The sequence below is a fragment of the Pseudomonas sp. BE134 genome, assembly GCF_031456105.1.
Taxonomy (GTDB): domain Bacteria; phylum Pseudomonadota; class Gammaproteobacteria; order Pseudomonadales; family Pseudomonadaceae; genus Aquipseudomonas.
Map to the genome: position 1 here is coordinate 57,672 of NZ_JAVDUA010000014.1, position 57,091 is coordinate 114,762.

At 59.7% G+C, this 57,091-nt stretch carries 53 protein-coding genes and 1 pseudogene (2 of these 54 only partly in view); 20 read left to right on the forward strand and 34 right to left on the reverse strand.

Annotated elements, in window-relative coordinates; genetic code table 11:
* From J2Y56_RS13580 to J2Y56_RS13600, 5 genes are all read right to left on the reverse strand, one after another.
* On the reverse strand, window positions 1-422 hold the 5' end (the start) of the coding sequence (locus J2Y56_RS13580; protein WP_310350660.1) for a lactonase family protein. 748 nt of this gene lie to the left of the window's left edge; the window shows 422 of its 1,170 coding nt (coding positions 1-422); it begins with the start codon at window positions 420-422; its stop codon lies off the left edge, out of view.
* Window positions 415-711: a DUF5629 family protein gene (locus J2Y56_RS13585; protein WP_310350663.1), complete on the reverse strand. Its 297-nt coding sequence runs from the start codon at window positions 709-711 to the stop codon at window positions 415-417. The genes J2Y56_RS13580 and J2Y56_RS13585 overlap by 8 nt, the downstream gene beginning before the upstream one ends.
* A gap of 150 nt (window positions 712-861) precedes the next feature.
* Window positions 862-2,442, reverse strand: coding sequence for an aldehyde dehydrogenase (NADP(+)) (locus J2Y56_RS13590; RefSeq protein ID WP_310350665.1), 1,581 nt, complete (start codon window positions 2,440-2,442; stop codon window positions 862-864).
* A 10-nt stretch (window positions 2,443-2,452) separates the two neighbouring features.
* Window positions 2,453-3,445 (reverse strand): AraD1 family protein, encoded by a 993-nt coding sequence (gene araD1 / locus J2Y56_RS13595; RefSeq protein ID WP_310350666.1) that lies wholly within the window; start codon window positions 3,443-3,445, stop codon window positions 2,453-2,455.
* A 143-nt stretch (window positions 3,446-3,588) separates the two neighbouring features.
* Complete coding sequence (locus J2Y56_RS13600) at window positions 3,589-4,911, reverse strand: MFS transporter (protein WP_310350669.1); 1,323 nt, start codon at window positions 4,909-4,911, stop codon at window positions 3,589-3,591.
* Between the two features lie 194 nt (window positions 4,912-5,105).
* Here J2Y56_RS13600 and J2Y56_RS13605 point away from each other — a divergent pair, with 194 nt between their 5' ends.
* Together J2Y56_RS13605 and J2Y56_RS13610 are read left to right on the forward strand one after the other, a co-directional pair.
* Window positions 5,106-6,842: an IlvD/Edd family dehydratase gene (locus tag J2Y56_RS13605; RefSeq protein ID WP_310350670.1), complete on the forward strand. Its 1,737-nt coding sequence runs from the start codon at window positions 5,106-5,108 to the stop codon at window positions 6,840-6,842.
* Window positions 6,843-7,025: 183 nt separating this feature from the next.
* On the forward strand, window positions 7,026-7,745 hold the full coding sequence (locus tag J2Y56_RS13610; RefSeq protein ID WP_033049039.1) for a FadR/GntR family transcriptional regulator: 720 nt from the start codon (window positions 7,026-7,028) through the stop codon (window positions 7,743-7,745).
* Window positions 7,746-7,940: 195 nt separating this feature from the next.
* Here J2Y56_RS13610 and J2Y56_RS13615 read toward each other — a convergent pair whose 3' ends face one another.
* The 9 genes and pseudogenes from J2Y56_RS13615 to J2Y56_RS13655 form a co-directional block, all read right to left on the reverse strand.
* Window positions 7,941-10,316 (reverse strand): RND family transporter, encoded by a 2,376-nt coding sequence (locus J2Y56_RS13615; protein WP_033049038.1) that lies wholly within the window; start codon window positions 10,314-10,316, stop codon window positions 7,941-7,943.
* A 25-nt stretch (window positions 10,317-10,341) separates the two neighbouring features.
* The gene (locus tag J2Y56_RS13620; RefSeq protein ID WP_007944605.1) at window positions 10,342-11,394 is read right to left on the reverse strand and encodes a YCF48-related protein; all 1,053 of its coding nucleotides are present in this window, start codon (window positions 11,392-11,394) and stop codon (window positions 10,342-10,344) included.
* 783 nt (window positions 11,395-12,177) lie between these two features.
* Window positions 12,178-12,321: pseudogene (locus J2Y56_RS13625) on the reverse strand (IS110 family transposase); the annotation flags it as partial.
* 35 nt (window positions 12,322-12,356) lie between these two features.
* Complete coding sequence (pepN, locus tag J2Y56_RS13630; RefSeq protein WP_310350674.1) at window positions 12,357-15,014, reverse strand: aminopeptidase N; 2,658 nt, start codon at window positions 15,012-15,014, stop codon at window positions 12,357-12,359.
* A 10-nt stretch (window positions 15,015-15,024) separates the two neighbouring features.
* Window positions 15,025-15,855, reverse strand: a complete 831-nt coding sequence (locus tag J2Y56_RS13635) for a DUF2797 domain-containing protein (protein ID WP_310350755.1) — start codon at window positions 15,853-15,855, stop codon at window positions 15,025-15,027.
* Window positions 15,852-16,112 carry a YeaC family protein gene (locus tag J2Y56_RS13640; RefSeq protein WP_007944602.1) on the reverse strand — a complete coding sequence of 87 codons (261 nt, stop codon included), beginning with the start codon at window positions 16,110-16,112 and terminating at the stop codon, window positions 15,852-15,854. The genes J2Y56_RS13635 and J2Y56_RS13640 overlap by 4 nt, the downstream gene beginning before the upstream one ends.
* A 34-nt stretch (window positions 16,113-16,146) precedes the next feature.
* Window positions 16,147-17,016, reverse strand: a complete 870-nt coding sequence (locus J2Y56_RS13645) for a rhomboid family intramembrane serine protease (protein ID WP_007944597.1) — start codon at window positions 17,014-17,016, stop codon at window positions 16,147-16,149.
* Window positions 17,013-17,987, reverse strand: a complete 975-nt coding sequence (locus J2Y56_RS13650; RefSeq protein WP_405046857.1) for a metallophosphoesterase — start codon at window positions 17,985-17,987, stop codon at window positions 17,013-17,015. The genes J2Y56_RS13645 and J2Y56_RS13650 overlap by 4 nt, the downstream gene beginning before the upstream one ends.
* Window positions 17,984-18,874, reverse strand: coding sequence for an NAD(+) kinase (locus tag J2Y56_RS13655; protein WP_007944594.1), 891 nt, complete (start codon window positions 18,872-18,874; stop codon window positions 17,984-17,986). Before J2Y56_RS13655 ends, J2Y56_RS13650 begins: the two co-directional genes overlap by 4 nt.
* A 108-nt stretch (window positions 18,875-18,982) precedes the next feature.
* Between J2Y56_RS13655 and J2Y56_RS13660 the strand changes: the two genes are divergently transcribed.
* Complete coding sequence (locus J2Y56_RS13660; protein ID WP_310350679.1) at window positions 18,983-19,933, forward strand: DUF1853 family protein; 951 nt, start codon at window positions 18,983-18,985, stop codon at window positions 19,931-19,933.
* Between the two features lie 43 nt (window positions 19,934-19,976).
* Here the strand turns inward: J2Y56_RS13660 and J2Y56_RS13665 are convergent, their stop codons facing one another.
* Window positions 19,977-21,260: an arsenic transporter gene (locus J2Y56_RS13665; RefSeq protein ID WP_310350681.1), complete on the reverse strand. Its 1,284-nt coding sequence runs from the start codon at window positions 21,258-21,260 to the stop codon at window positions 19,977-19,979.
* Window positions 21,261-21,539: 279 nt separating this feature from the next.
* Complete coding sequence (locus J2Y56_RS13670; protein WP_310338123.1) at window positions 21,540-22,100, reverse strand: NAD(P)H-dependent oxidoreductase; 561 nt, start codon at window positions 22,098-22,100, stop codon at window positions 21,540-21,542.
* A gap of 176 nt (window positions 22,101-22,276) precedes the next feature.
* Here J2Y56_RS13670 and J2Y56_RS13675 point away from each other — a divergent pair, with 176 nt between their 5' ends.
* On the forward strand, window positions 22,277-22,537 hold the full coding sequence (locus tag J2Y56_RS13675) for a hypothetical protein (RefSeq protein ID WP_007944590.1): 261 nt from the start codon (window positions 22,277-22,279) through the stop codon (window positions 22,535-22,537).
* An 88-nt stretch (window positions 22,538-22,625) separates the two neighbouring features.
* Window positions 22,626-23,519, forward strand: coding sequence for a LysR family transcriptional regulator (locus tag J2Y56_RS13680; RefSeq protein WP_150780207.1), 894 nt, complete (start codon window positions 22,626-22,628; stop codon window positions 23,517-23,519).
* Here the strand turns inward: J2Y56_RS13680 and J2Y56_RS13685 are convergent.
* The 5 genes from J2Y56_RS13685 to J2Y56_RS13705 all read right to left on the reverse strand — a co-directional run bounded on the left by J2Y56_RS13685 (window position 23,485) and on the right by J2Y56_RS13705 (window position 28,964).
* A complete protein-coding gene (locus tag J2Y56_RS13685; RefSeq protein ID WP_007944587.1) occupies window positions 23,485-24,099 on the reverse strand; it encodes a GNAT family N-acetyltransferase in 615 nt (204 codons plus the stop codon). The two genes, J2Y56_RS13680 and J2Y56_RS13685, sit on opposite strands and share 35 nt — an antisense overlap.
* Window positions 24,100-24,113: 14 nt before the next feature.
* Window positions 24,114-26,369, reverse strand: a complete 2,256-nt coding sequence (locus J2Y56_RS13690; protein ID WP_310338119.1) for an Orn/Lys/Arg decarboxylase N-terminal domain-containing protein — start codon at window positions 26,367-26,369, stop codon at window positions 24,114-24,116.
* A gap of 296 nt (window positions 26,370-26,665) precedes the next feature.
* A complete protein-coding gene (gene dnaQ / locus J2Y56_RS13695; RefSeq protein ID WP_007944584.1) occupies window positions 26,666-27,424 on the reverse strand; it encodes a DNA polymerase III subunit epsilon in 759 nt (252 codons plus the stop codon).
* A 237-nt stretch (window positions 27,425-27,661) separates the two neighbouring features.
* Window positions 27,662-28,114: a ribonuclease HI gene (gene rnhA, locus J2Y56_RS13700; RefSeq protein ID WP_008028618.1), complete on the reverse strand. Its 453-nt coding sequence runs from the start codon at window positions 28,112-28,114 to the stop codon at window positions 27,662-27,664.
* A gap of 91 nt (window positions 28,115-28,205) precedes the next feature.
* Window positions 28,206-28,964 (reverse strand): methyltransferase domain-containing protein, encoded by a 759-nt coding sequence (locus tag J2Y56_RS13705; RefSeq protein WP_150780211.1) that lies wholly within the window; start codon window positions 28,962-28,964, stop codon window positions 28,206-28,208.
* A gap of 65 nt (window positions 28,965-29,029) precedes the next feature.
* Here J2Y56_RS13705 and gloB point away from each other — a divergent pair, with 65 nt between their 5' ends.
* The 9 genes from gloB to J2Y56_RS13750 all read left to right on the forward strand — a co-directional run bounded on the left by gloB (window position 29,030) and on the right by J2Y56_RS13750 (window position 40,341).
* On the forward strand, window positions 29,030-29,797 hold the full coding sequence (gloB, locus tag J2Y56_RS13710) for a hydroxyacylglutathione hydrolase (protein WP_310350684.1): 768 nt from the start codon (window positions 29,030-29,032) through the stop codon (window positions 29,795-29,797).
* Window positions 29,798-29,896: 99 nt separating this feature from the next.
* Window positions 29,897-31,348, forward strand: coding sequence for a transglycosylase SLT domain-containing protein (locus tag J2Y56_RS13715; protein ID WP_007944578.1), 1,452 nt, complete (start codon window positions 29,897-29,899; stop codon window positions 31,346-31,348).
* Window positions 31,349-31,540: 192 nt separating this feature from the next.
* Window positions 31,541-33,373 (forward strand): extracellular solute-binding protein, encoded by a 1,833-nt coding sequence (locus J2Y56_RS13720; protein WP_310350686.1) that lies wholly within the window; start codon window positions 31,541-31,543, stop codon window positions 33,371-33,373.
* Window positions 33,370-35,211 carry an extracellular solute-binding protein gene (locus J2Y56_RS13725; RefSeq protein ID WP_310350687.1) on the forward strand — a complete coding sequence of 614 codons (1,842 nt, stop codon included), beginning with the start codon at window positions 33,370-33,372 and terminating at the stop codon, window positions 35,209-35,211. The genes J2Y56_RS13720 and J2Y56_RS13725 overlap by 4 nt, the downstream gene beginning before the upstream one ends.
* Before the next feature lie 4 nt (window positions 35,212-35,215).
* Window positions 35,216-36,289, forward strand: coding sequence for a microcin C ABC transporter permease YejB (locus tag J2Y56_RS13730; protein ID WP_007944575.1), 1,074 nt, complete (start codon window positions 35,216-35,218; stop codon window positions 36,287-36,289).
* 1 nt (window position 36,290) lies between these two features.
* Complete coding sequence (locus J2Y56_RS13735; RefSeq protein WP_310350689.1) at window positions 36,291-37,310, forward strand: ABC transporter permease; 1,020 nt, start codon at window positions 36,291-36,293, stop codon at window positions 37,308-37,310.
* Window position 37,311: 1 nt separating this feature from the next.
* Window positions 37,312-38,919: an ABC transporter ATP-binding protein gene (locus J2Y56_RS13740; protein ID WP_007944573.1), complete on the forward strand. Its 1,608-nt coding sequence runs from the start codon at window positions 37,312-37,314 to the stop codon at window positions 38,917-38,919.
* 24 nt (window positions 38,920-38,943) lie between these two features.
* Window positions 38,944-39,738 (forward strand): enoyl-ACP reductase FabI, encoded by a 795-nt coding sequence (fabI, locus tag J2Y56_RS13745; RefSeq protein ID WP_007944572.1) that lies wholly within the window; start codon window positions 38,944-38,946, stop codon window positions 39,736-39,738.
* A 177-nt stretch (window positions 39,739-39,915) separates the two neighbouring features.
* A complete protein-coding gene (locus J2Y56_RS13750) occupies window positions 39,916-40,341 on the forward strand; it encodes a VOC family protein (protein WP_007944571.1) in 426 nt (141 codons plus the stop codon).
* Here J2Y56_RS13750 and J2Y56_RS13755 read toward each other — a convergent pair.
* The 6 genes from J2Y56_RS13755 to J2Y56_RS13780 form a co-directional block, all read right to left on the reverse strand.
* A complete protein-coding gene (locus tag J2Y56_RS13755) occupies window positions 40,319-40,909 on the reverse strand; it encodes a GGDEF domain-containing protein (protein WP_310338108.1) in 591 nt (196 codons plus the stop codon). The genes J2Y56_RS13750 and J2Y56_RS13755 overlap by 23 nt on opposite strands.
* A 73-nt stretch (window positions 40,910-40,982) precedes the next feature.
* A complete protein-coding gene (locus J2Y56_RS13760; RefSeq protein ID WP_310350691.1) occupies window positions 40,983-41,561 on the reverse strand; it encodes a hypothetical protein in 579 nt (192 codons plus the stop codon).
* Between the two features lies 1 nt (window position 41,562).
* Window positions 41,563-43,731, reverse strand: coding sequence for a xanthine dehydrogenase family protein molybdopterin-binding subunit (locus J2Y56_RS13765; RefSeq protein ID WP_310350693.1), 2,169 nt, complete (start codon window positions 43,729-43,731; stop codon window positions 41,563-41,565).
* 20 nt (window positions 43,732-43,751) lie between these two features.
* Window positions 43,752-44,207, reverse strand: a complete 456-nt coding sequence (locus J2Y56_RS13770) for a 2Fe-2S iron-sulfur cluster-binding protein (protein WP_310350694.1) — start codon at window positions 44,205-44,207, stop codon at window positions 43,752-43,754.
* A gap of 320 nt (window positions 44,208-44,527) precedes the next feature.
* Window positions 44,528-45,682, reverse strand: a complete 1,155-nt coding sequence (locus tag J2Y56_RS13775; protein ID WP_310338170.1) for an NnrS family protein — start codon at window positions 45,680-45,682, stop codon at window positions 44,528-44,530.
* 1 nt (window position 45,683) lies between these two features.
* The gene (locus tag J2Y56_RS13780) at window positions 45,684-45,932 is read right to left on the reverse strand and encodes a hypothetical protein (protein WP_007944559.1); all 249 of its coding nucleotides are present in this window, start codon (window positions 45,930-45,932) and stop codon (window positions 45,684-45,686) included.
* A 254-nt stretch (window positions 45,933-46,186) separates the two neighbouring features.
* Between J2Y56_RS13780 and J2Y56_RS13785 the strand changes: the two genes are divergently transcribed.
* Both J2Y56_RS13785 and J2Y56_RS13790 read left to right on the forward strand, forming a co-directional pair.
* Complete coding sequence (locus tag J2Y56_RS13785; RefSeq protein ID WP_310338104.1) at window positions 46,187-46,690, forward strand: VOC family protein; 504 nt, start codon at window positions 46,187-46,189, stop codon at window positions 46,688-46,690.
* A 35-nt stretch (window positions 46,691-46,725) separates the two neighbouring features.
* On the forward strand, window positions 46,726-47,559 hold the full coding sequence (locus J2Y56_RS13790) for an AraC family transcriptional regulator (protein WP_007944557.1): 834 nt from the start codon (window positions 46,726-46,728) through the stop codon (window positions 47,557-47,559).
* Here J2Y56_RS13790 and J2Y56_RS13795 read toward each other — a convergent pair whose 3' ends face one another.
* The 6 genes from J2Y56_RS13795 to J2Y56_RS13820 form a co-directional block, all read right to left on the reverse strand.
* Window positions 47,560-48,147, reverse strand: a complete 588-nt coding sequence (locus tag J2Y56_RS13795) for a LysE family translocator (protein WP_007944556.1) — start codon at window positions 48,145-48,147, stop codon at window positions 47,560-47,562. It lies immediately after the preceding gene.
* Between the two features lie 77 nt (window positions 48,148-48,224).
* Entirely contained in the window at window positions 48,225-49,733 is a 1,509-nt protein-coding gene (locus J2Y56_RS13800) for a tripartite tricarboxylate transporter permease (protein WP_007944555.1), read from the reverse strand.
* 24 nt (window positions 49,734-49,757) lie between these two features.
* A complete protein-coding gene (locus tag J2Y56_RS13805) occupies window positions 49,758-50,252 on the reverse strand; it encodes a tripartite tricarboxylate transporter TctB family protein (protein WP_310350699.1) in 495 nt (164 codons plus the stop codon).
* 1 nt (window position 50,253) lies between these two features.
* The gene (locus tag J2Y56_RS13810; protein ID WP_310350701.1) at window positions 50,254-51,219 is read right to left on the reverse strand and encodes a tripartite tricarboxylate transporter substrate-binding protein; all 966 of its coding nucleotides are present in this window, start codon (window positions 51,217-51,219) and stop codon (window positions 50,254-50,256) included.
* A 122-nt stretch (window positions 51,220-51,341) separates the two neighbouring features.
* Complete coding sequence (locus tag J2Y56_RS13815) at window positions 51,342-52,394, reverse strand: sterol desaturase family protein (RefSeq protein WP_310350703.1); 1,053 nt, start codon at window positions 52,392-52,394, stop codon at window positions 51,342-51,344.
* 64 nt (window positions 52,395-52,458) lie between these two features.
* Window positions 52,459-53,790, reverse strand: a complete 1,332-nt coding sequence (locus J2Y56_RS13820; RefSeq protein ID WP_310350706.1) for a PLP-dependent aminotransferase family protein — start codon at window positions 53,788-53,790, stop codon at window positions 52,459-52,461.
* 86 nt (window positions 53,791-53,876) lie between these two features.
* On the opposite strand from J2Y56_RS13820, the gene J2Y56_RS13825 reads away from it, so the two are divergent.
* The 4 genes from J2Y56_RS13825 (at window position 53,877) to J2Y56_RS13840 (ending at window position 56,269) form a co-directional block, all read left to right on the forward strand.
* A complete protein-coding gene (locus tag J2Y56_RS13825; protein WP_310350708.1) occupies window positions 53,877-54,773 on the forward strand; it encodes a DMT family transporter in 897 nt (298 codons plus the stop codon).
* Between the two features lie 90 nt (window positions 54,774-54,863).
* Window positions 54,864-55,484: a LysE family translocator gene (locus J2Y56_RS13830; protein ID WP_007944547.1), complete on the forward strand. Its 621-nt coding sequence runs from the start codon at window positions 54,864-54,866 to the stop codon at window positions 55,482-55,484.
* A gap of 43 nt (window positions 55,485-55,527) precedes the next feature.
* Window positions 55,528-56,082: a YdeI/OmpD-associated family protein gene (locus J2Y56_RS13835; RefSeq protein ID WP_310338093.1), complete on the forward strand. Its 555-nt coding sequence runs from the start codon at window positions 55,528-55,530 to the stop codon at window positions 56,080-56,082.
* Window positions 56,083-56,095: 13 nt separating this feature from the next.
* Complete coding sequence (locus J2Y56_RS13840; RefSeq protein ID WP_310350711.1) at window positions 56,096-56,269, forward strand: hypothetical protein; 174 nt, start codon at window positions 56,096-56,098, stop codon at window positions 56,267-56,269.
* A 195-nt stretch (window positions 56,270-56,464) separates the two neighbouring features.
* On the opposite strand, the gene J2Y56_RS13845 is transcribed toward J2Y56_RS13840, so the two are convergent.
* A protein-coding gene (locus J2Y56_RS13845) for a hypothetical protein (protein ID WP_007944545.1) crosses the window boundary here: on the reverse strand, window positions 56,465-57,091 show its 3' portion. 78 nt of this gene lie beyond the right edge of the window; the window shows 627 of its 705 coding nt (coding positions 79-705); its start codon lies beyond the right edge, outside the window — the gene reads right to left on this strand; the stop codon is at window positions 56,465-56,467.

Sequence of the window (57,091 nt, forward strand, 5' to 3'; positions counted from 1 at the left end):
TCAGCCACCGAATAGTTGCTGACGAACAGATGACTGCCATCGCCGCTGAGGCTGGAATGCGTTGGCTCGTTGCCCAGGCTCTGGACCTGATTGATCAGGTTCAGCTCATGGGTCCTGGAATCAATCGCATAACTGCTGACACGCCCGACCGGATCTTTCTGACCCGGGCCGTTTTCATTGACCACGAACAGGTAACGCTGATCCTTGGACAGGGTCAGCCAGGACGGGTTTTCGCTTGGGACCACTTGCAGTGGTTTGGCGTCGATCTGCCCGGTGGAACTGTCGAAGTTCAGGCGATAAATCCCCTGACTCTGACCCGCCGTGTAGGAACCCACCAGCAATTGGTACTCATCGGCCGAGACAGCCTGAACGCCCATCGCGCCGACGCTGACGGCGATCAACAGCGGCCAGAAGTTACGCATTCTCAGGCGCATCGTCCTCGTCGTCATGACCACCGATAGCGGTCAGGCACACCAACCGGTGCTCGCCGGAATCGCCGATGATCAACCAGCTTTGCAGGGTCGGGTCGAAGGTGGCGGCCTGAACCTGCGCCGGGGTGAACTCCCAGTGCTTGGCCGCTCGCCCATCCATGCACTCGATGTGCAGGTTATCGACGTCATCGAGGGAGAATTCGAATGCGTGCAACCCGTCGATTTCCACCATGTCGCAGTGTTCGAGGGTGTTGAGCAGGGTATCGGCTTCGGTAGTCATGGCAGTCAATCTTTGAATGGGAAAGATGCAATGATAACTCATGATCGTTCCCACGCTCCGCGTGGGAATGCAGTACGGGACGCTCCGCATCCCAAGCAGACGCAGAGCGTCCATTAAGGCATTCCCACGCGAAGCGTGGGGAACGATCAGTTACAGGGCTTCACGCGACGGCTGTCCATCCACCAAGCGTTGTATGCGCAGCGGATTACTATTCTTCAACGCGTCCGGCAGCAGATTGTCCGGGTAGTTCTGGAAGCACACCGGGCGCAGGAAACGGTCAATCGCCAAGGTGCCCACGGACGTACCGCGCGCATCAGAGGTCGCCGGGTACGGCCCACCATGGACCATCGAATCGCAGACTTCCACGCCGGTCGGATAACCATTGAGCAGAATCCGCCCGACCTTTTGCTCCAGCAAAGCCGTCAATTCGCCAAACTGTTCAAAGTCCGCCGGATCGCCAATGATCGTCGCCGTCAGCTGCCCATGCAGCCCGTTCAGCGCGGCAGTGAGTTGCGCCTGATCGGCCACTTCCACCACCACCGTGGTCGGGCCGAACACCTCTTCCTGCAAGACCTCATCACCGTTGAGCAACAGGCTGACATCAGCCTTGAACAACTGCGGTTGGGCCTGATTGCCCTGTTGCGCGTTACCGGCCAGGTGCGTGATGCCGGCATGAGCCAGGAGTTTGTCCAGGCCTTTGCCATAGCTGTTCAAGGTCCCCGCATTGAGCATGGTTTGCGCCGGCTGATCGTTGATCAACCCGGCAACCTGCTGCACAAACGCGCTGAACTGCGCTGAACGAATCCCGATCACCAGCCCGGGATTGGTGCAGAACTGACCACAGCCCTGGACCACCGAGGCGGTCAGGTCGCGGGCGACCGTTTCAGCTCGGCTCTGCAACGCCTGTGGCAACACGATCACCGGGTTGATGCTCGACATTTCGGCGAACACCGGGATCGGCTGTGCACGTGCTGCAGCCATGTCGCACAAGGCACGACCGCCCTTCAGCGAACCGGTAAAACCAACAGCCAGAATCGCCGGGTGCTTGACCAGCGCCTCGCCGACTCCGCCACCGTAAATCATGTTGAACACACCGGCCGGCATGCCGGTTTTTTCCGCCGCTCGCAGGATCGCGTCAGCCACCCATTCGGCCGTGGCCATGTGACCGCCGTGTGCCTTGAACACCACCGGGCAACCGGCCGCCAGGGCCGAGGCGGTATCGCCACCGGCCGTTGAGAACGCCAAGGGAAAGTTGCTGGCGCCAAACACCGCCACCGGGCCGAGGCCGATGCGGTACTGGCGCAAGTCCGGACGCGGCAGCGGCGTGCGTTCCGGTAGCGCCCGGTCAATACGGGCACCATAGAAGTCACCGCGACGCAGCACTTTGGCGAACAGGCGCATCTGCCCGCTGGTGCGACCGCGTTCGCCTTGAATGCGCCCAGCGGGCAGCGCGGTTTCGCGGCAGACCACTGCGACAAACTCGTCACCCAACGCGTCCAGCTCATCGGCTATCGCATCGAGAAATTGTGCACGGCGTTCCGCACTCAAGCTGCGATAGGCCGGGTAAGCCGAAGCGGCGGCCTTGGCGGCGGCGTCGACTTCTTCCGGGGTAGCCTGGAAGAAATCGTGCGGCAACGCTTCGCCGGTGCTGGCGTCGACACTTTGCAATTTGAGCGTGCCGCTCGCACTGCGCTGGCCGCCAATGTAGTTATGTCCAAGAACCTGAGTCATGCCTGTCTCCTTAAAGGGTGCCAACTGTGCCGGGCAGGAACGCCGCTTCAGCGGGTGCAATGCCGTTGATCAACGGTGCGCCGAACTCGGCCTGGCTGATCTCGAAAACGTCACCCGCCCGGGTGCGGATGCCATCAGCGAACGACAAAGTCGCGGTGCCAAAGAAATGAATGTGCACATCCCCCGGGCGCAAGAACTGACTGTACTTGAAATGGTGGTACTCAAGGTTTTCCAGGCTGTGGCACATGTTGGCCTCGCCGCTGAGAAACTCGTTCTGCCACAGCACTTCACCGTCGCGCAGGATACGGCTGGTACCAGCCAGGTGCTGCGGCAATTCGCCCACCCGAAGTTCCGGGCCATAGCTGCAACTGCGCAGTTTGGAATGCGCCAGGTACAGGTAGTTTTTACGCTCCATGACGTGATCGGAAAACTCGTTGCCGACCGCATAACCGAGGCGATAAGGCTTGCCATCGTGACCTATGACGTAGAGGCCGCTGAGCTCAGGCTCTTCGCCGGCGTCTTCAGCGAATGGCGGTAGCGGGAACGGTTTGCCCGGGCGAACGACGATGCTGCCGTCGCCCTTGTAGAACCACTCCGGTTGTACGCCGGCCTGCCCTGCTTGCGGTTTGCCGCCCTCCACTCCCCATTTGAATATGCGCATGGTGTCGGTCATGGCCGCTTCGTCACCGGCGTGTTGATGCATCTTGTCCCGGGCCGAGGCGCTGCCCAAATGGGTCAGGCCCGTGCCGCTGACTAGCATGTGCGCCGGGTCCGGGTGATCCAGCGGCGGCAGGATGCGCAACGCGGCCAGCAGGTCGGCATAGTCATGGCTGGTGCCCAGGCCCAAGGCATTCACCTGCTGTTGCAGATTCGTGCCTGCTTCGATTGCCGCCAGTGCCAGGTCACGAACGGTATGCGCATCCCGCACTTCATGCACCAGACCATCCTCGACAACGCCGACGCGGCGCTCGCCGTTACTCAATTCGAATTGAACCAAACGCATGATTTTCTCCTGTTTATTCAAAACACTCCCGGCCCCTGTGGGAGCGAGCCTGCTCGCGATTGCGGTGTATCAGTCGCCATCACTTTTGAATGTGACGGCCTCATCGCGAGCAGGCTCGCTCCCACAGTTGATTGGGGTTGGCCTTAGGTACGGGTCGCACCACGCGCACTGGCCGCAAACTGATCCGCCGGCAGCACATGCTTGCGCTCCAGCAACCGATAAACCACGCCCGTCAGCACCAGCCCGAACACCATCACGCCCGACAGGAAATACAGCCCCGACGCGAGGTTGCCGGTGTACTCCTTCAGAGCACCGATCACGAACGGACCGATGTAACCGCCGAGGTTGCCCACCGAGTTGATCAAGGCGATGCCGGCCGCCGCACTGGCCCCGGCGAAGAATCGACCCGGCAAGGTCCAGAACACTGCGGTGCAGGAAAACAGTGCAAACGCCACCAGGCAGAGAGCTGCCAGTTGCAACACCGGCACCGTCAGCCAGGCACTGAGGAACAGGCCAATGGCACCCAGCACATACAGCACGGCGAGGTGGCCGTAGCGGTCATTCAAGCGGTCGGAACTGCGTGGAATGATCAGCAAGCCGATGATCCCGAAAATGTACGGCACCGCTGAAACGAACCCGGTGACCAGATCGGTGCCGCCAAACTGTTTGATCAGCGTCGGTAACCACAGACCCAAGCCATAGATGCTCAACGTCACCGGCAGGTAAAACAGCGCCAGCAGCAACACACGCTTGTCTTTGAGCGCGTGCAACGGATTGCCGTGACGGGTCTGGCCGTATTCCTGAAGGTCCTTTTTCAGCTCGCCGGACAGCCAGTCCTTTTCGGCCTGGTCCATCCACTTCACTTGTTGCGGGCCGTCAGGCAGGTAACGCAGCACCGGCCAGGTCAGCAGGATCGCTGGCATACCGATGACGATGAACAGCCACTGCCAACCGTGCAGACCGAGGGTGCCGTCCATGCCGAGCAAGCCGCCGGACACCGGGCCGGTGATCATCATCGCGATGGGTTGGGAAAGAATGAACAGACCGAGGATCTTGCCGCGATGGCGAATCGGAAACCACTGAGTGATGTAGTACAGAACGCCCGGGAAGAAACCGGCTTCCGCCGCACCGAGCAGAAAGCGCATCACGTAGAAGCTTTGCGGCCCCTGAACGAAGGCCATGCCAATGGTGATGGCGCCCCAGGTGACCATGATCCGCGCAAACCAGCGTCGCGCGCCGAAACGGTCGAGCATCAGGTTGCTGGGGATTTCAAAGAGGAAATAACCAATGAAGAACAGTCCGGCACCGAGTCCGTAAGCGGCATCACCGAGGCCGATGTCGGCGCCCATGTGCAGCTTGGCGAAGCCAACGGCGGAGCGATCCACATAGGCGATCAGGTACAGCAGGATCAGGAAGGGAATCAGTTTGAGTGTGATGCGACGAATAAGCCGCAGGTCCTGGCTCATGAGTTCGGTCTCCGATTGTTGTTGTTATAGAACCTCGGGGGACGCCTCTCGCAGAAAATCTGCCAGGGCCATCCCTCCGTTGAAAACGACTATATAGTAATACTATTTATCCAACAACACTTCCAAAGCGGCGAATTTGCGCCTATGTTAGGCCGTAGATTTAACAGAATAGTCATACAATAAGAGAATCGATCATGTCTGATAAGAAACCCACCCTGCGCTCCGCCCAATGGTTTGGCACCGCCGACAAGAACGGCTTCATGTACCGCAGCTGGATGAAGAATCAGGGCATCGCCGACCACCAATTCCAGGGCAAGCCAATCATCGGCATCTGCAACACCTGGTCGGAACTGACCCCGTGCAACGCACACTTCCGCCAGATCGCGGAGCACGTCAAGCGTGGGGTGATCGAGGCCGGTGGGTTTCCTGTGGAATTCCCGGTGTTCTCCAACGGCGAATCCAACCTGCGCCCGACCGCCATGTTCACCCGCAACCTGACGAGCATGGACGTCGAAGAAGCCATTCGCGGCAACCCGATTGATGGTGTCGTGTTGCTGACCGGTTGCGACAAAACCACCCCGGCACTGCTGATGGGCGCGGCCAGTTGCGACGTGCCGGCCATCGTCGTCACCGGCGGACCGATGCTCAACGGCAAGCACAAAGGCCAGGACATCGGTTCCGGCACCGTGGTGTGGCAGCTCAGCGAACAGGTCAAGGCTGGCACCATCACCATTGATGACTTCCTCGCGGCCGAGGGCGGCATGTCCCGCTCGGCCGGCACCTGCAACACCATGGGCACCGCATCGACCATGGCCTGCATGGCCGAAGCACTGGGCACTTCCCTGCCCCACAACGCGGCAATTCCAGCGGTGGATGCACGGCGTTATGTGTTGGCACATATGTCCGGCATGCGTGCGGTCGAGATGGTTCGCGAAGATCTGAAACTGTCGAAAATCCTCACCAAGGAAGCCTTCGAAAACGCGATCCGCGTTAACGCCGCGATTGGCGGTTCAACCAACGCCGTGATCCACTTGAAAGCCATCGCCGGCCGTATTGGCGTGGACCTGGAACTGGATGACTGGACCCGCATCGGTCGCGGCATGCCGACCATCGTCGACCTGCAACCGTCCGGGCGTTTCCTGATGGAAGAGTTCTACTACGCCGGTGGTTTGCCAGCGGTGTTGCGTCGTCTGGGTGAAGCCAACCTGATCCCGAACCCGAACGCCTTGACCGTCAACGGCAAGACCCTCGGCGAGAACACCAAAGACGCACCGATTTATGGTCAGGACGAAGTGATCCGCACCCTCGACAACCCGATTCGCGCCGACGGCGGCATCTGCGTATTGCGCGGCAATCTGGCGCCACTCGGCGCGGTGCTCAAACCCTCCGCGGCCACGGCTGAACTGATGCAACATCGCGGCCGGGCCGTGGTGTTCGAGAACTTCGACATGTACAAGACACGGATCAACGATCCAGAACTGGACGTCGACGCCAACTCGATCCTGGTGATGAAGAACTGCGGACCGAAGGGTTATCCGGGCATGGCCGAAGTCGGCAACATGGGCTTGCCGGCCAAGCTGCTGGCGCAAGGCGTGACCGATATGGTGCGCATCTCTGACGCGCGCATGAGCGGCACCGCTTATGGCACCGTGGTTCTGCACGTCGCGCCGGAAGCGGCAGCAGGCGGGCCGTTGGCCGCTGTGAAAGAAGGTGACTGGATTGAACTGGACTGCGCCAATGGGCGCCTGCACCTGGACATTCCGGATGCTGAACTGGCGGCGCGCATGGCGGATCTTCAGCCACCACAGCAAATGATCCTGGGCGGATACCGTCAGCTGTACATCGACCATGTGCTGCAAGCGGATCAGGGCTGCGACTTTGACTTCCTGGTCGGCTGCCGTGGTGCAGAAGTCCCGCGCCACTCTCACTAACCCCGCAGCCCCCTGTGGGAGCGAGCCTGCTCGCGAAGGCGGAGTGTCAGTCGATATCATCTTGACTGGTACACCGCCTTCGCGAGCAGGCTCGCTCCCACATTTGATTTGCATCTGCCTCAAGATTCCGTTGCGCCTGTTATCATGCGCAACACCCCCTCGCACAGGACCGCGTCGTTCCCCATGGATTACCGCAAACCGTCCGACCGTAAAAGCATGCACTCGCGCATTGTCCAGGAACTGGGCATGCAGATCGTTTCCGGGCGTTTCAAGCCATGTGACAAACTGCCCGCCGAGGCTCTGTTGTGTGAGGAGTACGCGGTCAGCCGCCCGGTGCTGCGCGAAGCCACCCGAGTATTGGTCGCCAAGGGGCTGGTGTATTGCCGTCCGCGTGTTGGCACAGTGGTCAAGCAACGCAAGGAATGGCACATGCTCGACCCGGACGTTTTGCATTGGCTGATGCAAAGCAGCCCGCAGAATGAATTTTTCGACCTGTTGACCAGTGTGCGCAGCATCATCGAGCCTGCCGTCGCCGCACTGGCCGCACAGTTCGCCACGGAGGCGGACATCGCGTCCATTGGCGAAGCTTACCAACGCATGGAGGCTGCGCCGACGCCGGAAGCCTTGCTGCAACCGGATCTGGATTTCCACAGCCGGATCGCCGATGCCACCCACAACGACTTGCTGGCCAACCTGTGCAACATGCTGTCGGTGGCGATAGCCGAAGCGTTGAAGCATTCCAACCAGCGGCCTAACCTGCATGAACTGGCGCTGCCTCGGCACAAGGCGATTCTCACGGCCATCGAGAACCGCGACGCGCTCGGCGCACGGCATGCGACACTGGTGCAGCTGGATGATGCGCGTAGTGCGTTGAATGTGGTGTTGGGCGGCGATCCCAACTGACCCAACACTAATCCAAAAGTTACAAATCCCCCCTGTGGGAGCGAGCCTGCTCGCGATGGCGTAGTGTCAGTCAATATCAATGTTGAATGTACCGCCGCTATCGCGAGCAGGCTCGCTCCCACAGGGACTTGAGTCGAATCCGAGGTATAAAAAAAGCCGCAACCCAGGTTGCGGCTTTTCTATTTCAGACGAGGATCAGTGAGCGAACAGCGAGTTGCCCTTCTGCCCAGCCAGTTTCTCCGGCTTGATCAGGAACCGTGCCAGCGCAGGCAACAGCCACAGCGCGCCGAACATGTTCCACAGCAGCATGAAGGTCAGCATCAGGCCCATGTCGGCCTGGAACTTGATGGCCGAGAAGATCCAGGTGCAGACGCCGATGGCCAGGCACAGACCGGTGAACAGCACCGCTTTACCGGTGGACTTCAGCGTCTGGTAGTAGGCTTCTTGCAGCGGCAGACCGGCCCGCAGGAAACTTTCCAGGCGGCTGTAGATGTAGATGCCGTAGTCCACGCCAATCCCGACACCCAGCGCCACCACCGGCAAGGTCGCGACTTTCACGCCGATGCCCATGAAGGCCATCAGGGCGTTACCCAGTACCGACGTCAGCACCAGTGGCAACACGATGCACAAGGTCGCCGCCCACGAACGGAAGGTGATCATGCACATGGTCGCGACGCAGATGTAGACGAGGATCAGGATGGTTAGCTCGGATTCCTTGATCACTTCGTTGGTGGCCGCTTCAATACCGGCGTTACCGGCGGCGAGGATGAATTCCAGGCCGTCCTTGTTGTTCTCCTTGGCGAATTCCTGCACCGCATGCACCGCACGATCGAGCGTCGCCGCCTTGTGATCGTTGAGGAACACCAGCACCGGCGCCAGGGAGCAACTGTTGTTGTACAGACCATCCGCACGGGAGATGGAGTTGTTCAGCACATCCGGGTTGCGCGACAGGGTTTCCCATTTCAGGTTGCCCTCGTTCATGCCCTTGATCATCTGCTTGGACACGGTCACCAGGGAAATCGCCGACTGCACGCCCTCGGTGTTCTGCATCTTCCACATCAGCTCATCGATCGGCGCCATGGCTTCATAGCGTGAGCAGCCTTCAGCCTTGGTCTTGACCATCACCACCAACACGTCGGAACTGGTGGAGTAGTTGCTGATGATGAAGTTGTTGTCTTTGTTGTAGCGCGAGTCCGGACGCAGTTCAGGTGCACCCTGATCAAGGTCACCGATTTTCAGGTTCTGGCTGTACCAGAGACCGCCACCGAAGGCCAGCAAGGCCAGGACGATCGACACCGGTGCGACTTTCGCGCTGGCAAAGTTCGACAGCAGGCGCCAGAACGGATGCTCGCGAGTTGCGTCCTTTTTGCTGCGCTCTACTGCGCGTTTGCTGATACCGACGTAGGAAATCGCCACCGGCAGCAGGATCAGGTTGGTGAACACGATCACTGCCACGCCAATGGACGCGCCGATGGCCAGTTCATGGATCACGCCAATGTCGATGATCAGCAACGTGATGAAACCCACCGCATCCGCAAGGATCGCAATCATCCCCGGCAGGAACAGCTGACGGAACGTGCGTCGCGCTGCAGTCAGCGCATTGTCGGCCTCACTGGACTGCAAGGCGATACCGTTGATCTTCTGTACGCCGTGGGAAATACCGATGGCAAAGATCAGGAACGGCACCAGCATCGAATACGGATCCAGCCCGAAGCCGAAGAAGTGCATCAACCCAAGCTGCCAGATCACCGCCACCAGCGTGGTACTGAGTACCGCCACGGTGCTGCGCATGCAGTTGGTGAACCAGTACAACAGAATCAGCGTAATAACGAAGGCGACGCCGAAGAACATCACCACCATGACCAGGCCATCGATCAGGTCGCCGACTTTCTTGGCGAAACCGACGATGTGGATCTGCACGTTAGGGTTCTGTTTTTCAAACTTGTCGCGGATTTTTTCTTCCAGCTCGTGGGAGAACTTGCGGTAGTCCAGCGCCAGCAACTTGCCCTGGTCCTGCGGGTCCGGGTAGGACTCCAGCAGCGGGATATCGACAATGCTCGACTTGAAGTCGTTGGCCACCAGACGCCCGACTTGCCCGGACTTGAGGACGTTGTTGCGCAGCAGATCGAGGCTTTGCTGGGAACCGTTGTAGCTCTGCGGGATCACCTCACCACCGGCGAAGCCCTCCTCCGTCACCTCGGTCCAGCGCACGCTCGGGCTCCACAGCGACTTGAGGCCGGAACGGTCGACGCCGGAAATGTAGAACACCTCGTCGTTGATCTGACGCAGGGTCTCCATGTATTCCTTGGAGAAGATATCGCCATCAGTGGCTTCCACCGAAATCCGCACGGTGTTGCCCAGGTTCGCCAGGTCGTTGCGGTGCTCCATCATCTTTTGAATGAACGGATGATCGAGCGGGATCATTTTTTCGAAACTGGTGGATGGCCGGATCAGCGTCGCCTGCCAGAACAGGAAAATACTGACCAGCAGGCAGATGAAGATCACTGCCGGGCGGTTGTTGAAAATCAGGCGCTCAAGAAACGTCGCCTTGTCCTGGTGATGGCTTGTCATCGATGTCATAGCTCCGCCCTTCTTATTATTTGCCCAGCTCTGAGCCGGTTGGCGAAGTAGCGCGAACGCCGCCCTGTCCTGCCAGAATCAGATTGCCGTTGCCCGCCGCCGCCACTGCCGATACGGAAATGCGATCCGGACGGTTGAACACGCTGAAGGTTTCGCCGTTGTCGTTGCTGCGCACCACCGAGCCGCCGTTACCGACGATCACGATGGAACCGTCGTCGAGCAGGGTTGCGCCAGACAGCCCGAACTCCAGCGCGCCACGAGCGGCTTTCAGCTCGACCTGTTCCCAGGTGCTGCCGAAATCCGTGGAGCGGTAGAGATTGCCGCGCAGGCCGTAAGCCAGCAGCGTATTGGCTTGCGCCGTGCCGATGACACCGAAGAGCGATCCTTCGTACGGCCCTTCAACTTTCTCCCAGGTCTGCCCCCAATCGGCTGAGCGGAACATGCTGCCCTGCTCGCCGACGATGAACAGCCCGGCATCCTTGACTGAAGCGATGCCATTGAGGTGGAGCTGGTCCTCGTTGTCCAGGCGGTCGCTGGCGTCTTCCCAGTGCTTGCCGCCGTCGGTGGTTTCCAGCAGCGCGCCATAGGCACCCACGGCATAACCGCTGTTGGCGTCCTTGAACCAGACGTCAAGCAGCGGCGCTTCGCGTTTCAAATCGTCGAATTGTTTGGTCCAGGTGGCGCCACCGTCCTCGCTCGCGAGGATCTGTGCGTCATGGCCGACGGCCCAGCCGTGTTTGTCATCGACAAAAAACACCGACGTCAGCAGTGCCCGGGTGGGTACCTTGGCTTGAACCCAGGTCGTGCCTTGGTCATCGGAATACAGAATGTGCCCGCGATCGCCGACCGCGACCAGGCGTTTGCCGGCGTGGACGACATCAAGCATCAGGCTTTTGGCAGCCTTGGCAGATTCAATGGCATAAACAGCATCGGATGCTGGCGCGGCAGCTGCCAGCACAGGTGCCGACAACACAGCACAGCCCAACAGCGAGAGCGCTGTAGCCAGCAACGCGAACTTGCGTAATGCCGGCGGGCGGCAGATACCCACACCCATGACAGGCTCACTCATAGACCTTCCCCCATTATTATTGTTAGGTCGTTCAACCTTTCAGGGCGCCGTAAGGGTGCTCGTTGTGATTGGCTGTTTGGAACCTGGTCCTGAAACGCGCAATCTAGAGCCCCTTCGGAAGCTGGCTTATCCTATCGGGGTTTGGAAAGGTCTGACAATCGACGCTGCGTTATGTTTTGTTAACCTGAGGGGGATGGGGTTTTTCTGAATGATTGGGTATCAGGCGGGGTGATTGGGGGTTCGGGGTTCGGGGTTCGGCGTACATATCCATTCCTGCGGTAACGGCTGCTTATGGTTTCGCTCTTACAGCGACTCACTTTTCCAGACGCCGGAATGCCGGCCCAGCGAAAAGTAAGCAAAAGGCTTCGCCCCGGCGTACGGCGCCTCGCTAAAGCTCCGCGTTCCCTCGCTACGGTGTCCATCAGGGGGCATCGCCTCCGGTCTGCTTCGCTACGACCTCCTCTCGATGTGTGCGGCTTCGCCGCACGGCGCTACGCGCCTAACCCCCTGATGAACACCTACGCTCGGCCTGCCGAAGGGGCGAAAGATCAAAAGCAGATCAAGATCAAAAACAGATCAACATCAACGGCAAGATCAACAGCTTCGCGAGCAAGCTCGCTCCCACAGTTGGACAGGGTACATCCGCTGGCAGGCCAGCTCCCACAATGGATCGGCGTACAGCCCTTGCTTCCCACCACTCAACAGGCCGAGCGTTAGCTCGCCTGAAAGCTTTTGATCTTGGGCTTTTGATTCACCCGCCCCCTCATGCCCTGAGCCTCTCCGTCAACCCGAAGCTACCTCCACCGGTGCCTCTATCAATGTTGATCCCCTGCGTATTAAAGCCTGCAGGTACGCCTTTTCGTCATAGACGGTGCTGGTTTTCCAGCACCGATAAACGATTCTGATCCACTTAAAAGCGAGCCCCCTGGGCCCGAGTGGACCCTGGGGGAGCAAAGCATGACTCAGGCCAGGCTTTTGCTGACCACTTCAAACACATCGCTGGACAGCTGACCCGAAGCACGAATCCGCTCCAGCTCACCTTTCATCAACGCCTGACGCGCATCGTCATACTTGCGCCAGCGAGTCAGCGGCGCCAGTTGGCGCGAAGCGATCTGCGGGTTGAAGCCATTGAGCTCGATCACCAAGTCTGCGAGGAAGCGATACCCTGATCCGTCAGCCGCATGGAAATTGATCAGGTTCTGCCCGGCAAACGCACCGACCAACGCCCGCACCTTGTTCGGGTTTTTCATGTTGAACGCCGGATGCTGCATCAACTGACGCACCCGCTCCAGACCACCCGGCAACGTGCTGCCCGCCTGAACACTGAACCACTGATCCATGACCAACGGATTGTCCTTGAAGTGCTCGGCAAAACTCGCCAGTGCCTTGGCCTTTTGTTCTTCAAACGGCGAGTTGACCAACACCGCCAGCGCGGTCAGTCGTTCGGTCATGTTGTCGCTCGTCTCGAATTGCTCAAGCGTCGCTGCCAACACTTCCGGTTTGCCGCTGAGCATCAGATACGACAGCGCAATGTTCTGCAACGCCCGACGAGCGAAGTGCTCGGCCTCCGCCACGTAAGGGGTTTTCTTCGACAGATCGCGATTGGCCTGATAACGCAGCCACAGCGCTTCAAACAACCCTTCAGCCAATTGCTTGCGGGCAAACTCGCGAGCGATGTGAATCGCATCGACGTCAGCCACTTCGCTGATTTCGGTCAAATACGCCTCGCCCGGCAGCGACAGCATCTCCGCGACCATGGCCTGATCCAGCGTCTCGTCCGACAGCACAGTGCGCAAGGCGCGAATCAGGCGCTGATCCAGCACCAGCGTTTCACCAGCCTGATGTTGGGCAATCAGCTCTTGCAGCACTTGCACCGACAATTGCTGGCCGGCATCCCAACGGTTGAAACCGTCGCTGTCATGCTGCATCAGGAACATCAGTTGATCGCGGTTGTACGGGAAGCTCAGTTTGACCGGCGCCGAGAAACCACGCAGCAGCGAAGGCAACGGCTGTTCAGCGATGTCGACGAAGGTGAAAGTCTGCTCGGCTTCGGTCACCGAGATCACCCGCGACGTGCCCTGGGCACTGGCTTCACCGGAGAGACGCAAGGCAATTGCCGCGCCTTTGGAATCCAGCAGGCCCAACTCCACCGGAATCACGAACGGCAGTTTTTCAACTTTGTCCGGGGTTGCCGGGCAGCTTTGACGGAAGGTCAGGCTGTAGGTTTTCGCCGCCGCGTCGTAAGACTCGCTCACCGCCAACCGCGGCGTACCCGCTTGGCTGTACCAGCGTTTGAACTGGGTCAGGTCGACACCGTTGGCATCTTCCATCGCCTTGATGAAGTCGTCACAGGTCACGGCCTGGCCGTCGTGGCGGTCGAAATACAGGTCGCTGCCTTTGCGGAAGCCTTCGGCCCCGAGCAAGGTGTGGATCATGCCGACCACTTCCGAGCCCTTTTCGTACACCGTCAGGGTGTAGAAGTTGGAAATCTCGATAAAGCTGTCCGGGCGCACGGCGTGGGCCATGGGACCCGCATCTTCGGCGAACTGGTGCGTGCGCAGGTACGCCACGTCCTGGATGCGCTTGACCGTGGCCGAGTTCATGTCCGAGGAGAACCCGGCATCGCGGAACACGGTGAAGCCTTCCTTGAGCGACAGCTGGAACCAGTCTCGGCAGGTCACGCGGTTGCCCGACCAGTTGTGGAAGTATTCGTGGGCGACGATGGCTTCCACACGCTGGTGCGCAGCGTCTGTTGCGGTTTCGGCGCGGGCCAGTACGGCGCTGGAGTTGAAGATGTTGAGGCCCTTGTTCTCCATGGCGCCCATGTTGAAGTCGTTGACCGCGACAATCATGAAGATGTCCAGGTCGTATTCGCGACCGTAGACCTCTTCATCCCAGCGCATCGACTTCTTCAGGCTGTTCATGGCGTGCTGGCACTTGTCGATGTTTTCCGGCTCGACGTAAATGCGCAATGCCACGGAACGCTCGGTCATGGTGGTGAAGGTGTCTTCGACGCACCACAAATCACCGGCCACCAGCGCGAACAGGTACGCCGGTTTCATGAACGGGTCTTCCCAGGTCGCCCAGTGCCGGCCGTCTTCGCCGGGGCCGCTGGCAATCGGGTTGCCGTTGGACAGCAGCACCGGATAGCTGTGCTGCTCGGCGACCACCGTGGTGGTGAACTTGCTCATCACGTCCGGGCGATCGAGATAATAGGTGATCTTGCGAAAGCCTTCAGCCTCGCACTGGGTGCAGAACATGCCGCTGGATTTGTACAAGCCTTCCAGCGCGGTGTTGGTTTCCGGGTGGATCTTGACGCTGGTGTCGACCGTGAACGTGGTACTGGTCGGGTGCAGGGTCAGGTGATTCTCGGTCAGTTGGTAGTCTGCGTCGCTCAGTTCTCGATCCGCCAGGGTCACCGCCAAAAGCTCAAGCTGCTGACCGTCCAGCACCAGCGGCGGCAGGCCCGGGCCGCGCTCGGGATTGCGGCGCATCACCAGTTGCGCATGGACCAGACTGTGGTCCTCGTACAACTCGAAGGTCAGGTGCGTCTCGTCGATCAGGTACTCGGGCGCCTGATAGTCTTTCAGGTAAATCATCTTCGGTTGTTCGGTGCGCATGCTGGAGTCCTTACTGATGCACGGCGAGCTGATAAGCCGTGTATTTACGAATGTTGATCACGCCGGTGTCGAAGATCAGGTATTGGCCCTTGACCCCTAACAGCGTGCCTTCGGCAATCGGATTCTTGTCCAGGTTGAAGCTGACGATTTTGGCCGGATATTGCTCGACCGGATAGCGGATCTCGAGGGTTTCTACGTCGGCAATGGTCTGAATGGCTTGTAGGCCGAATCGTTCCTGCAAGGTTTGCAGGCCCTCGGCGCAACTGTCGAACAACTGATCGCGAACTTCGGCCAGGTTCACCGAAGCTGCTTCACCCTTGAGCAAGGCGCGCCAGTTGGTCTTGTCCGCCACCTGGCTGCGGAACAGGTCTTCGACGAAACCCGATTGCTGACGGGTCGACACGCGCATGATCGGCAATGCCTGACGTGCGCCCTGATCGATCCAGCGGGTCGGCAACTGAGTGGCGCGGGTAATCCCGACTTTCACCCCCGACGAGTTGGACAGATAGACGATGTGATCGGTCATGCAAAACGTCTGGCCCCACTCCGGCTCACGGCAGGTGCCAGCATCAAAGTGGCAACGCTCCGGGCTCATGATGCAGATGTCGCACTGCGCCAGTTTGGTCATGCACGGGTAGCAATACCCCTGGCTGAAACTGGTTTTGGTCTTGCGTCCGCAATGGGTGCAATGAATTGCCCCCAGGTATTCCAGGCGCACGGTGGTGCCGATCATTGGATTGACCGGCACCTCGAGCTCGCCCAGACGAAACGCGTACTGCACGTCGGCCCCGTCAAGGCGGGCCGACATTTTACTGATTGCACCACGGCCAATCTCGATCAATGGATGGCATCCGACTTGAACAGAATGTTTGGCACGCTGATCGACTTTGAACTGCATTCCTGCGGGCCCATGTAACCGGTGCGCTCGTCTTCGGGCAGGTTCTGGATTTCCCAGGCGATCATCGCTTGCAGCGACAGTTCACGTTGCTCGGCGGTGAGCTTGTTACCGTCGGCCCATTTTCCGATTTCCACCGCCAGTTTCAGGCTCTGGTAGATATCGGGGGTGATGTTTTTGATCATTTCGTTAAAAGAGGACATCAAGGTCTCCGCGCTCTTTAATTCATAAACTGTTTTAGGCGGCCAGTTTACGGCGGTTGTACAAACCACCCAACAAACCGGTGAAGCATCCGATGAGTAACCCGCTGACATGGGCGGCGTTGGCGATTTCACCAAAGCCGATCATCGAGACCAGCCCGGACAGGCACAGCACCAGCCACACCAGCATCATCACCAGCACGCCGCGCGGCAGGCGATAAGCCGGGTTCGGCGCCAACAGCTGGAAGATCCAGCAATGCCCGAGCAGACCGTACAACACGCCGGACAACCCGCCGAACAAGGTCGGACCGCTGAAAAAGTACTGGGCGCAATTGGAAACGAGGCTGAACAGCAACGTCAGGCCGATCAGGTTGATGCTGCCCTGACGCGACTCGATACGCCGGCCCAGTTCCCAATACCACATGCCGTTCATGGCCAGGTGCAGGATGCCGAAGTGGATCAGCATCGGCGTCATCAGTCGCCACCACTGCCCCGCTGCCAGGCTGTCGGCCAATGGCACGAAGTGGATGTACTCGCCGATCACGCGAAAATCGAGGAAGGTCAGCCAGCGCATCGTGTCGAGGTTTTCACCCAGCAGCGTCACCGCGCCCACGAGGATGCTCAACAGCAAAACGGCTGCGGTCGCCTTGGCGTAGCGCAGTTGCTCGACAAAACCGGGACGGCGGGTGGTTTGCACCGCCGGAATGTCCAGTTGCTGATCAGGGTCACCGGCCGGAAACCGCTCGTACAGCGAGCGCACGTCTTCGCTGATGTTGGCAGGCACCCAAAGCACCTGTTCGCCCGACTCTTCGCTGACGCGATGCGGCACCTGCATGCGCTGCAACAGTTTGACGAACCCGCTCAAGTCCACCGCCAGCGGCAGCCGCAATACGGCAACAGCACTCATTGCAACACCTCCGGCCGTTCGACATCGACCCAGACAAATTTATTCGGATCGAGCCGGGTTTCCTGATCCAGCCGATAGGCAACCAGTTTGCCGTAGAGCACGGCGCTGTAATCCAGACAGGCCAGGTTCGGCCGGATTGGCACTGGTTTGCCGCTGCGCCAGTAGTGGCCGACGAACAACAGTGGCTCATCGGCGCCGTAACGCAGCAGGGTGTTTTTTTCCGTGGACGTCAGGGGTGTCTGCGCCACTGGCTCGGGCAACGCGTCAGGCTGGAACACGATGTCTCCGTAGGTTTGCGGGTCGTCTTCCCAGAATTTGGTGCGAAAGAACGAACGCACCAGACCGTCGCCGCTGGTCATGGTCAGGCCATGGGGCAAGCGCATGTCGGTGCCGCGCAGCAGCCGGTCGAACACGGTGCAGGCGAAACTGCCCGGCTCGGCTGACGCCTGGAGGAAATGTTCATCGACACAGCCATTGGGGAACAGCGCGCGCAACGGCGCGATCAGGCCCGAATCCCAGCACGCATGCACCACCCGGAAACGGCCGGCATCGACAAATAACGGCAACTCGTAGAACCACTCCAGGAAGTCATGCCAGTCACCGGGATGGTTTTCGAACTGGGTCAGGGTTTCACCGAGCAAGCGGGCATGGCGCGGCGTATGCTCACGAACGAACTGCTTGCCGCTGCCCGGTAGCGCCGGTGTGCTCCAGCCCAGTGCGTTGAATTCATGGTTGCCCATGATGCACAACGCCTGGCCGGCCACGACCATGTCATGGACGATGTGCAGCGCCTCGCGAATTCGCGGGCCGCGATCAATGATATCGCCCACAAACACGGCCATCCGCGACGAATGCCGCCAGACGCCGCCTTGTTTGTGATAACCGAGCCGGTCGAGCAAGTGCTCAAGGGTCAGAGCGCAACCGTGCACGTCACCGATCAGGTCGTAGCTACGCGCGGGATCGAGCATCAGTCGCCTCCACCACCCAGTCGACTGCCCCAACCGAGCTTGGTCCGGCAGACTTCATAGTAATTGTGGTCAAGCGGATGAATCAGCCGCAACTTCTGCGCTTTCTTGCTGATGGTGATGGTGTCGCCGGGGGCGCAGGTGAAGTGGTTCTGCCCGTCACAGGAGACTTGCGGGTAAATCTGCATATCTTTGGACACAACGATTTTCAGCTCACTGTTGCCATCGACCACAATCGGCCTGCCCGACAAGGTATGGGGGTACATCGGCACAATCACAATAGCGTCAAGCTTGGGATGCATGATCGGTCCACCCGCCGACAGCGCGTAGGCGGTCGAACCGGTGGGCGTTGCGACGATCAGGCCGTCGGCCTTCTGACTGCAAACGAACTGGCCGTCGATGTAAAGCTCGAACTCGATCATCCGCGTCGATTTGCCGGGGTGCAGCACCACGTCATTGAGGGCATCGCCCTGACCGATGGCCTCGGCATGGCGGCGGACTTCGGCCTGCAGCAAAAAGCGGTTTTCCACCAGATAGTGGCCGTCGAGCACTTCGGCGACTTTGATTTCAAGCTCATCGGGGCGAATATCGGTCAGGAAACCGAGGCTGCCACGGTTGATGCCGAGCACCGGAATATTGTGCTTGGCCAGCGCCCGGGCGGCGCCGAGCAGGCTGCCGTCACCGCCGACCACAATCACCATGTCACAGACTTCGCCTAGCATCTTGCGTGACGAGGTTTGCAGGCCATGACCGGGAAGGACTTCGGCGATGGTGTCTTCGAGGATCACGTGCAAGTGACGATCGAGCAGAAACCGTTTCAGTCGGCGGACGGTATCCAGCACCTGAGAACTGCCCAGGCGACCGATGATGCCGATATTACGAAATTGCTCCATGGGGTTCCTGCGAGGACGGCGAAAAGGACGATTATGGGCGAAAGCGCGGGATAGACAAAATCCTTTCAGCCACAAGGGTGCACTCATGTTTAGGGCTATGCTCGCAAGATGATCCTATTTCCCGATTTGCTCTCGCTGCCCCATCAGTTGCGCCACCCCGAAGTGCGCGACCTGGCCTGGGTCATCCTCGCGCCGCCGATGCTCGTCGATACGCCGTGGCCGCAACGCCATCCGCTGGCCGGCAGCGAATGGGTGCAAGAGCCGGAACGGCTGGAGCGCTGGCTGCGGCAACTGGACCGTGACAGTTATGATTTGCTGCACTGGCTGTCCCAGGCCCGCACCCGGCGCCTGGGCCTGTACTACGAGCGACTGTGGCAGTACGCGGTGCGTCACGCACCGGGGATCGAGCTGATTGCCGCCAACCTGCCGATCCGCCGTGAGGGCCATACACTGGGCGAACTGGATATGCTGCTGCGCGACCGCGACGGCGTGCATCACCTGGAACTGGCGATCAAGCTCTATCTCGGGCCGCAAAATGGCGACGGGCATGACACTGCGCAGTGGCTCGGCCCCGGTTGTCACGATCGGCTGGACCGCAAGCTGGCCCACCTGGCCCACCATCAATTGCCCATTTCTGCCCGCGGCGAAAGTCGCGAAGCGCTGGCGGCGCTGGATATCCAGCAGTTCAGTGCACACCTGTGGCTCGGCGGTTACCTGCTGTATCCGTGGCCGGGACGCTCCGCGCCTCCCGGCGGTGCACATCCGCAGCATTTGCGCGGTAGCTGGCTGCATCAGAAAGACTGGCCGGACTTTGTCGTACAACGCCCCTTCGGTCGCTGGCAACCCCTGCCCCGCCATGCCTGGCTGGCACCGGCGCATTACCCAGCGGAGCACACCTGGAACGACGAGCAATTGCGCGCGTGGCTCAACGAACTGGAGCCTCTGGCGCCCGCACAATTGATGGTGCGCCTGGTCGAGAATGCCGAGGGGGATTGGGAGGAAGCAGAGCGGTTGTTTCTGGTGGCGGATCTTTGGCCGAATGTGCCGGGTAGTGGTTGAGATGAGTGGTGTCTGGACTGGCCCGCGATGGGGTCGACTCGGTCTAGACCGACAAGCGTAATGCCAAAGCCGCCAACGTCACCAACAACACCGGCACCGTCAACACCACCCCGACCTTGAAGTAATACCCCCAGCCAATCCGGATACTCTTGCGTTCCAGCACATGCAGCCACAGCAACGTCGCCAGACTGCCAATCGGCGTGATCTTCGGCCCCAGATCGCTGCCGATGACGTTGGCATAAATCATCGCCTCCTTCACCACACCATGGGCCTGACTCGCATCGATCGACAGCAAACCGATCAGCACCGTCGGCAAATTGTTCATCATCGACGACAGAATCGCCGTCAGCACGCCTGTGCCCATCGCCGCGCCCCAGACACCGTAATGGGCAAACCCGTCGAGCCACCCCGCCAGATACCCGGTCAACCCGGCATTACGCAGGCCATACACCACCAAATACATGCCTAGCGAAAAAATCACGATCTGCCACGGCGCTTCTTTCATCACCTTGCGCGTGGAAATCTTGTGGCCTCGGGCAGCGATACCCAGCAGCAACGCGGCGCACACCGCAGAAATGGCGCTGATCGGGATACCCAGCGGCTCCAGGGCAAAACATCCCAGCAACAAAATCCCCAAGACCACCCAACCGGCATAGAACGTCGCCTTGTCATGGATCGCGGTGGCCGGCTGCGCTAATTGTTCAGGGTCGTAAGCCTTGGGAATGTCGCGCCGGAAGAACCACATCAACATGGCCAGCGTCGCCGCGACGCTCACCAGGTTGACCGGGATCATCACCGCCGCATACCGGTTGAACGTGATATCGAAGTAGTCGGCGGAAACAATATTTACCAGGTTCGACACCACCAGCGGCAGGCTCGCGGTGTCGGCGATGAAACCGGCGCCCATCACGAACGCCAGCGTGGCGGCCGGGGAGAATCGCAGCGCCAGCAGCATGGAAATCACGATGGGCGTGAGAATCAGTGCCGCGCCGTCGTTGGCGAACAATGCCGAGACCAACGCCCCCAACAGCACCATATAAGCGAAGAGTTTGCGCCCGCTGCCCCGGCCCCAACGCGCCACATGCAAGGCGGCCCAGGCAAAAAAACCCGCCTCGTCCAGCAGCAGACTGATGATGATCAGCGCCACAAACGTGCCGGTGGCGTTCCAGATGATCTGCCACACAATCGGGATATCGATTAGCTGCACGACGCCGAAAACCAGCGCCAGTACAGCGCCGAATACCGCACTCCAACCGACGCCCAGGCCTTTGGGTTGCCAGATCACCAGCGTGATGGTCAGCAGGAAAATGAGTGAGGCGATGAGCATGCAAAAACCTTGTGCGGAAAAACAAACCGCGATTCAGCCGCAATGCTCGGGCGGAGTAAAGCCAAAACTTGCTGCACACCGGGAGGCCCGTAGCAGCTGTCGAGCAGCGCGAGGCTGCGTTCGGCTGCGAAGCAGTCGTAATACCTGCAAACGCGGTCTGTTTGAATTACCACGCCGCCTGATTTCACGACTGCTTCGCAGCCGAACGCAGCCTCGCGCTGCTCGACAGCTGCTACCAGCGAACGCAGCCTCGCGCTGCTCGGCAGCTGCTACAGGCAATTAGGTCTTTTTGTGTTGTTCGACCCATTTTCCATAGGCGTCGATGAACTTCTGCAAAAACGGCTTCACCGATTCGGACAGTTTGTCCGCCTCGTCGAACAGCGACCCGGCACCTCCGAGATAGGCTTCCGGCTGCTGCATGCACGGCACATCCAGAAATACCATGGCCTGACGCACGTTATGGTTGGCGCCAAACCCGCCAACAGCCCCCGGCGAAACACTGATGACTGCGCCCGGTTTGCCGCTCCAGGCACTCTGGCCATACGGCCGTGATCCCACGTCGATGGCATTCTTCAAAGGTGCCGGCACCGAACGGTTGTATTCCGGGGTGACGAACAGCACTGCGTCGGATGATCGCACCTGTTGCCGGAAAGTGCTGTAGGCTGCCGGCGGTGAAGCGCCATCGATGTCTTCGTTGTAGAGTGGCAAGTCACCAATTTCGACGATTTGAAGGTTGAGATTGGCTGGAGCAAGGTCGGCCAGTGCCAGTGCCACCTTGCGATTGATCGATGCCTTTCTCAAGCTGCCGACTATGACGGCGATCGTATAGACGTTGCTCATGGAAGATGTCTCGACTGTCCGATGGAAAGAACTTGTAGTTATAGATGACGAATCACCCAGCGGGCTGTTGAATTTCACACCCCTGACTATTTTTTTCTTGCACGAAAACTTACTTCGCCCTACCACGGTCTACACAACCGAAAATTGAGTGATTTATCTCCAGAGGTTCTAAACAGATGGCAGCAGTACTTGTCGGTCAGTTCCACGCAAGAGATGCGGAAGGCCGCGTATATTCCGTGCACGAGTTCCAGGAATCCACCCCGTCGGCAGACGGCCTCGGTGGTACGGAGTCTGTCACCACCTACAAACTGGCCATTGGCGACCGCGTCAGGAAGCTGGATGACAACCAGTTTCTGCTGGTCCAATCGGACGTAACCATCGTGCGCGAACCCGACACCTTTGTCGGTAGCGTGCCGGTAGCCAGCGTCGCGTCATAACCCCGCGTTATGAGCAGAAGTCATATGGATGCACTTGAGTTAGGATTCAGTCACTGATTCCCTCACCTGCCGAACATGGACTTCACGCATGCGTTTACGCCATATCGAAGTGATCCACGCACTTGTGCAAACCGGTCACCTGGGCACCGCCGCCGAATGGCTGCAGTTGCCGGTGGCCGAGGTTGAAGGCATTTTGCGCGAGGCCGAGGGTCAGTTGGGTTTCATGCTGTTTTCCAGCGTGCGTGGACGTTTGCAGGCGACCCGCGAAGCGCGGGAGCTTCAGGTCGAAATCGCCCACGTCTACGAAGCGCTTGAGCCCGTCCAGCGCTTGGCCGCCAGCCTCAAGCAATATCAGGCTCCCCCCCTGCGCATCATCTGCACCCCGCCGCTGGCCCAACAATTGCTGCCCCAGAGCATCGCCGCCTTACGCCGACGGCTGCCCGATGCACCCTGCAACCTGCTGAGCCACCCGACCCGTGAGATCATCAGAACCCTGTTATTGCGCGAAAGCGATCTGGGATTGAGCCTGCAGGATCCCGATCACGCCGACATCCATTGCCAAGTGATTGCCCAAGGCAAGCTCCAGCTCCTGGCGCCCCATGGCTGGCTGCAGCCCAAGCAGAAATACATTTCGTTGCAAGATCTGGCAGGCCAGTCGATGGTCGGCCTGGAAGGCCACGACCCGCTGAGCCCGGCGCTCGAAAACAAATTGCAGGCCTTGCGCCCGGCTCCGCTCGTGCATATCCGGGTGCAGACGCATCAGATGATGCGCAGCATGGTCGAGGCCGGAGAGGGTCTGGCGATTGTCGACCCGTTTACCGCCCTGGGCGCCAAATCCAGCGGACTGGACGTTTGCCCACTGGCGCCGGCGGTGCCTGTCAGCCTCTACGCGCTGACCCTGAAAAACGGCGAACCCTCCACCGCCGTTCAGACCCTGCTGGACATCGTTACGGAACAAGCCGTGGCGATGCTGGCGAACTGAGCGGGTATTCCGGCGCATTATCGAACAAGCGATACCAAAACAGCGCCACTTCGGCGGTGTTTGGATCGATCCCGCGGTAGCGCAGATGATCGATCCCGCCAATCACATAACCACACCGCTCATAGAGCCGACAGGCGCCCAGATTGTTGTTCTGGGTTTCGAGCATGATGCCCGGCAGTTTTTTCTTGCGACTCCAGAACTGAGCCACGTCCAGCAACGCTTTGGCCACGCCATGGTGCCGCGCCGGCGCATGCACCGCCAGTTCGTCGATATGGGCAAAGCCGTTCCAGTTGGTGCTGACCACCAGATGACCGACGGGCTCATCGTCGAGATAGGCCATGAAAATCGCACTGTCAGTGGCATCGCGAAAACTGCTGAACTCTTCGGGATCGATGCCGTAGCACTTTCGATAAGGGGTGATCGGCGTGATCGGCCACTGCTCGACCGGCTTGCCCATTTCAGCAGCACCATAGGCGGCGACTTCAAAACTGAAATCACTGCCCCAGATGTAAGCCGCGAACCCGTCGTCGGCGACACGCACCGAAAGGCCGGGGTACTGGGGATTAATGACAGGTTGCATACTGGGAAAGGTCCTCATTCCTTGATGCAATCGACGGTGTAGTGCCGTCCATTGCCCTCGTCTTCGTGTTGCAAGCCATGCACATCGACGACGAATCCGGGGAAACTGCTATCAAATGTACGTGCAAATGAAAGGTAGTCGATGATTGACCGGGTCGCCTCGGTGAACCGCTCGCCCGGCATGATCAGTGGGATGCCCGGCGGATACGGAACCAGCATCACCGCTGCGATCCGCCCGTCCAGGGCGTCGATCGAAACCGCCTCCACCTCGCCCCGTACCAAATGATCATAGGCGTGAGCCGGCTTCATGACGATTTCCGGCAGCACGGTATACATGCGCTTGAGGTGTTTGGCCGTGGCGTTGCTGCGATAACAGGCGTGCAATTGATCGCACAAGTCGCGCAAGCCCATGCCTTGATAACGCCCGACGCTCTGTTGCGCCACACAGGGCAGGCAGGTCGCGAGGCTGACGTTGGCATCGTAGCTGCGCTTGAACTCCAGCAACTCGGTCAACAGCGTGCTCCATTTGCCTTTGGTGATGCCCATCGAAAACAGCACCAGGAACGAATACAGCCCGGTCTTCTCGACCACCAGCCCGCGCTCCCAAAGAAATTTACTGACCACCGCCGCCGGAATTCCGCGTTCGCTCAGCGCACCGCCCGCCGTCAGCCCGGGCATCACCAGAGTGACTTTGATCGGATCGAGCAAAACGTAATCGTCAGTCACGCCACCAAAACCGTGCCAGTCGGCATCGGGTTGCAGCAACCAGTCGTCGGTGACCACGCGATCAATGCCTTCCACCGACGGCGGCTGCCAGATGGAAAACCACCAGTCGTCCGCCGCGATGTGCTGTCGCAGATTGGCCAGGGCGCGACGAAAACTCAGGGCCTCGTCGAACATCTCCTGCAACAGCGAACGCCCGGCCGGACCTTCCATCATCGCCGAGGCCACGTCCAGCGACGCAATGATGCTGTACTGCGGCGACGTGGAGATGTGCATCATGAACGCTTCGTTGAAACGGTCGCGATCCAGCTGTCGTGCGCCGCCGTCCTGAACATGAATCATCGAGGCCTGACTGAACGCTGCCAGCAACTTGTGCGTGGAATGCGTGGTGAACACCAGTGGACTGTCTTCGCTGCGCGAGGTGCCCATGCCGTAACGTCCGGCGAAAAACTCATGGAACGGCGCGTAGGCGTACCAGGCTTCGTCAAAATGCAGCACCTCGACGCTGTTGCCCAGGCTCTGTTTGATCAACTCGGCGTTGTAGCAAAGACCGTCGTAGGTCGAGTTGGTGATGACCGCTAACTTGACCTTGGGCACTCGACCCAGGGTCAGCGGGCTGGCGTCGATCTTGGCCTGGATCGATTCGCGGCTGAATTCGCTCAACGGAATCGGGCCGATGATCCCCAATTCGTTGCGCTCCGGGCACAGGTACAACGGGATCGCGCCGGTCATGATGATCGAATGCAGCACCGACTTGTGACAGTTGCGGTCCACCAGCACCAGATCATCGCGGGCAACCATCGAATGCCAGACGATCTTGTTCGCGGTCGAAGTGCCATTGATCACGAAAAAAGTGTGATCGGCACCGAAATTACGCGCAGCGCGTGCTTCCGCTTCGGCCAGCGGACCGGTGTGATCGAGCAAGGAGCCCAATTCAGGCACCGACACGGATAAATCCGAACGCAGGGTGTTTTCCCCAAAAAACTGGTGAAACGCCTGCCCGACCGGGCTCTTGTGATACGCCACGCCGCCGCCGTGGCCCGGTGTGTGCCAGGAATAATTGGAGTCGGCGGTGTGTTGCACCAGCGCCTTGAAAAACGGTGGCAGCAGACCGTCCAGGTACTTGCGCGCGGCCCGGGCTACTTGCCGGGCCAGGAACGGCACCGTGTCTTCGAACAGATAAAGAATACCGCGCAACTGATTGAGTTCGGCCATCGCATCGGCCGGCGCGTTTTCCAGCGTCACTTGTTCGCCGAGGGCGAAGATCGGCAGGTCCGGCGCACGCACTCGCGCCAGACCGATCAGCTCGGCCATGTTTTGCAACAAATGTGAGTTGGTGCTGGCGTCTTCGGCGGCAATCAACATGCAGGAAAGGCCGTGATGGGTCGATGCGACCAACCGCCCTTCGGTGTAATCCACCGCCGAAACAATGCTGAAGCCTTCCTGCTCCAGCTCCCGTGCGATGCCCCGCACGCGATCACCGGCGACGGTGTCGGCCTTGATGTCGCGGTGGACGATCAGGACCGGGAATTTCAAATCTTTATACATGGGGCTCAGTGTCCTGAGGCGGCAGACCGTGGCCTGCCAATACCCTCAGGGTAGAGGGTTGCTGCGGATGTGGCGAGTGCCGATGCCCCAAACCGGGTCGCCATGTGCACGCTAATGTCGCAATCGTGCAAGACCGGTAGCAGCTGCCGAGCACCGCGAGGCTGCGTCCGGCTGCGAAGCAGTCGTGAAATCAAACCCCGCGGTTTTACAGAACATCGCGCATTCAGGTTTTACGACTGCTTCGCAGCCGAACGCAGCCTCGCGCTGCTCGTCAGCTGCTACAGGCTCGGCAGCTGCTACGCCTGCGCCTTGGCATCCGCCAGTTGCTGCCACAGCGACGGGGCGCCAGCGGCCTTGGCGATGGCTTCAAGACGCGCCACGTGCTGGGCCAGGTCATCTTCGCTGGCGCGGATGATGCGGGCGCGTGTGCGGTCGGCCGGCAAGCGGCGGATTTCGGTGGCGGAGTTGTCCGCACCTTCGCCGGATCCATTACCGTCGGACGCGTTACCCGCCAGCGACAGGCTGGTCTGGCCGCCAGTCATGGTCAGGTAGACGTCGGCGAGAATCTCGGAGTCGAGCAAGGCGCCGTGCAGTTCACGACCCGAGTTGTCGACGCCATAACGTTTGCACAAGGCGTCGAGACTGTTGCGCTGCCCCGGGTGACGTTCCCGGGCCATCATCAAGGTGTCGAGGATCGAGCAGTGTTGTGTGATGTCCGCACGATCGTGCTGGCCCATCAGGGCGAATTCGTTGTTGATGAAACCAACGTCGAACGCCGCGTTATGGATGATCAGTTGCGCGCCCTTGATGAACTCGAAGAACTCATCGGCCACTTCGGTGAAGCGCGGTTTACCTACCAGAAATTCGTTGGTGATGCCGTGGACGCCGATGGCGCCTTCGTCGCTCTCGCGATCCGGTTGCAGGTAAACGTGAAAATGCCGGCCGGTCAGGCGCCGACCGATCAACTCGACACAACCGATTTCAATAATCCGGTGGCCGTCGGTCACCGGCATGCCGGTGGTTTCGGTATCGAGTACAACGGATCTGGTGGCCATCAGTGCTCAGCTCTCAACGGGACATTCGTGCAAAAGCGGCGATGTTAACACGCTCGCCGGGGTGTTTCAGGGAGACCGGGTTGCGGCCTTCGCGAGCAGGCTCGCTCCCACAGGGGATTTTTGATCATTCCCACGCTCTGCGTGGGAATGCCTCAAGGGACGCTCCGCGTTCCAATGGGACGCAAAGCGTCCCGGGCTACATTCCCACGCGGAGCATGGGAACGATCAGTGTGTGATTTATGCCTGCTTGTAACCGCGCACTTCATCCACGCCCCGGTTGGCCAGCTGGTCCGCTCGTTCGTTACCGTGGTGACCAATGTGCCCACGTACCCATTTCCAGGTGACGTTGTGGCGATTGACCTGCTCATCCAGCAACTTCCACAAATCAGCATTTTTAACCGGTTCCTTCGCAGCGGTTTTCCAGCCGCGCTTCTTCCAGTTGTCCATCCATTCGTTGATGCCTTTCATCACGTACTGGGAGTCGGTTACCAGCAGCACGTCGCACGAGCGCTTGAGCTCTTCGAGGCCACGAATCGCGCCCATCAGCTCCATGCGGTTGTTGGTGGTGTTGGCTTCGCCGCCCCACAGTTCCTTTTCCACGCCTTTGCACACCAGCAGTGCACCCCAGCCACCCGGGCCAGGGTTGCCTTTGCAGGCGCCATCGGTAAAGAGTTCTACGCTATCGCTCATGCCAATCTATCCAGAAAATGCGGTGGCTCGACGATCCGTGATCGACGATGCCCGAGGCCGGGGCTGACCCGACCGGGAAAATAAAAAGGTATTACGGGTCGATGCGGCGACGATTGACCTTGGCCATCGGCAAAGGAATCAGCTTGCCCATCGGTTCGCGCCGTTCCTGACGAAGTGGGCGCAGGCCCACCACGATCTTGCGGGCCACCAATAAATAGAAGCCGCCGCCCGACAATTGCCAGTCACCGGCCTTGCGCTCCCAACCGGCCAGACGAGCCTGCCAGGCGGGTGACGCAAGCGGCGGACGATAGCACCCGAAGCGGCGTTTCTCCAGCGCGAAACCCAGCAGGTTGAGCCAGTCGGCGACGCGCGACGGTGAGATACAACGTGCCTTGCGCATGGCGTCATGGGCGAACACATGGCGCAGGCCCCACGTGCTCCACGGATTGATACCGATGATCAGCAAATGCCCGCCGGGGCGCACGCTGCTCGCCGCTTCACGCAGCAAACCATGGGGCGACAGGCAGAAATCCAGCCCATGCTGCAACACCACCACGTCTGCGGCGTGCTCGCTCAACGGCCAGGCTTGTTCTTCACAAACGATTTCGACGCCAGGCAACGGCGCACCGAGCCGCACATTGCGCTGCACCTGGGGAGCCGACGGCGGCGTCTGGGCCGACGGACCGTAATGCACCAGATAACCGCCGAAGAAACGCCCCAACTCGTCTTCGAGCATGCGTCGTTCTTCATCCAGCAAAAATTGTCCGATAGGGCCGGACAGCCATTCACGGGCCGCGCTGATCAATGTCAGCCACTCGGGATCAGCCTGAGCGAACGCTTTATCGGTCATTGCATTCTCCAACGCGCCAGGAAGTTCTAAGATGCGCCATTGTTTTCCGCTTGGCGAATCCGACGATGATACAGATCAGTGCCCTGCCCGCCTTCACCGACAACTACATCTGGTTGTTACAAGACCACCGCACCCAGCGCTGCGCCGTGGTCGATCCGGGTGATGCCGCCCCCGTACAGGCCTGGCTTGCGGCGCATCCGGGCTGGGTATTGAGCGATATTCTGATCACTCATCACCACCATGACCATGTCGGTGGCGTCGAGTTACTGAAAAAAGCGACAAACGCAAAAGTCTATGGCCCCGCCAGCGAGAACATCCCGGGCCGGGACGTGGCGCTCACAGACAACGACCGCGCCAGCGTACTGGGCTGGGACTTCGATGTTTACGCCGTCCCCGGCCATACCCTGGGGCACATTGCCTATTACCATCATGGTCTGTTGTTTTGCGGTGACACCCTGTTTGCTGCCGGTTGCGGACGGTTGTTCGAAGGCACGCCTGAACAGATGCACACCTCACTGACACGCCTGGCCGCCTTGCCGGAAGACACGCTGGTGTATTGCACCCACGAATACACCTTGAGCAACCTGAAATTTGCTGCGGCAGTGGAGCCCGATAATCAAGACATCGCCGCTCGCCTGGCCAAAGTGACGCAGCAACGTGAAGCCGGGATCATGACGTTGCCTTCGACGCTGGCCCTGGAAAAGCTCACCAACCCGTTTTTACGTGTTTCTGAAACATCTGTTAAAGAAAAAGTGGACGAACGGAATGGCCCCGATAACCGGGCACCGAGTAAGGTTTTTTCGGCTTTGAGAGCTTGGAAAGATACGTTCTAAGCGATCTTCATTTTGTAATGAAAATACTGAATGGTTGACCGCAGGGGGTGCGCTTTCTAGAATCGACCGACATTTTTGCCCGGAACTTACTTCCAGCCAATGTCGTCATCTATTAGCAAAGTCATCAATACAGACGCATTGACCCGCCTGGCTCAAGCCATAGCGGTGGCTGTGTCCGCCACTCTGGCGGGTTGTTCCAGCCATGTGCCGCAGACCGACGCGACACACACCCCGAAAATCGCCGCCCGCGCCAAACAGCCACCCATTTGGCTCAGCGAAAAACCAAGCCCGCTGGCCGCACAGGACGTCTGGGAGCGCATGCGCCTGGGCTTCCAGTTGCAGGATGGCCTGGGCGTCAACCCGCGTATCGAGCAGCAGCGGCTGTGGTTCGCCAGTAACCCGTCCTTCCTCGAAAACGCCGGCGAGCGCGGCAGCCTGTACATTCACTACATCATCGAACGCCTTGAAGCACGCAACATGCCGCTTGAACTGGCGTTGCTGCCGGTGATTGAAAGTGCCTACAACCCGATGGCCTATTCCCGGGCTCACGCGGTGGGTCTTTGGCAATTCATCCCCTCCACCGGCCGCTACTACAACCTGCGCCAGACCCATGCCTATGATGGCCGACGCGACATTACGGCTTCGACCACGGCGGCCCTGGATTACCTGAGCCGCCTGCACGACATGTTCAACGGTGACTGGATGCTCGCCCTCGCCGCCTACAACGCCGGCGAAGGCACGGTCAGCCGCGCTATCGAGCGCAACGAAAGACTCGGCCTGCCGACCGATTACTGGAACCTGTCACTGCCCTCGGAAACCCAGGCCTACGTGCCCAAGCTGCTGGCCTTGTCGCAAGTGGTACTGGCACCCGAAGCCTACGGTGTAAACCTCAGCCCGATCGCCAACGAACCGTACTTCAAGGTCGTCGAAATCAACCAGCGCATGGACCTGTCCACGGTTGCCGCGGTGGCCAACATCGACGAAGACGAACTGTTCCAGCTCAACCCGGCGTTCAAACAACGCACCACACTCGACGGCCCACAGCATTTGCTGGTGCCCACGTCCAAGGCGCAGTTGCTGACCACCAGCCTGTCCACCATGCGTCCGGAAGAGCTGATAAGCAAGAAGCCACTCAGACCTGTCTTCGACAACGCAGATGTTTCTCAAGTCGCCAGCGCCAAGCGCACCTACCGCGTCAAGCGCGGCGACAGCCTTGCCACCATCGCCAAGGCCAACAACGTCGCCGTCAAAGATCTGCAACGCTGGAACAAGCTGTCGGGCAAGAATCTCAAGGCGGGTCAGACACTGGTGATGCGCGATACCGCCAAGCGCAGCAGTGGTCGCGTCAATACGGTCGTCGCCTCAAACAGCAAAACTGGCAAGACCGGCAAAAAGAATTCCCAGACTCAATACAAGGTGCAGCAAGGCGACTCGTTATACATCGTTGCCAAACGCTTCAATGTCGAGATGCAGCATCTCAAGCGCTGGAACCCCCGTGTCGGCAAGGCGCTCAAGCCTGGACAGGTGCTGAAGGTATCTTCGCCACATTAAAAAGAACCCCTGATATCAGGGGTTTTTTTCGCCTGAAGCTTGCCAAAACCCATGTAGCAGCTGGCGAAGCCTGCGTCGGCCGGTCCGCGCAAGATCAATTAACGGCCCATTAACCCCCTGTCTTTTTCCTGTCGATACAAGCTGTTACTGTACGGACCACTTAGCCCAAGCCACCTGGATCGGATCCCTGACTTGAAGCGCCCCCTCATTCTGCTCCTGATCAGCCTGGCCTTGAGCTCTCCCGCAAGTGCGACGATCAGCGAAAGCCATGGTTATGCGCAGTTCGGCACGCTCAAGTACCCGGCCCGATTTACCCATTTCGACTGGGTCAACCCGCAAGCGCCCAAGGGCGGCACGTTGCGGGTGATGGCGTTTGGCACCTTCGATACGCTCAATCCTTATACCTTCAAAGGCTCAAGCCCGGTCTCTACGGCCAATTTCCTGCAATACGGGATCAATGAGTTGAATGAGCCGCTGATGGTCGGCACCGGCCAGTACGCGCCATCCGGTGACGAGCCTACCTCCAGTTATGGCCTGATCGCCCAGTCGGTGGAATACAGCGAGGATCGTAGTTGGGTGGTGTTCAACCTGCGCCCCGAAGCGCGGTTCCACGATGGCTCGCCGATTACTGCGCGCGACGTCGCGTTCTCCTACCGCCGGCTGCTCAAGGAAGGTCATCCGCAGTACCGCACCAATCTTCAGGAAGTCGCGCGGGTCGATATTCTCAACCCCCATCGCGTTCGATTCGTTTTCAAGCGCGCCGGCAATCCGCTATTGATCCTGCGCCTGGGCGAATTGCCGGTCATGTCTGCGCGTTACTGGAAAGGTCGCGACTTCAAGGCAACCACCTTCGAGCCTCCCTTGGGCAGCGGGCCGTATCGCATCACCTCGGTGACGCCCGGGCGGCAAATTGTGTTTGAGCGGGTCAAGGACTACTGGGGCAAAGATCTGCCGGTCAATCGCGGCAAGTACAACGTTGATCGCATGGAGGTCGAGTTTTACCGTGACAGCGATGTCGCCTTCGAGGCGTTCAAGGCCGGCGAGTTCGACGTTTACATCGAGCATCAAGCCAAGAATTGGCAAAACGGCTACAACTTCCCGGCGGTCCGCCGCGGCGACGTGATCAAGGCGCAGATCGCGCATCAGATTCCGACTCAGAGTCAGGGGCTGTTCATGAACACCCGGCGCCCGACCTTTGCCGAGGCCAAAGTCCGCGAAGCCCTGGGACTGATGTTTGACTTCGAGTGGACCAACCGCACGCTTTTCAGTGGTGCCTACAAGCGCACCCTGAGTTACTACCCCAACAGTGAATTCTCTGCCACCGGCCTGCCGGTCGGTCATGAGTGGCTGATGCTCAAGCCGTACCGCGAACAGTTGCCCGCCAAACTCTTCACCGAGCCCTTCAGCCTGCCGCAAACCGATGGCCGCGGCATTCCAAGGGAAACCCTGCGAAAAGCCCTGGCACTGCTCGCCGAGGCGGGCTGGAAGCTCAGTGGCCAGCGTGTGCAGAACGCTGTCGGGCAACCGCTGCGATTCGAGATCCTGCTGGTCAACCCGAACCTGGAGCGTATCCTCCAGCCCTACGTCGAGAACCTCGCCAGCATTGGAATCGACGCGCGACTGCGCACCGTCGACCGCGCCCAGTACAAACAGCGCCTCGATCAGTTCGACTTCGACATGATTTTGATGACCCTCAACCAGACCCTCAGCCCGGGTCTGGAGCAGTGGCAGTATTTTCATTCCAGCCAGGTCGGGATCAAGGGCAGTAAAAACTACGCCGGTATCGCCAACCCGGTGGTCGACCATTTGCTCGAACAACTGCTCGCCGCCCAGAGCCGCGACGAACAAGTCGCCGCGGGCAAAGCCCTCGACCGTGTGTTGTTGTGGCAGCACTACAGCATTCCCAACTGGTACCTCAATTATCACCGCCTGGCTTACCGTAACCGGTTGGCCTTTGTCACCACGCCGCCCTACACCCTGGGCCTGAGCGCATGGTGGCTGAAGTCTTCGGAGAAAGATCGATGAAACCCGTACGCGCCCTGCTCTTGCAGGCCAGCGGTCTGCTGTTCGCCGGGGTGGCCTGCGCCGCCCCGCAACACGCTTTGACCCTCTACAACGAACCGCCAAAGTACCCGGCGGACTTTAAACATTTCGACTATGTGAACCCGGATGCGCCCAAGGGCGGGATCTTTCGTCAGGCAGGTTTCGGTGGCTTCGACAGCCTCAATCCGTTTATCAGCAAGGGCGTACCGGCCGACGACATCGGCATGATCTACGACACCCTCGCCAGACAAGGGCTGGACGAACCGTTCACCGAATATGGCCTGGTGGCCGGCAAGATCGAGAAAGCCCCGGACAACAGCTGGGTGCGTTTCTACCTGCGCCCTGAAGCGCGCTTCCACGATGGCCATCCGATTCGTGCCGAAGACGTGGTGTTCAGCTTCCAGATGCTGACCAAGGACGGCGCGCCGCTCTACCGCGCTTACTACAACGACGTCGAGGAAGCGATCGCCGAAGACCCGCTGACCGTGCTGTTCAAGTTCAAGCACAACAACAACCGTGAGTTGCCGCTGATCCTCGGCCAGTTGCCGGTGTTGCCCAAGCATTGGTGGGCCGACCGCGATTTCAACAAGGGCAACCTGGAGATGCCGCTGGGCAGTGGCCCGTACAAAGTCAGTCAAGTGAAGGCCGGACGTTCGATTCGCTATGAGCGGGTCAAGGATTACTGGGGCAAGGACTTGCCGGTCAATCGCGGGTTCTACAACTTTGATGTGATGACCACTGATTACTACCGCGACAACACCGTGGCGCTCGAAGCATTCAAGGCCGGACAGTTCGATTACTGGCTGGAGATGACCGCCAAGAACTGGGCCAACGCCTACAACGTCCCGGCCGTCACCGAAGGCCGGTTGATCAAGGAACAGATCCCCAACGGCAACACCACCGGCATGCAGGGTTTTGTGTTCAACCTGCGTCGCCCGTTGTTCCAGGACGTGCGTGTGCGTGAAGCCCTGTCATTGCTGCTGGATTTTGAATGGACCAACAAGCAATTGTTCAACGGCGCTTACGCGCGCACCCGCAGCTATTTCGAGAACTCGGAAATGGCCGCCACCGGCTTGCCGGATGCCGATCAACTGGCTGTGCTCGATCCGTTTCGGGGCAAGATCCCCGAGCAGGTGTTCAGCGAAGCGTTCCAGAACCCGGTGACCGATGCCAGCGGCATGATTCGCGACCACCAGCGCAAAGCCTATCAACTGCTGCAAGAGGCCGGCTGGCGGATCGTCGATGACAAAATGGTCGATGCCACCGGCAAACCGGTGACCATCGAATTCCTGTTGGCCCAGACCGAATTCGAGCGGGTGCTGCTGCCGTTCAAGCGTAATCTCAGCGACCTGGGAATCGACCTGGTGATCCGCCGGGTCGACGTTTCGCAGTACATCAACCGCGTGCGCTCACGGGACTTCGACATGATCGTCGGCAGCTTCCCGCAGTCCAGTTCTCCTGGTAACGAACAGCGCGAATTCTGGATGTCCGCCGCCGCCGACAAACCTGGCAGTCGCAATTCCATGGGCCTCAAAGACCCGGTGGTGGACCAACTGGTCGAGCAACTGATCAACGCCGATTCGCGCAAAAGCCTGGTGGCGCACGCCCGTGCACTGGACCGCGTGCTGCAATGGGGTTATTACGTGATCCCCAACTGGCACATCAAGACCTGGCGCGTGGCGTACTGGAACCACATCGGCCATCCGAAAATCTCACCGCTGTACGACATCGGCACAAACACCTGGTGGATCAAGCCTGACGCGAAACCTGCGATAGAAGTCGAAGCCATCCTGCAAGCCACCCCTGCGGGCACGGAGTAATCAGATGCTGGCGTATATTTTTCGGCGACTGCTGCTGATCATTCCGACCTTGTTCGGTATTTTGCTGATCAACTTTGTGATCATCCAGGCCGCTCCCGGCGGCCCGGTAGAGCAGATGATCGCCAAGCTCGAAGGCTTCGAAGGCGCCACCAGCCGCATTGCCGGTGGCGGTGCCGAAGTGTCGGTGGCCGGCTCTGCCTATCGCGGCGCCCAGGGCCTGGACCCGGCGCTGGTAAAGGAAATCGAGCACATGTACGGCTTCGACAAGTCGGCGCCGGAACGCTTGTGGATCATGGTCAAGAACTATGCGTCGCTGGATTTCGGCGACAGCTTCTTTCGCGATGCCAAGGTCATCGACCTGATCAAGGAAAAGATGCCGGTGTCGATCTCCCTCGGGTTGTGGAGCACGCTGATCATGTACCTGGTGTCGATCCCGCTGGGGATCGCCAAAGCCACGCGACACGGTAGCCACTTCGATGTCTGGACCAGTTCGGCGATCATCGTCGGCTACGCGATCCCGGCGTTCCTGTTTGCGATCCTGTTGATCGTGGTGTTTGCCGGTGGCAGTTATTTTGACTGGTTCCCGTTGCGCGGGCTGACGTCGAACAATTTCGACGAACTGAGCATGGGCGGCAAAATCCTCGATTACTTCTGGCACCTGGCCTTGCCGGTCACGGCGCTGGTCATCGGCAACTTCGCGACCATGACCCTGCTGACCAAAAACAGCTTCCTCGATGAAATCAACAAGCAGTACGTGGTCACCGCCAAAGCCAAAGGCCTGACCCGTCACCGCGTGCTGTACGGCCATGTGTTCCGCAACGCCATGTTGCTGGTGATCGCCGGGTTCCCGTCAGCGTTTATCGGCATCTTTTTTACCGGGTCGTTGCTGGTGGAAGTGATTTTCTCCCTCGACGGCCTCGGTCTGATGAGTTTTGAAGCGGCGATCAACCGCGATTACCCGGTGGTGTTCGGCACGCTGTTTATCTTCACCTTGCTGGGCCTGGTGGTGAAACTGATCGGCGACCTCACCTACACCTTTGTCGATCCGCGCATCGACTTCGAAAGCCGGGAGCATTGAGATGACCCTGTCCCCGCTCAATCGACGCCGTTTCGAACTGTTCAAGGCCAACAAGCGTGGCTGGTGGTCGCTGTGGCTGTTTCTGGTGTTGTTCGGCCTGAGCCTTGGCGCTGAGCTGATCGCCAACGACAAACCGCTGGCGGTGCATTACGACAACAGCTGGTACTTCCCGGCGCTCAAGCGCTACCCGGAAACCACGTTCGGCGGCGAATTCCCGCTGGAAGCCAACTACAAGAGCCCGTACATCCGCGAACTGCTCAAGGCCAAGGACGCCTGGGTGCTGTGGGCGCCGATTCCCTACAGTTACCAAAGCATCAACTACGACCTGAAAGTCCCGGCCCCGGCGCCACCGTCGATGGAAAACCTGCTCGGAACCGACGATCAGGGCCGCGACGTGCTGGCACGGGTGATTTACGGCTTCCGGATTTCGGTGTTGTTCGCCCTCACCCTGACCATTCTCAGCTCGATCATTGGTGTGATTGCCGGAGCCTTGCAGGGTTTCTATGGCGGCTGGGTGGACCTGGCCGGGCAGCGTTTTCTGGAAATCTGGTCCGGCTTGCCGGTGTTGTACCTGCTGATCATCCTGGCCAGCTTCGTGCAGCCAAACTTCTGGTGGCTGCTGGGGATCATGCTGCTGTTTTCGTGGATGAGCCTGGTGGACGTGGTGCGCGCCGAGTTCCTGCGCGGGCGCAACCTTGAATACGTGCGTGCGGCGCGGGCGCTGGGGATGCAGAACGGTGCGATCATGTTCCGCCACATCCTGCCCAATGCCATGGTCTCGACCATGACGTTCATGCCGTTCATCCTGACCGGCGCGATCGGCACCCTGACCGCGCTGGACTTCCTCGGTTTCGGCTTGCCACCCGGCGCGCCGGCGCTGGGTGAGCTGGTGGCCCAGGGCAAATCCAACCTGCAAGCGCCCTGGCTCGGCATCAGCGCGTTTGCGGTGCTGGCGATCATGTTGAGTTTGCTGGTGTTTATCGGCGAGTCCGCTCGCGATGCCTTCGACCCGAGGAAGTGAAATGAATCCGGACAATCTGATCGAAGTGCGCGACCTGTCCGTCGAGTTTGGCGTCGGCGAGCGTGTGCAACGGGTGGTCGAAGGCGTGAACTTTGATATCCGCCGTGGCGAAACCCTGGCGCTGGTCGGTGAGAGCGGTTCGGGCAAGTCGGTCACCGCCCACTCGATCCTGCGACTGCTGCCCTACCCGATCGCACGGCATCCGTCCGGCACCATCGAGTACGCCGGGAAAAACCTGCTGGCCCAGAATGAAAAGACCCTGCGCCACATCCGCGGCAACCGGATCGCGATGATCTTCCAGGAGCCGATGACCTCGCTCAACCCGCTGCACTCCATCGAAAAGCAGATCAACGAAGTGCTGGGCATCCACAAAGGCCTGATCGGCAAAGTGGCGACCAAACGCACCCTGGAACTGCTGGAGATGGTCGGTATTCCCGAGCCGGAAAAACGCCTGAAAGCCCTACCCCATGAATTGTCCGGCGGCCAGCGCCAACGGGTCATGATCGCCATGGCCCTGGCCAATGAGCCGGAATTGCTGATCGCAGACGAACCGACCACGGCGCTGGACGTGACCGTTCAGCTGAAAATCCTCGAATTACTCAAGCAATTACAGGCCCGATTGGGCATGGCGTTGCTGCTGATCAGCCACGATTTGAACCTTGTGCGAAGAATTGCGCATCGCGTATGTGTCATGCAGCGCGGTTGCATCGTCGAACAGGCATCGTGCGAAGAGTTGTTCCGCGCGCCGCAGCATCCGTACACTCGGGAATTGCTGGCAGCGGAACCCAGCGGCAAGCCGGCGACCAATGTTATCGGGCCGCCATTGCTGCAAGTCGAAGACCTGAAAGTCTGGTTCCCGATCAAGAAAGGCCTGCTGAAAAAGACCGTTGACCACATCAAAGCGGTAGACGGAATCAATTTCAGCCTGCCGCAGGGGCAGACCCTGGGGATTGTGGGTGAAAGCGGTTCCGGCAAATCGACGCTCGGTCTGGCGATTTTGCGGCTGATCGGCAGCAAGGGTGCGATTCGTTTTGAAGGCAAGCAGCTAGACTGCCTGACGCAGAACGAGGTTCGGCCGTTGCGGCGGCAGATGCAGGTGGTGTTTCAGGACCCGTTTGGCAGCCTGAGCCCACGGATGTGCGTGAGCCAGATCGTCGGCGAAGGCCTGCGGATCCACAAGATGGGCACCGAGGCGGAACAGGAACAAGCGATTATTGCGGCACTCAAGGAGGTAGGTCTGGACCCGGAAACCCGGAACCGCTACCCCCACGAATTTTCCGGCGGGCAACGGCAGAGAATCGCCATTGCCCGGGCATTAGTGCTAAAACCGGCGTTGATTTTGCTGGACGAGCCGACCTCGGCCCTCGACCGCACCGTACAACGCCAAGTGGTGGAGCTGCTGCGTTCACTGCAAACCAAGTACAACCTGACGTATTTGTTTATCAGCCATGACCTGGCTGTCGTCAAAGCACTGAGCCACCAGCTGATGGTGGTCAAGCAGGGCCAAGTGGTCGAACAGGGGGACGCGCAAAGTATCTTTGCCGCCCCCCAACATCCGTATACACAGCAGTTGCTGGAAGCCGCTTTCCTGGCACCAGCCACTGCGTAATAACCTGAAAGAGAGGAGCAACACATGGGTTTTCTCGCCGGTAAGCGCGTACTGATCGTCGGTGTCGCCAGCAAGCTGTCCATCGCATCCGGCATCGCTGCCGCCATGCATCGCGAGGGCGCTGAGCTTGCCTTCACTTATCAGAACGACAAACTCAAGGGTCGTGTCGAAGAGTTCGCACAGAGCTGGGGTTCGAGCCCTGAACTGTGCTTTCCGTGCGACGTGGCCAGCGATGAAGAAATCGCCAAGGTCTTCGTTGAACTGAGCAAGAAGTGGGACGGTCTGGATTGCATCGTGCACTCCGTCGGCTTCGCCCCGGGCGACCAACTGGACGGCGACTTCACCGAAGCCACCACCCGTGAAGGTTTCCGCATCGCTCACGACATCAGCGCCTATAGCTTCGTGGCCCTGGCCAAAGCCGGTCGCGAAATGATGAAAGGCCGCAACGGCAGCCTGCTGACCCTGTCGTACCTGGGCGCCGAGCGCACCATGCCGAACTACAACGTGATGGGCATGGCCAAGGCTTCGCTGGAAGCTGGCGTGCGTTACCTGGCCGGCTCCCTGGGCCCGGACGGCACCCGTGTCAACTGCGTATCGGCTGGCCCGATCCGCACCCTCGCCGCTTCCGGCATCAAGAACTTCCGCAAAATGCTGGCTGCCAACGAAGCGCAAACCCCGCTGCGTCGCAACGTCACCATCGACGAAGTCGGCAACGCCGGCGCCTTCCTGTGCTCGGACCTGGCGTCCGGTATCAGCGGCGAAATCATGTACGTAGACGGTGGTTTCAACACCACTGCAATGGGCAGCCTGGAAGAGTAATCTTTCAGCTGACCAAAAAAACCCGCCGTTGCTGGCGGGTTTTTTTATGCCTGCGCTTCCGGGGCGCACGCTCCCACAGGAGTAAGTAGTTCAGCTGTCGGGCCTTCAATCTTCTTACAATCGAAAAGCACAGCGCTAAACTCAGCCTCACACCTACCACCCTCCGAGGCCCGCCCTATGCAACTGTCCCCTTTTCACTTGGCGATTCCAGTGTATGACCTGACCGCCGCACGGAATTTTTATGGCGAAGTGTTCGGTCTTGAAGAGGGTCGCTCCAGCGACCACTGGGTCGATTTCAACTTTTTCGGCCATCAACTGGTGATTCACCTGGCGCCGAAAAATGCCTCTCAGGAAGCCGCGCACACCAATGCCGTGGACGGCCACAACGTGCCTGTTCCGCACTTCGGTGTGGTGTTGAGCATGAGTGAGTGGGAGGCGCTGGCGCAGCGTCTGACCGCGCTGGGCTCGTCGTTCGTGATCGAACCGGGTATTCGCTTTCAGGGGCTGGTGGGCGAGCAAGCGACGATGTTCCTGTTCGATCCGTGCGGCAATGCACTGGAATTCAAAGCCTTTAAAGACATCAGTCAGTTGTTTGCCAAGTGAACGCGTCCGCCTCGGCCAGCAGCCCTTCGATCGAGCCGTGACTCAGGGGGTCGTATTCGATCTGGCCGAGACTGAAGCGCAGGTCGTTGGCGCGATGGGCTGAGGCATTTCGTTCGGCGAGTATTTCTTCGAGCCGGGATTTGATCGCGTCGAGTTCGACCGTGCCTGAACCCGTGAGCAACGCGACAAATTTATCGCTGCCCAGTCGGCCGATAACATCGCTTTCGCGGAAGGCAATGCGCAGCACGTCGGCGAATATTTTCAGCGCTTTGTCGCTCGCGGCACTGCCGTACAGGTAATGCAAGCGTTTGAAATCATCAAGATTGAATAGCAACAACGTGGCCGGTTTCTCCAGCCTCTGGCAGGCGTCCAGGCCTTGCTCGGCCAGCGTGGCGAACCCGTGACGGTTGGGGAGCAGGGTCAACTCGTCCATGCTCGCCATCTGTACGCCCGACAGTTCCTGCTCGGCCTTGCGCGACAGGTCACGCAACCATTCGCGTTCTTCCTGCGGGGAACGTGAAGGAACGCCACCAGCACCTGGTTTGACCGGTTTGCCTGGGATTAACATGGCTAACTCCATTGGCGGGTATGATCTTTAGAGTCGGTCATACCCGCATTGACTCCGTGTTACGGACCACCGGTCAACTGCCCGCCAGCGGACAGGGCCCTCCCGCCTCCGCCCACAGCTTGAATTGCGTGACGAAGACATCGTGAGACACCGGCACTGGCGCCCTGCCCTCACCGGGATTCCAGCCCCACAGCACCAACTTGTCTTCGCTGACATGCTTGATCAATGCGGCGAAATCACGGTCGCCATTGCTGGAGCGGTCCTTGATCATTGCGCATAACTTGTCGGCTGGCAGACCGATCCAGGCCATTTTGTGCGCCGCGGGCGGCAGGCTCCAGTGCGGTGCCCCCGGGGGCGTATGCAGCCCGTAGCTGGCCGGCGGGTTGGACTCTGCGTGACACGTGGTACACGGCAAACCGGCCGCGCCTTTGCCGTCCATCCCGCGCACCACGTTCATCGCGTGGGGAATCCCGGCATCGAATTGCAGCGGCGAATCGCCCGGAATATGGCAGTTCTGGCAACGCGGGCTTTGAAAGACTTTCTGCACCGTATCGAAGGCCTTTATCGCCTCCTTGTCGTCCGCATACAGGTGTTCGGTGTAGACCGCCAGGCCGATCAACAGCACCGCCCCCAGCATCAGATGTCGTTTCATCTCACACCCCCGACAGTTGCAGCGGCAGCTCGCGCAAGCGCTGCCCGGTCAGGGCGAAGACAGCATTGGCGACCGCTGGCGCAGTGGGTGGAACGCCCACCTCGCCGATGCCTCCGGGCTTGTCGCTGCTGGGCACGATATGCACCTCGACCACCGGCATTTCGTTCAGCCGAAGCACTTGATAATCGTGAAAGTTGGACTGCACCACCTGCCCGCCTTTCAACGTCAGTTTGCTGTGCAAGGCGAAACTGAGGCCAAAGGTGATGCCCGATTCCATCTGCGCGGCGATACTCTGTGGGTTGACCGCAATGCCGCAATCCACGGCGCACACCACCCGGTGCACGCGGATTTCAAGATTGTCCTGGGACACTTCGGCGACCTGCGCCACGTAGCTGCCGAACGACTCGTGTACCGCCACGCCTACCGCGTGACCATCGGGCAAGGGGGCGCCCCAATTGGCTTTTTCGACCGCCAGATTGAGCACGCCCAAGTGTCGCGGATGGTTTTTCAGCAAGGTTCGCCGGTATTCCACCGGGTCCTTGCCGGCCGCCTCGGCCAATTCATCGATCAACGACTCCATGACAAACGCCGTGTGGGTGTGCCCGACCGAGCGCAGCCACAATACGGCGATGCCGGTTTTCGGTGAGTGCAGTTCCACCTGGTGATTGGCCAAGTGTTCGAGGTAAGGGCTGTCAGCGACGCCTTCGACCGAAGTCTTGTCGACGCCCCCCTTGACCATGCTCGCCTCCAGCGATGTGTCGGCCATAATCGACTGCCCGACCAGCACATGCTTCCAGGCCACCGGCATACCGTCGGCATCCAGCCCGACATTCGCCTGATGCAGGAACATCGAACGGTAGTAACCGCCGCGAATGTCGTCCTCACGGGACCACACGGTTTTCACCGGTGCGCCCGCCACCTTGGCGACCTGCACCGCTTCAGCGACAAAATCGGACGTCGGATTGGCCCGGCGACCAAAACCGCCGCCGAGAAACTCGGTATGAATCTCTACCTGTTCGGGTTTGAGCCCGGTAATTTTTCCGGCGATCATTTGATCCAGCGTCTGAAACTGGGTGCCCGTCCAGATCTCGCATTTGTCCTGGCTGATATTCACCGTGCAATTGAGCGGCTCCATCGGCGCATGGGCCAGGTACGGCACGCTGTATTCGACGTCGATCTTCTTCGCCGCTTTAGCCAGTGCGGCCGTTGCATCGCCCGCCTTACTGGCCGAAATCCCTGGCGTGGTGGCGAGTTTGCGGAAGCTCTCCAGCAGTTTCCGACTGTCCAGGCCGGTGTTCGGCCCCAGGTCCCAGTCTATTTGCAGCGCATCGCGCCCCAGCTTCGCCGCCCAGTAATGATCGGCAATCACCGCAACGCCCGAGGGCACTTGCACCACTTTATGCACGCCCGGCACGGCCAGTGCCGCGGCGCCTTCGAAGGATTTGACGCTGCCACCGAACACTGGCGGGCGGGCAACCATGGCGGTCATCAAACCGTCGAATTGCACATCCATGCCGAACTTTGCCTGGCCGGTAATTTTCTGCGGCGTGTCCAGGCGTTTGGTGGGTTTACCGATGATCTTCCAGTCCTTGGCCTCCTTGAACTTGATCGAGGCCGGATCCGGCACCGGCAACTGGCCGGCGTCATCGGCCAGTTCGCCATAGGTAGCGCGCTGGTCGCCCGCGATGACCACGCCAGATTCGGTGCGGAGCTGCGAAGGTGCAACATCAAACCGCTTGGCTGCCGCTTCGACCAACATCAGGCGCGCGGCCGCCCCGGCCTGGCGGTAGCGGTCGAATTCCATCCAGGTCGAGGTCGAACCGCCGGTGATCTGCATCCCGCCAAAACCGGCCATTCCATACAAAGCAGCGGAGGCTGGCGAGTGTTCGACGCGGATTTTCGACCAGTCGGCGTCCAGTTCTTCGGCGATCAACATGGTCAGGCCGGTCCAGATGCCCTGGCCCATTTCCGAATGGCCGAGCAGTACCGTGACGCTGTTGTCGTTGCCGATCCGCAGGAAGGCATTGGGCGCAAAAATGTTGCCTTGATTCTCCGCGCCCAAGGCAAAGCGATGGGCACCGGGGATGACAAACCCCACCACCAGACCACTGCCCAACAGGGCGCTGCCCTTGAGAAAACCACGGCGCGACAACGGGGGGTTGCTGTTCATGGCTTCAGGCTCCCTCAACGTCAACCGATCTGGGCGGCACGTTTGACCGCCGCACGAATTCTTGGGTAGGTGCCACAGCGGCAGATGTTGCCGGAGAGCGCCTGATCGATGTCGCTGTCGGTGGGTTGGGGAATCTTCGCCAGCAACGCGGCGGCGGACATGATTTGCCCGGATTGGCAGTAACCGCACTGCACCACATCGAGTTCGGCCCAGGCTTGCTGCACCGGGTGCGTACCGTCGGTAGACAGGCCTTCGATGGTGAGGATTTTCTGTCCGTGCGCCACGGCTGTAGCGGGCGTGACGCAGGAACGCAACGGCGCACCATCGACATGCACGGTGCAGGCACCGCACTGGGCCATGCCACAGCCGAATTTGGTGCCCGTGAGGTGCGCAACATCGCGTAGCACCCAGAGCAGTGGCATGTCCGCCGGGACATCGAGCTCCTGATCCTTGCCATTGATGTTGAGGGTCAGCATTGCGAAATACCTCAGACTCACGGTGTTCTGAAGGGCATCGCAGTGGCATCCAACGGCCTGTGCGCGCCTTGGGGTTCTCCCTTCAGCTAAGCGCAAAATGCCGGGCGGGACCGGTTCATCGACCACCGGTCACCCCTTCAAGACCAATCGGATGGCTTGTAGCAGCTGCCGAGCAGCGCGAGGCTGCGTCCGACGACGAAGTCGTCGTAAGCCCTGAGAATGCGGTTTATCTTCACACCGCAGTGTCTGACTTCACGACGACTTCGTCGCCGGACGCAGCCTCGCGCTGCTCGGCAGCTGCTACAGGGCGGCCTGGAGCGCTAGACCCTTGGCGTGAACAGGATCGCCGTATAGCGCGTCAGGAACAGGCCGAACGCCGCGCACCACAGCAGCGCCGAGATTCCCAGCCCGACCCCGGAATACGGGACCAGCAAAACCCGGCACACCCCAGCGACGACCAGCATGGCAAACCCCAGCACCACGGTTTTCGATGCCAGCAGCTGCCGCCCGGTGTGGCCGAGACTGACACGAGCAATCATCGCCAGGATCAACCCGCCAATACCGCCCACGGCCAGCGCATGGGTGGCCAGACTTTGTTGTGGCATCATCCCCGCATGCCACAGCGCCATTGCCAGCGCAGCGATCACCAACCAGGCATAGGCGAGGTACAGCGACCACAACAGCGGCACCCGCCAGATGCCTCGATCATGCCAGCGCCACAAACGCAGCAGATGCAACGCCCCCATCAGCAGAAACAACGCTGCCAACCACAACCTCGGGACGTCGTTGAAACCACTGGCGAAGGACACCGCCGCCAGCAATGAACTCACCAACAGGATTTTAGTGGGCAGCGGATGCGCCGCAGGCGTGGCAGGACGGTTCAAACCGCGCTGAATGAAAAACGGGATGACCCGCCCGCCAATCACTGTCATCAGCGCCGCCACCAGCCACAGGGCCGCCAGCACACCGCGGCGCTGCAGCCCGACATCATCGGTGGCGATCCCCCATAGCGTCAGCGCCTGACAGCCGGCTATCAGGGCCACCACCAACAAAACAGGATAGTTCTCACGCTTGCCGGCCGCCACCAGATCCCGACCCAACATCCAGGCCAACAACGGCAAAAAAGGTGTCTGCAGAGCGATCATCAGCGGTGCGGGGATCGGCATTAACCAAGCCAATCGCGCCAGCACCCAGACCAGCAGTAACCCGACCAAGGGCCAGCCGCTCAAGCCGGGGCGCCCGGTCCAGTTCGGCACCGCCGTCAACAGAAACCCGGCGATGATGGCCGTGGCAAACCCGAACGGCATCTCGTGCCGATGCCAGCTCAACATGCCGCCCACCGGTTGCGCACCGGGCAAGCGGCCATACAACCAAAGCGCCCAGATCGCCACTGCAACTGCCGCAAACACGGCGCCGGCGAAAAAGAACGGTCGAAACCCGAGACTGAATACCGGTACCGCAGCCAGTTTGCGCATCTCAAGCCACCGCATGGGTCAGGCCTTTACCCAACCGGTATTGGGCCAGCAGGCGCATGACGTAGCCAATCTTGATGAGGGTCGGCCCGACGATGGTCATTGCATGCATCGCTACCAACACTACGATCGACAAGTGACCGCCGTACAGGTAGGCGCCATAGATACCGGCCAGCAGCATGGCTAGGCCAGCACCAAGCACTTTGCTCGACAGGTGCAGAACGGTCAGTGGGTTGTTGAGAAAATCGAACATTTTGCCGTACTCCTCAAGCGGGTCAGTTGTACGTTGGATATATCAAGTGTCGTGCCAGGTATTTACCCCTGTTTAATCAATACCTTGAGCGCTACGTGGTCATATCGACCACACTCGAAAAGAGTCTATACGACCTTTAAATATGTCAATCCGACTACATTTCTTATGAAGTTATCGATCTACGGTCCAACTGATCGACCCCAGGCTGACTACGCTGATAGTCCAGCATGAGTAACCCGTAGAGGAGCGCCATCATGCAACGCGTGCAAAAACTGACTCCCTGCCTCTGGTTCGACACTCAGGCCGAAGAGGCGGCGAAGTATTACTGTTCGATCTTCGATCATTCAAAAATCACCGGCACCACCCATTACGGCAAGGCAGGCCAGGATGTTCACGGCATGCCAGAAGGCCTGGTGCTGACGATCAGCTTCGAGCTGGACGGGCAACCGTTTACCGGCCTCAATGGCGGCCCCCATTTCAAGTTCAATGAAGCGGTTTCCTTTCAGGTCAACTGCCAGACACAGGAGGAAATCGACCATTACTGGGGCACGCTTTCCGCCGGTGGCGAACCCCAGGCCCAGCAATGTGGCTGGCTCAAGGACAAATACGGGTTGTCCTGGCAAATCGTCCCGATCCCGTTCATGGAGATGTTGAAAGACCCGGACACGACCAAGTCCCAGCGCGCCATGCACGCCATGATGCAAATGAAAAAGCTCGACATCGCCACCTTGCAACGAGCCTTTGACGGCGAGAGCTAATACACTCCAGGGCTGACCTGTCGAGGACGCTGACGATGAAGCACGCCGCCGCCAAAAACGCTGACAAGGCTCCGCGCTTCTGGCGTGATGACGCCCTGCCCTTCATTGAGGCCCGTTCCATCGCCGACGGTCGCGACGTCTGCTACACCCGGCATGCCCACAAGCACTTTTCCATCGGTGCGATCACTGCCGGGTGCAGCACTTACCTGCATGAACAGTCGGCGTTTCAGGTCAGCGCGGGCACCGTGGTGCTGATGAACCCCGACGATGTTCACGCCTGCAATCCGATCGATGACCAGCCATGGTCGTACCTGATGCTATACGTCGAGACACCCTGGCTGACCGATTTGCAGCATCAGCTTGGCTTCAGCCACGACTTGGCATTTCGACGTTTTTCCACCACTCATACCCGTGATATCCAGTTGTTTACCGGCCTGAAAGCGTTGTACGAAATACTCGTCGATCCCGTGCAGGACGTGCTGTGCAAGCACAGCGCGGCGGTGGAGTTTTTCACTGACGTACAACAGCGGCTCAACCCCGTTGACCAACCTCTGCGCGAACCCAATTTCAAGCTGGAACGCGCGGCCGACTACATCCGCGACAACTGCACGCAACTGCTCAAGCTCGAAGACATTTGCCAAGCCGCTCAGTTGTCGCCGTCGTACCTGATCCGCGCCTTCAAGCACCATTACGGCATGACACCCCACGCGTTTTTGATCAATCGGCGCATCCAGTTCGCCCGCGACCAATTGCGCAACGGCAAATTGATTGCCGATGTGGCGCTGGAAGCGGGGTTTGCTGATCAGGCGCATTTTCAACGGGCGTTTAAACAACATTTGGCAGCGACGCCGGGGCAGTATCGTGGCTGATCAGGGCAACAATAAATAAACCGCACTGCCCGCCAACAGCAACGCCATGGTCCGATTGAACAAGCGCATGCCCGCCGGGTTGCCCAGGTAGCCGCGTAAAAAAGTCCCGGCATAGGCCCAGCATCCGACGGACAGATAGCAGATCACCAGATACACCGCTGCAAACTGCCAGACCAATCGCGCCTCGCCGTCCGCGACAAAGGCGCCCATCCCCGCCACACAGGCCAGCCAGGCTTTCGGGTTGAGCCATTGCATGATCGCGCCATAGAGCATCGACGGCGCCCGGCCCGACGCCTTGGCATCGAGACGACCATCGTCCGCCGCCAGTTTCCAGGCCATGAACAGCAAAAACGCCACACCCGCCAGTTGCACCACCCGCGTCAGCGCCGGCCACACGCGCAATACTTCATGCAGGCCCAGGCCCATCAGCACCAGCAACAGCACGAACCCCAGCGTTGCCCCGGCAACGTGCCGTTGACTGGCACGAAAGCCAAACTGCGCGCCCGAACTTAACGCCACAATATTCACCGGCCCCGGCGTTATGGACGCCACCAGCGCAAACGTCGCCATGGAGATCATCAGACTCATCGCACACCTTCTTCAATTCAGGGAAGTCAGCGCTCAAGTTACTGAGCGTCCTGCTCCGGCGTATTGAAGAAAACTGCCTAATCATCCTCATGCAGTTTGATGCCCCGAGCGTGGAGCAAATGCGGAACGATCAACACCAAAAGCGTCAGCGTGAGGAACGACGCAGCGATGGGCTCAGTGACGAAGATCAGCCAGTCACCCTGACTGATGGACAAGGCGTTGCGCAGTTGCTTTTCAGCCATCGGCCCCAGCAACATACCGACGATCACCGGTGCCACGGGGAAATCGAAACGCCGCATCAGCACTCCGCCCCAGCCAATGCCGAGCATCAGCAGCAGATCGAACGAAGAGTGGCGCATGCCGTACACGCCAATGGTGGCAAACACCAGAATGCCGGCGTTCAAGTAAGGCCGTGGAATTTGCAGCAGCTTGACCCACAAGCCCACCAACGGCAGGTTCAGCACCAGCAGGATGACATTGCCGATGTACAGCGAGGCAACGAGGGTCCAGACCAGGTCACCCGAAGTCTGGAATAACATCGGGCCCGGTTGCAGGTTGTAGTTCTGGAACGCGGCCAACAGGATGGCCGCCGTTGCGGAGGTCGGAATGCCCAGCGTCAGCAGCGGCACCAACGACCCCGTCGCGCTGGCATTGTTGGCCGCCTCGGGGCCGGCGACGCCCTCAATCGCGCCCTCGCCCTTGCTGCCCGCAAACTCTTTCGGGAACTTGCTCAGCTTGCGTTCGGCGGAATAGGACAGAAACGTCGGAATTTCGGCACCACCGGCAGGAATCGAACCAAACGGAAAACCGATCAGCGTGCCGCGCAGCCAGGCCGGTACCGAGCGTTTCCAGTCGGCGCGGGTCATCCACAATGAGGTCAAGCGGTGCCGCCCGCTGCTTTCTTCTTTTTGATACAGCAAGCTGTACAGCGCCTCCCCCACGGCAAACAAGCCCACCGCCACCAGCACCACTTCGATGCCATCCACCAATTCCGGCACCCCCAGCGTGTAACGGGCGATGCCCGAGGTCGAGTCGAGACCGATCAGGCCGATGGCCAGGCCCACCCCAAGCGAGGCGAAACCGCGCAGCATCGACGCGCCCAGCACCGCCGACACGGTGGTGAACGACAGCACCAGAATCGCGAAATATTCCGCCGGGCCGAATTTCAGCGCCAGCGTGGCGACGATGGGGGCAAACAGGGTCAGCAGAATCGTGGCGATGGTCCCGGCCACGAACGAACCGATCGCCGCCGTGGCGAGCGCCGGCCCGGCCCGGCCGTTGCGGGCCATCAAGTTACCTTCCAGGGCCGTGACCATGGAGGATGACTCCCCCGGCGTGTTGAGCAAAATAGAGGTGGTCGAGCCGCCAAACTGCGCGCCGTAGTAGATGCCGGCGAACATGATCAGCGCGCCAGTGGGGTCGACCTTGGCGGTGATGGGCAGCAACAGCGCAACGGTCAGCGCCGGTCCGATACCGGGCAACACCCCAATCGCCGTGCCGAGCAAACAGCCGATAAACCCCCACATCAGATTGATCGGCGACAGTGCGGCGGAAAATCCCATCGCCAGGCTTGCGAGAATATCCACCGGGTTGATCTCCTTCGGCCCGGCTCAGATCCAGGCGTTGACAAGGGGCGGCAGGGAAACGCCGAGCCCGGCGTTGAACAGCCAGTAAATCGGCAACGTCAGGGCAATGCCGATGGCCAGGTCCCGCAGCGGATGGCGACTGCCAAACCCACGTGCCGCACAGGCAAACAGTAGCCCGGCGGAGAGGACGAAGCCGATGAGGTTAATCAGCAATGCCACCCCCATCAGCCCCGCCGTGACCCACGCCGCACCGGATTTGCCACCGGGCAGCGCTTTGGCAGACACGTCGTCGTGGTCCGCCAATTCGCGAAAGCCGCCGGTGCAGGCTTGAACACTCAGCAGCAACCCGACGACGCCCAGGAACACCGCCAGCCCGTAGGGGTAGACATCGGCGGCCAAAACGACGTAGCCCATCTCGGGCGGAAACCGCCAGGCGCCGACCGCCAGGACGGCACTGATGGCGATCAGTCCAAGGCCGATGGCCAACTGTGGCGGCACAATCTTGCGCATCCCGGACATGTCAAAGCAGCCCGACGTTGACCAGCATCGCCCGCAGCCGCACATGTTCTTCGTCGACAAACTTGCCGAATGCATCGCCGGTCAACACGCTCGGCGACCACGCGTTGGTGTTGAGGTTGTCTTGCCAGGCCTGGGTTTTGGTGGCAGTGACGACGGCGTCGGTCAGTTCCTGGCGCTGCTCGGGGCTCAGACCTGCGGCGCCGTACACACCGCGCCAATTGCCAATGATCACGTCGTAGCCTTTCTCTTTGAGGGTCGGCGCATCGATACCGGCAACGCGCTCCGGCGCGCCGATGGCGAGGACGCGGAACTGGCCGCTCTTGATGTATTGACCCAGCTCGGCATAGCCGCCAGTGATCACTTTGAGCTGGCCGCCGAGCGCCTGAGCCACCACTTCACCGCCACCGCCGAAGGCGACGTAATTCACCTTGTTGACCGGGACATCCATTTTGCCGGCCAGCTCGGCGATGCCGATGTGATCGACCGAGCCTTTGGAGCCACCGCCCCAGGTGATGCTGGTCGGCTTGGCCTTGAATGCGGTTAACAAGTCCTCCAGGGTTTTGAATTCGGATTCCTTGCGCACAGCAATCACGTTGTATTCGGTGAACAGCCGGGCAATCGGCGTGACGTCCTTCAAGGTGATTTGCGACTTGTTCTGCTCAATGCCCGCGACCATGATCGCACCCACCACCAGCAGCGCATTCACATCCCCTTTGGTGCTGTTGGCAAACTGCGCCAGCCCCAGCGTACCGCCCGCGCCACCCTTGTTTTCGAAGGTGACGGACTTGGCAACGTTGGCCTCAATCATGGCTTTGCCCAACTGGCGGGCAGTCTGGTCATAGCCACCACCGACCGAGCCCGGGGCCATGAACTTGACCGAGTCCAGCGCCAGGGCGGAGGTTGAAAGCGCGGCAGCGGTGATCGCCACGGCAGCGGCGAAATTTAAACGACGGAACAAAGCGAACATGAGTGGACTCCTGATCTTGTTTTTGTAGGTGCCGGTTGAATCTCGCTCAGGAGCAACCCCTGCTCACTGAACATGCGTCTAATGAACAAGCGTAGGTCATGGATGTGTTTGAGGGCGTGCTGTTACCGAAGTGGAACGTCCTTCGACTGTTCAACTACCTCGGTGGCAAGGCTCTGCTCAGGTTTTGTCAGGTGGATTTTGCGGGCGATGTCCACAAATGGCGTCACGATCAGGCTGTACACCGTCAGGTAACGTGAGTGATCCGCTTCGCCGGTGCCAAAGCGCAGCGCCTCGGGTTTGGAGGTGGTGACGTAGAGCGTGCCGAACATCCAGTCCCAGAGCGACAGGTTGATGCCGAAGTTCTTGTTGACGTGTTTCGGCGCGTCGCTGTGATGAATCTGGTGCTGGGCGGGGCTGTTGAGCACATGTTCGACCACGGGCCCAAACGACAACCACACATGGGTATGGCGCAGGTTGGCGGCAAACCCGTTGAGGATCAGCACCATCCAGGTCACGCCGAACAGGGTGTAGCGGCTGATTTCGCCGCCACAGGCGTACCAGAAGACACCGGCGTAAACACCGACGCACAGTGTATTGGTGAGTTTTTCGACGATTTTTTCCACAAAGTGCAGCCGGCTAGCGGTCGCCGGGACCAGCACGGGGGCCGAATGGTGGACCTTGTGGAAATCCCACAGCCAGCGGGTATGGAAGGCGCGATGGCCCCAATAGTTGGCGAAATCCTTGACCAGAAACACGCCGAGCCCATAGAGCAGCGACAACGCGAGGTGTTCCTCGACTTGAGTGCGCGCGCCCCACAGGTTGGTGAAAAAGCTCACGTAGTCGGCGGAGCGCAGGATGTGTGGGTCCACCAGTCCGACGATGGGCAGCACCAGCATGACTTTCAGAATGGCGCGGACGAAGTAGTAGCGATAATCCAGCAACGCCGACTGATGCAGGTAAACCTGCTTGCCGCCGATGAATTGCCAGAAGGTTGGTGCGCTGGTCAGCCCGCGAGATTTCCTGAAACGGAACAGCCCGTAGGCAACGCTGTAGGAGGTCGCCAGAAACAACAGGCCGAAACGGCCATTCAAATCAAAAATGCCAAGAAACTGCTGGGTAACTGGCGTTATCACCCATCGGGACAGGTAGTCATAGACAAACGACAATGCATCCACGACCGCCTGGCCTCCAAAAAAGTGAGGGAATTGTAGTTCAGCCGGCCAAAGGCGCTAGCGCTTTTTACGTGTAAGCCTCCACTACCCACTTCACTTTCACCAACGCGTGGCGAAGCGTGGCCAGGTCCACCGAGCCCAGCGCCAACCGCAAGGCGTGCGGAACATGAACCGATACCGCAAACGGCTCGGCGGTGGAGACCGAGATCTGTTCACGCATCAAGGCCACGGCGATCTGGTCTGCCCGTGCGTCTTCCGACAGGGGCAGCCATAGAAAGTACGACGATGGATGGCGGATGACGCGAAGGCCGCTTAGCTCCTCATCCGCCAGCTTCTGCCGGGCTCGCGCGTCTTCGCGCTTTTGCGCTTCGAGGCGGGTAACAGTGCCATCGTCGAGCCAGGCGCAAGCGATGGCTGTCATGACGCCCGGAGTGTTCCAGGTGGTCGCCCTGATCGAACGCTCCAGTGCGGCGACCCTTTGCGCCGGTGCTGCGATGAAACCCACGCGCAGACCGGTGGCGACATTCTTGGAAAAGCCGGACACGTAGACGGTGCGTTCCGGGGCCAGCTCAGCGAGGGGCGGCGGCGCTTGCTCGGCGAGAAACGCGTACGCCCCGTCCTCAATGATGTGCAGGTCATGCTGGCGCGCTATCGATACCAGTTGTTCGCGTTGATCGGCGGGCATCACCCAGCCCATCGGGTTATGCAGGGTCGGTATGGTGTAGACGGCACGCACGGTCCGGCTGCGGCACAGCTTTTCCAGCGCCTCCAGATCCGGCCCCTGCTCCGTGACGGGGATGGCGACGATTTCAAGGTGGAGCGATTCCGCCAGCACTTTGAAACCTGAATAGGTCAATGCGTCGGCCGCGATCACGTCACCGGGTCGCAGCAGCGCCATCAGCGTCACTGCCAGGCCATGCTGGGCGCCACTGACAATCAACACTTGCTCGGCTTCAACCGTCAGACCACGACTACGCAAATGGCGGGCAATGGAGGCGCGCTCATGCGCACGCCCGGCATGGGGCTGATAGCGCAAGTGTGACTCCAGGTCGCCGGACAACGCCAGTTGGCGCAAGGCATTGCGCAACAGATCGCCTTGCCCCTGCAACGAGGGATAGTTGAAGTTGAGATCGATCACCCCCGCCGCGACGTCTGGCTGATCGATGCCATGACTGGGCGGCAACGAGGTCTCGCGAACAAACGTCCCGCGTCCGGTTTCACCACTGACCAGGCCCATGGCTTCCAGCTCGGCATACACCCGGCTGGCGGTGACCAGCGCCAGACCTTCGCTGACGGCCAACTGGCGGTGCGTCGGCAAGCGCGTGCCGGGCAACAAGCGCCCCGAGTGAATATCGGCAGCAAAAGTGTCCACCAGCGACTTGTAGCGGGAGCGTGCCATTGTGGGATGTATCCATGACAATTTTTTGATTGTTCTTAATCCTGGCTCATAGGATGCCCTGACACAACCCGATACGGAGACAGGCGATGGAAAGGGCCTCAACGCTTAAAAGCCCGGCGCTGGACAAACACGCAAGCGGACTGATCAATGGCTTGATCGGCGTGCTGATCTTCAGCGGCTCGCTGCCCGCCACCCGGGTGGCCGTGCTCGAATTCAACCCCGTGTTCCTGACGGTCGCCCGCGCCACTATCGCCGGTGTACTGGCGCTGTGCATGCTGAGGCTGTTCAAGCAACGACGCCCGGCGCGCAGCCAGTTGCTGTCGTTGATCATCGTGGCCTTGGGCGTGGTGGTCGGCTTTCCGTTGCTGACGGCGCTGGCGTTGCAATACGTGACCTCCGCGCATTCCATCGTCTTCGTCGGCCTGCTGCCGCTTGCCACCGCCGTCTTCGGGGTATTGCGCGGTGGCGAGCGCCCAAGACCGGCGTTCTGGCTGTTTTCGGTGCTGGGGAGTTTGCTGGTGATTGGCTTCGCCGTTTCTCAGGGGTTGAGCACGTCCCCCATCGGCGACGTCCTGATGCTGTTGGCGATTCTGGCGTGTGGCCTGGGGTATGCCGAAGGCGCAAAACTCTCCAGAACACTGGGCGGCTGGCAGGTGATTTGCTGGGCCTTGGTGCTGTCGCTGCCGCTGATGGCCGTGTTGACCTGGTGGCGGATGCCCGTTTCGTTTTCCGGGATCAGTGTGCCGGCCTGGGTGAGCCTGGGGTATGTGTCGCTGTTCAGCATGCTGATCGGCTTCGTGTTCTGGTATCGCGGGCTGGCGCAAGGCGGGATCGCGGCGGTGGGACAGCTGCAGTTGTTACAGCCGTTTTTCGGCTTGGCACTCGCGGCGACGTTGCTGCACGAACAGGTCAGCATCGGCATGCTCGGGGTCACCGTGGCCGTAATTTTCTGTGTTGCGGGCGCGAGAAAGTTCGCCAAATGAAAGTGTACTGCGGCTTGCGTTAATGGCTGTACCGGGCGAGCCGCACACCGTCCATGATAAAAATGGCGCTCTCGCTTTCGGAGACTCGCCATGGACCTCGCCACCCTCACCCTTTTCCTCCCGGCGTGCTTTGCCCTGAACATGGCACCCGGCCCGAATAACCTGCTGTCCGTCAGCAACTCGACGCGTTACGGCTATCGCACCTCCTGCGTGGCCGGGATCGGTCGGTTACTGGCATTTGCCGGCATGATCGCCCTCGCCTCCGCCGGATTGGCCGTGGTGCTGCAAACCTCCGAAATGTTGTTCTACGGGATCAAAGTTGTCGGCGCGGCTTACCTGTTTTACCTCGCCTGGCAATTGTGGCGTGCTGATCCTGGCGCCGAGCGCGCTGACACCCGCGCACCCGTCGGTGTGCTGGCGTTGGCGCGACAGGAGTTTTTGGTGGCGGCCGGCAATCCCAAGGCGATCCTGATCTTCACCGCATTCCTGCCCCAATTCGTCGACCCGACCCGCGCGGTGACACCACAATTCGCGCTGCTCGGTACATTGTTTTTGATGCTGGAGTGGATCGCGATCAGTGCATACGCCTATATGGGGCTGCACATTCGCCGCTGGTTCGCCGAGCCGCGTGGCAAGCGGATTTTCAATCGGTGCTGTGCGGGGTTGTTGTCGGCGGCGGCTTCGGTGTTGTTGATGGCGAAGCGGGTTTGATCAAGCGGGTGAGACGGTCCATTCAGTAGCTGGAGGAGTTGCAATGACAACAATCGACGTGAAATCCCGATTTGAAGCAAAGCTTCTTCGTCCGGCAAAACCTGGTAACGATACGTCGTGGGCGTTCGTAGTGCTGCCAAGAGACGTGAGTGAACAGCTTCCGAGGCGAGGAAGGACGACAGTTGAAGGCACGATCAATGGGCACCCATTCCAGGCAACCCTTGAGCCTGATGGTCAGCTGAGCCATTGGCTGCAGGTCAGTAGAGCGTTACACGAAGCCGCAGGCGCGGCCGTTGGGGATATCGTCACACTAGAACTAACCCCTGTGAAGAAAGAACCCGAGCCTGACATCCCAGCAGATTTTCAGGAAGCACTGGCAGCCACTCCTGAGGCTCGTAAAGTCTGGAACAGTACGACGACCATCGCACGAGTAGACTGGATACACTGGATTACTTCAGCCAAGCAACTCAAGACGCGCGCAAAACGAATGGGTGATGCCTGCGATATGCTCGCATCCGGCAAAAAGCAGGTTTGCTGTTTCGACCAGTCTGGCTACTACAGTAAGGCCTTGCGTGCGCCCGAGGCAGAAGATTTATAGATGGGACATTCTGTTGAATACGCCTGACAAGGCGCTCAACACCCACGAAGTACGTGCCGTTTTTTCCGCGATGGGACAAGAGCTCGGTGCTGATTTCTACGAACTCTATAGAGAGCTCGTAGAGTTTGATGTTCTTCGAAAAAAACAATTACCTAACCGTGCAGTCGCTTCCACCACTCATCACTGATTCCGCGCCAAGGGTGGAGGCTCAGGATCTCTGCACTAAGGCAATAGTGGCAGCATAGTTTGCCCGCGGGCATCGCAACAAGCATATAGCACGTCAAGATCACAACTACCTCAGCAACCGAAACTACAATCCTTCTGGAGAGCAAATCGCGTCACTAAATCATGTACTGCAAAATTCCGAGGAAACTCTAGAGATTCAAAGCGCTTTCGAAACAATAATTGATATGCCGGTTTGGCAATACCCCAGCACTCCGTGCCCGGCTTGCTTGGCACCGGCATTCAGTTCAGAGAAACCCTTATGATTTTTACCTGTTGCTGGATCCATGTAACTACCGTCACTTCTTTGAACGACCCAATGCAAACCAACGGGTAAACCTACAAGCGTTACCGCCATCGCTTCTATTCTTGCCTGACCTGCCGCAAGCTCATTTGGCCCATTCACTACAGCACATCCGATACCAGACAGCCTCGATTTCGCATCCGGATAGAACCAGCTCAGGGCTTTTGAGAATATGGTCGGAGTCTCTACGACCTTCATTTCAAGACCTAACAACCTCCCTGCCGTAACAATACCATCCGGCATGGAATAGCCTGCGTCCATCAAGTTACCGCAGTGTTTTCTTTGCGTGTCATTACCGCTCGTTATCGTGTAAATATCACTTTCACAACGGTTATCCAACTCCAGGGTATCGCAACCTACCTGCTCCGACATAGACCCGGCCAAGACGGGAATTTTTTCTATACCCAGCTCTTTCGCCACACACAACAGACTGGCGGCACCACAGGAGTTTGCGAAAGCCTGTTTTTTTGCAAGGTGCTCGTC

What these genes read in the sequence shown, in the direction of transcription:
- J2Y56_RS13585 (WP_310350663.1), bottom strand. Translation starts at nt 711, where the DNA reads ATGACTACCGAAGCCGATACCCTGCTCAACACCCTCGAACACTGCGAC.
- J2Y56_RS13590 (WP_310350665.1), bottom strand. Translation starts at nt 2,442, where the DNA reads ATGACTCAGGTTCTTGGACATAACTACATTGGCGGCCAGCGCAGTGCG.
- araD1 (WP_310350666.1), bottom strand. Translation starts at nt 3,445, where the DNA reads ATGCGTTTGGTTCAATTCGAATTGAGTAACGGCGAGCGCCGCGTCGGC.
- J2Y56_RS13600 (WP_310350669.1), bottom strand. Translation starts at nt 4,911, where the DNA reads ATGAGCCAGGACCTGCGGCTTATTCGTCGCATCACACTCAAACTGATT.
- J2Y56_RS13605 (WP_310350670.1), top strand. Translation starts at nt 5,106, where the DNA reads ATGTCTGATAAGAAACCCACCCTGCGCTCCGCCCAATGGTTTGGCACC.
- J2Y56_RS13610 (WP_033049039.1), top strand. Translation starts at nt 7,026, where the DNA reads ATGGATTACCGCAAACCGTCCGACCGTAAAAGCATGCACTCGCGCATT.
- J2Y56_RS13615 (WP_033049038.1), bottom strand. Translation starts at nt 10,316, where the DNA reads ATGACAAGCCATCACCAGGACAAGGCGACGTTTCTTGAGCGCCTGATT.
- J2Y56_RS13620 (WP_007944605.1), bottom strand. Translation starts at nt 11,394, where the DNA reads ATGAGTGAGCCTGTCATGGGTGTGGGTATCTGCCGCCCGCCGGCATTA.
- pepN (WP_310350674.1), bottom strand. Translation starts at nt 15,014, where the DNA reads ATGCGCACCGAACAACCGAAGATGATTTACCTGAAAGACTATCAGGCG.
- J2Y56_RS13640 (WP_007944602.1), bottom strand. Translation starts at nt 16,112, where the DNA reads ATGTCCTCTTTTAACGAAATGATCAAAAACATCACCCCCGATATCTAC.
- J2Y56_RS13645 (WP_007944597.1), bottom strand. Translation starts at nt 17,016, where the DNA reads ATGAGTGCTGTTGCCGTATTGCGGCTGCCGCTGGCGGTGGACTTGAGC.
- J2Y56_RS13655 (WP_007944594.1), bottom strand. Translation starts at nt 18,874, where the DNA reads ATGGAGCAATTTCGTAATATCGGCATCATCGGTCGCCTGGGCAGTTCT.
- J2Y56_RS13660 (WP_310350679.1), top strand. Translation starts at nt 18,983, where the DNA reads ATGATCCTATTTCCCGATTTGCTCTCGCTGCCCCATCAGTTGCGCCAC.
- J2Y56_RS13665 (WP_310350681.1), bottom strand. Translation starts at nt 21,260, where the DNA reads ATGCTCATCGCCTCACTCATTTTCCTGCTGACCATCACGCTGGTGATC.
- J2Y56_RS13670 (WP_310338123.1), bottom strand. Translation starts at nt 22,100, where the DNA reads ATGAGCAACGTCTATACGATCGCCGTCATAGTCGGCAGCTTGAGAAAG.
- J2Y56_RS13675 (WP_007944590.1), top strand. Translation starts at nt 22,277, where the DNA reads ATGGCAGCAGTACTTGTCGGTCAGTTCCACGCAAGAGATGCGGAAGGC.
- J2Y56_RS13680 (WP_150780207.1), top strand. Translation starts at nt 22,626, where the DNA reads ATGCGTTTACGCCATATCGAAGTGATCCACGCACTTGTGCAAACCGGT.
- J2Y56_RS13685 (WP_007944587.1), bottom strand. Translation starts at nt 24,099, where the DNA reads ATGCAACCTGTCATTAATCCCCAGTACCCCGGCCTTTCGGTGCGTGTC.
- J2Y56_RS13690 (WP_310338119.1), bottom strand. Translation starts at nt 26,369, where the DNA reads ATGTATAAAGATTTGAAATTCCCGGTCCTGATCGTCCACCGCGACATC.
- dnaQ (WP_007944584.1), bottom strand. Translation starts at nt 27,424, where the DNA reads ATGGCCACCAGATCCGTTGTACTCGATACCGAAACCACCGGCATGCCG.
- rnhA (WP_008028618.1), bottom strand. Translation starts at nt 28,114, where the DNA reads ATGAGCGATAGCGTAGAACTCTTTACCGATGGCGCCTGCAAAGGCAAC.
- J2Y56_RS13705 (WP_150780211.1), bottom strand. Translation starts at nt 28,964, where the DNA reads ATGACCGATAAAGCGTTCGCTCAGGCTGATCCCGAGTGGCTGACATTG.
- gloB (WP_310350684.1), top strand. Translation starts at nt 29,030, where the DNA reads ATGATACAGATCAGTGCCCTGCCCGCCTTCACCGACAACTACATCTGG.
- J2Y56_RS13715 (WP_007944578.1), top strand. Translation starts at nt 29,897, where the DNA reads ATGTCGTCATCTATTAGCAAAGTCATCAATACAGACGCATTGACCCGC.
- J2Y56_RS13725 (WP_310350687.1), top strand. Translation starts at nt 33,370, where the DNA reads ATGAAACCCGTACGCGCCCTGCTCTTGCAGGCCAGCGGTCTGCTGTTC.
- J2Y56_RS13730 (WP_007944575.1), top strand. Translation starts at nt 35,216, where the DNA reads ATGCTGGCGTATATTTTTCGGCGACTGCTGCTGATCATTCCGACCTTG.
- J2Y56_RS13735 (WP_310350689.1), top strand. Translation starts at nt 36,291, where the DNA reads ATGACCCTGTCCCCGCTCAATCGACGCCGTTTCGAACTGTTCAAGGCC.
- J2Y56_RS13740 (WP_007944573.1), top strand. Translation starts at nt 37,312, where the DNA reads ATGAATCCGGACAATCTGATCGAAGTGCGCGACCTGTCCGTCGAGTTT.
- fabI (WP_007944572.1), top strand. Translation starts at nt 38,944, where the DNA reads ATGGGTTTTCTCGCCGGTAAGCGCGTACTGATCGTCGGTGTCGCCAGC.
- J2Y56_RS13750 (WP_007944571.1), top strand. Translation starts at nt 39,916, where the DNA reads ATGCAACTGTCCCCTTTTCACTTGGCGATTCCAGTGTATGACCTGACC.
- J2Y56_RS13755 (WP_310338108.1), bottom strand. Translation starts at nt 40,909, where the DNA reads ATGTTAATCCCAGGCAAACCGGTCAAACCAGGTGCTGGTGGCGTTCCT.
- J2Y56_RS13760 (WP_310350691.1), bottom strand. Translation starts at nt 41,561, where the DNA reads ATGAAACGACATCTGATGCTGGGGGCGGTGCTGTTGATCGGCCTGGCG.
- J2Y56_RS13765 (WP_310350693.1), bottom strand. Translation starts at nt 43,731, where the DNA reads ATGAACAGCAACCCCCCGTTGTCGCGCCGTGGTTTTCTCAAGGGCAGC.
- J2Y56_RS13770 (WP_310350694.1), bottom strand. Translation starts at nt 44,207, where the DNA reads ATGCTGACCCTCAACATCAATGGCAAGGATCAGGAGCTCGATGTCCCG.
- J2Y56_RS13775 (WP_310338170.1), bottom strand. Translation starts at nt 45,682, where the DNA reads ATGCGCAAACTGGCTGCGGTACCGGTATTCAGTCTCGGGTTTCGACCG.
- J2Y56_RS13780 (WP_007944559.1), bottom strand. Translation starts at nt 45,932, where the DNA reads ATGTTCGATTTTCTCAACAACCCACTGACCGTTCTGCACCTGTCGAGC.
- J2Y56_RS13785 (WP_310338104.1), top strand. Translation starts at nt 46,187, where the DNA reads ATGCAACGCGTGCAAAAACTGACTCCCTGCCTCTGGTTCGACACTCAG.
- J2Y56_RS13790 (WP_007944557.1), top strand. Translation starts at nt 46,726, where the DNA reads ATGAAGCACGCCGCCGCCAAAAACGCTGACAAGGCTCCGCGCTTCTGG.
- J2Y56_RS13795 (WP_007944556.1), bottom strand. Translation starts at nt 48,147, where the DNA reads ATGAGTCTGATGATCTCCATGGCGACGTTTGCGCTGGTGGCGTCCATA.
- J2Y56_RS13805 (WP_310350699.1), bottom strand. Translation starts at nt 50,252, where the DNA reads ATGTCCGGGATGCGCAAGATTGTGCCGCCACAGTTGGCCATCGGCCTT.
- J2Y56_RS13810 (WP_310350701.1), bottom strand. Translation starts at nt 51,219, where the DNA reads ATGTTCGCTTTGTTCCGTCGTTTAAATTTCGCCGCTGCCGTGGCGATC.
- J2Y56_RS13820 (WP_310350706.1), bottom strand. Translation starts at nt 53,790, where the DNA reads ATGGCACGCTCCCGCTACAAGTCGCTGGTGGACACTTTTGCTGCCGAT.
- J2Y56_RS13825 (WP_310350708.1), top strand. Translation starts at nt 53,877, where the DNA reads ATGGAAAGGGCCTCAACGCTTAAAAGCCCGGCGCTGGACAAACACGCA.
- J2Y56_RS13830 (WP_007944547.1), top strand. Translation starts at nt 54,864, where the DNA reads ATGGACCTCGCCACCCTCACCCTTTTCCTCCCGGCGTGCTTTGCCCTG.
- J2Y56_RS13835 (WP_310338093.1), top strand. Translation starts at nt 55,528, where the DNA reads ATGACAACAATCGACGTGAAATCCCGATTTGAAGCAAAGCTTCTTCGT.